The organism is Paenibacillus tabacirhizosphaerae (genome assembly GCF_040812395.1).
In the GTDB taxonomy this organism is placed as follows: Bacteria; Bacillota; Bacilli; order Paenibacillales; family NBRC-103111; genus Paenibacillus_E.
This window is the reverse complement of the sequence record NZ_JBFNXH010000014.1, coordinates 57,672-115,342: the sequence shown is the minus strand read 5'-3', so window position 1 is coordinate 115,342 and position 57,671 is coordinate 57,672. Positions and strand designations below refer to the sequence as shown.

Here is a 57,671-nt window from a genome sequence, read left to right as displayed (position 1 = left end):
TGTTCCAAAGCTTCCTTATGGAGCGGTCCGTACAGCTTGACGCCGTACACCAAATGATAGAGCGGAGATAAAGGTTCCAGAGTGGAAAAGAACCAGAGCCGCTGCTGGGCATAAGATAGCGGGCTTCTTTTATCGTCCGGACGATGCTCGATTTCCATCTTTGTCATGGGAACGGGTGCGTTGGCAGAGCCTTTGAGAAGCTTGCTTAACAAAGCTCTCTTCTCTTCGGTCAATTGGGATTTGCGAGCCTCCAGTGAATTTTTATTCGCCATCTTTATCTACCCCTTCGCCTCATCTTGTTCCAGCAGTTCCAGAAAAGATAGTTCAATCGAATCAGCCAGCTCGGAAATCGTTTGTGACTCATACAAGCCTTTCACATTGAGCAGAATCGGATACGTTTCCTGAATCCGCGAGATAATCCGGATCATTGATAGCGAATCGGCTCCGAGCTCATAGAATGGAATATCTATACGGATCTCTTCCTGCGCCAATCCAAGCACTTCAACATGGAACTGGATCAGCCTTCTCTCAAGTGTCAGCCGGGGATCTTCGTCTTCCAAATCACAAATTGGCGTGGATACTCCCGACGTTGGCCGTAACGCAGTTTCCAGAGGCGAAGCGGAGATTTGAGAGGCTGTTTCCAAGCGTTGATGCTCGAGTCCATAATATTGACGTTCGAACGGATACGTAGGCAACGGCACCCGCCGCCGCTTCTCCAACAAGTAACGTGCTTGCCAATCGATCTCTGCACCATCCTCCCATAATGCAGCCAAGGTGTTCGTCCATGTGTGGCTATTAAAACAACTTAACACTGCTTTGTTCCTGGGGACATCCAAGTTCAACGGTGATCCGATAGCGATGGCCCGAATGCCTGGGTTCTGAAGCGCGTTCTGAAGCTCTATTAACTGCCAATCAACACCATTATTACGCAAAATTGAAGGGGATTGCGGCGAATCGGTCAGCTTTCTGTTCAGATAAGCAGTAAGGGGATGCGCTAAGCGAATGGCACCTGAAGCTGAATCATGCGTAGAGGTGGCGCTTATTTCGTGATGTCCCCTAGGGTCGACTACCAGTTGAAACGCCTCTTTCAAAGAGCAAATTCCTGCCATACAAGCCGCAGCATATTCGCCCTCCCCCTCTCCGCTAATGAAGTCAGGTTGCAATCCCAACTGGCTGAGCGTGAGAGCAAGACTATAAGAGGCTGCCAATGAAACAACCGCCATGGAGCGTCGGTCAAGCGTAAGCGGCCGATAATCGGGCTTGTCCGATGCCAGAGCAAAAAGAAGTTCGCTCAACCCCACGTCGCCAATTGATTCTGCTTTGCTTAACGTTTCGAGCCATATTTTACGAAAAATGGGCTCGGTCCGGGATAACTCCAGCAATCCTTCAAGGTTATCTTCCTTCAAGGCTAAGAGCAGCCATGCTGTCGGAGGATGCACCTCCGCTTCGCTTTCAGGCCATCTAGCCGTCTTGGAGGTTAGCAAGTGCACAGCTTCTGCAGCATCCCGGCAGACGAAAGTCCGACGAAATGCATAGCCTTTGCGCCCTACCTGCGTTGTGTAAGCGATTTCTTCCAATGCCTCCGGCTGTGGAAGATGAGATGATAGCTGTTCGGCGAGCCGCTCACAAGCTGCATCCAAAGCCTTCTCCGTTTTGCCGGAGACAAGCAAGGCATGCCACGGCCGAATGGCAATATCTCGTTTCATTGAAGGCGCTTCCTCCAACACGACGTGCGCATTGGTTGCGCCGATGCCGAAGGAGCTGACGCCCGCCCGCCTCGGTTGGCTATCGGCTGGCCAGTCGCTAAGCTCCGTTTGAACATAAAAGGGACTGTTCGCAAAATCAATCTGCGGATTCGCCACGCGATAATGCAGGGAAGGCGGAAGTTGGCGGTGGTACAGCGCTAACACCGTCTTAATCAGGCCGGCAACCCCAGCGGCACTGTCCAGATGGCCAATGCTGCTCTTGACCGAGCCTATTGCGCAATACCCGCTTCGATCCGTCCATTGCCGGAAGGCTCGGGTTAATCCGGCGATTTCGATCGGATCTCCCACGATCGTCGCCGTGCCGTGCGCTTCGACGTACGAAATGGTGTCCGGATGAACACTTGCGACTGCCAACGCGTCGGCGATGACTTCGGCCTGCCCTTCGGGGCTTGGTGCGGTAAATCCAGCCTTCAATCCGCCGTCGTTGTTGATCGCCGACCCGCGGATGACGGCATACACATGGTCTCCATCTGCTGCGGCCTGCTCCAGCCGTTTCAGAGCCACGACCCCGACGCCGTTCCCTGGTACTGTCCCCTGCGCTTCGCTGTCAAACGTGCGGCAAAAACCGTCCGGCGACATAATCATGCCATCCCGAAATCGATAACCCGTATAATTCGGGAACGAGACCGTGCTGCCACCCGCCAGCGCGATATCGCATTCCCCGCTGAGAAGCGACTGACAAGCCAGGTGGACCGCTACCAGCGACGTTGAGCATGCCGTCTGAACGGTTACGGCTGGACCTTTCAGGTTCAACTTGTACGCTACCCGGCTCGTCAAGAAATCCTTATCGTTGCCGAGAATTAGTGACGCCGCATCGTCCATCCGATGATAACTCTGGTGCAGAGCAATCTGGTTCAGTAAGTACGTGCTGATGGTGCAGCCGCCATACACACCGATTCGGCCCTTGTACGTATCGGGCACCCAGCCGGCCGTCTCCAATGCTTCGTACGAGCACTCAAGAAACAATCGCTGCTGAGGGTCAGTCCATTCCGCTTCGCGAGGGCTCATTCCAAAGAACGCGGCATCGAACAGTTCAGGTTCTTCCAACACCCCTTTTGCTTTGACATAGGAAGGATGGCTGAGTTCATCTTCCGGCAACCCGTTTTTCCTTAATTCCTCATCCGGGAAAAAGCGCACGCCATGCCTGCCTTGACTTAACAAATTCCAGAAGCTTTCCAGGTCTGGAGCGCCAGGGAATCGCCCGGACATGCCTATGACTGCGACCCCTTGCTCCCACAACGTATCTTCTTGCATGATCATTTTCCTCCTCCGCTAGTGTGCTTATGCTCTTGCATTGCTCCGGGATTCCCGCTGTTTTCTCATCAGCGCTTTTCGTCCTTCAGCGCGCTCTTCGGCGGCTGAAACCCGATCGCCGGCAGGAGGCTGCCCGAACAAACGATTTGCTAAAGATGCGATCGTCGGATACATGAAAAAGTCCGTCAACGAAAGATCCGCTTCCCGTTCCTTCCGAATGCTCTCTACCAACTGCGCTGCATGCAGCGAATGGCCTCCTAGTTCGAAAAAGTTATCGTGACGCCCGACTTCGCTGAGCCCTAATAGGTCTTTCCAAAGAGTCGACAAGATCCTCTCGCCTTCATTAAGGGGCACGGTATCTCGGGATTCCGGAACGATCGCCACTTCCGGGGAGGGCAGCGCCGCTTTATTAACTTTGCCGTTTGGCGTCATCGGCAGGCTTTCGAGTCTTATAAAATATGAAGGAACCATATACACGGGGAGCCGTCGTCTGATATATTCCCTGAGCTCACCTGCGGTGAGATCCTCATCCGATTCGTAATAAGCGGCCAAATAGGAATGGCCCCTTTCATCAGATCCGTCTACCACAACAATGGCGCGAATACGAGGATTGCGTGCTAACACTGCGGCAATCTCGCCTGGTTCAACCCGGTTGCCTCGGATTTTGACCTGGTCGTCCAGACGCCCTAGATACTCTATTGTTCCATCTGCCAAATAACAGGCGCGGTCACCGGTTCTGTACATCCGGGGTGCTTGACTGCCATCTTCCGCATCGATTAGAGGTTCCGGCAAAAACCGCTCCGCCGTCAGCTGCTGACGGTTGAAGTAGCCGCGGGCTACGCCCATGCCTGCGATGCACAGCTCTCCTGGTACGCCGATCGGCTGGAGCTCGCCGTAAGCATCGATAATATAAACACGCGTGTTGAGTATCGGGCTGCCGATCGTAATGCGCGAATCCGAGGTTACCTCCTTGACCGTGGACCAGACAGTCGTTTCCGTGGGTCCGTACATATTGAACAAGCGGGCTTGTGTTACTTCCCTTAGCTGCTGGAGCAAGGGCTCGGTCAGCCTTTCTCCACCGACCAGCACGCAGCGCATGGAAGCTAACGCCTCGGCCATCCGGCGATTGCCGAGCAGCATCCGCAATCGGGACGGAGTCGCTTGTAGCAGCTCCACTCGGTGCTGCAGACACAGTTTTGCAAGACGCTCCGCGTCGAGTTGCTCATCTTTCGTTGCGAGGACAACCGTGGAACCGAGCATGAGCGGAAGCAGCGTTTCGAGTACGAATATATCAAACGATACCGTCGTTAATGACAATACGGTGTTCATTTCGGCAAGCGGAATCTCTTCGATCATACCGAGGAGCAAATTTTGCACGGAACGATGTTCGATCATAACCCCCTTCGGCTTGCCAGTCGAACCTGAGGTATAAATGACATAGGCGAGATCATTCGGATGAACGGGCCGCGCACTCTGCCTTGACCCCAAGATTGAATGATCCAAACCAACGATTTCCTCAGACTGGCCTTTCTCTTCTCGGTCTAGCAGCACAGCCACCTTACCTTCTGTGCCCTTCCCGAGGTGAGTGTACTGAGTTAATACGACCCGGCAACTGCTGTCATCCAGCATCAGGCGAATACGCTCCTCCGGATAATCAGGATCAAGCGGAAGATAAGCCGCCCCTGCCTTATTAACAGCGAGTAGTCCCACAATAAGCTGAACAGAACGATCGGCGAGCAAAGCGACGACTTCGTCCCGCACAACCCCTTTTGTCCGCAGCTTGGCGGCAAGTCGGTCTGCCTTCCGGTTCAATTCGGCATAAGTGATTCGTTCCCCTCCGCAAACAAGGGCAATCCTCTCGGGCGTTCTCGCTGCCTGCTGCTCAAATAGTCCATGTAACGTTTGTTCTGTCTCGATGGGCGTCCGTTTGCTCAGGAATAACGCATTCAACTTTTGGAGTTCCGCTTCACCCATCAAGCTGATGCTGTGAAGCTCCCGCCCAGGACTCTTCACGATTTGCTGCAACAATTCCTTATAAAAGGCGGCCCACCGTTCTGCGGTATCCTGTGCAAAAAGCGCTGATGCGTATTCCAGATGGCAGGTCAAGCCATTTCCCTGTTCAATGATCGTGAGTGTAAGATCGAACTTGGCTATTGGGAATTCAAACGGATATGTAGTCAGATGAACGTCTTGCCAAGCGAGCTTCGGGGCCTCCGTATTTTGCAATATGAACATGGTATCGAACAGTGGATTGCGGCTCAAATCGCGGAGTGGCGCAACCCGTTCCACAAGCTCTTCGAAGGGATAGTCCTGATGCTCCAACGCTCCAAGTACCGTCTGCCTCACTTGCCGAAGATAACCTGCAAACGATTGTCCCCCCTCAGGATGCAAGCGCACGGGCAGCGTGTTCACGAACATGCCAATGAGATTCGCCGTATCTGCATGATTGCGCCCGGCAACCGGCGTTCCAACCATAATTTCATCCTGCCCGCTTAACTTGGCCAGCAGCAATCCATATGCCGCCAAGAGCAACGTGAACAGCGTAGTGTCCGTCAACCTGGCCAGTCTCTTGACTTCCTGCGTCAACTGGCCATCCAGTTCGAAATGCACGCGTCCTCCGACAAAATCTCGAAGCAACGGGCGCGGATGATCGAACGGCAGGTCCAGTACCGGGACCGATTTGCTAAATTGCTCCAGCCAGAACGCTTCCAACCGGCTGTGCGCCTCTGAACGCATATCCTGCTGCTGCCAGAACACAAAGTCTTTGTAGTGCAACTGCTGCTGCGGCAGCGGCATTCCCGCATAGAGCTGCGCCAATTCCTCCATTAACACAGCGAGCGACGTGCCGTCGGAAATGATATGATGCATATCGAATAGCACGAGATGGCGCTCAAACGCCCGCTTAATAAGAGCAACGCGCATCAGCGGTGCCTGGCTTAAATCAAAAGGCCGGATGAAAGCGCGGATGATTTCCTCTAAGCCCTCTCCTTGCGTCTCCTCTATATCGAAGTAAGCAAGCGAAAAGTCCACTTCCGTCTGCACCTGTTGTATCGGATTTCCATCCACGAATCCGAACTTGGTGCGCAGCATTTCGTGCCGGGTGATTAGCGCTCGCACGGCTTCTTCCAGCCTCGACCGATCGAGCGCGCCTTCCGCTTCGAGCACAGCTGGCATATTATAACTCAGCGCACCGCCTTTGAACTGCTGAAGCACATGAAGCCGCTTTTGCCCCGAGGATAGAGGGTAATAGTTTTGCTTTGGTGCGGGAAGAATGGGCTTATGCGCTTTAATCCCGGTCGATTGAACGAGTGGCGCCAAATTTTCGATCGTCAACAATCGGAACAGTTCGCCGAGTGATATTTCAACATGAAAAAGTTTATGAATACGAGACAACAATGTCATCGCCTTCAGGGAGTGACCGCCCAGTTCAAAGAAATTGTCGCGGATGCCCAATCTCTCTATGCCGAGAATTTCCTGCCACAGCTCAATGAGCAGTGACTCCGTCTCATTCCTGGGCGGGACGTACTCTTGCTGCAAACTTGCCATCCTGTCAGGTTGAGGCAATGATCGGCGATCTACCTTGCCGTTCGGCGTGAGAGGCAGCTCGTCGAGCTGCATGTAGAATGACGGCACCATATAACTGGGCAGCCGCTGCTCCAGAAAGCTCTTGACTTCCGCAACTTCCAAAGGTCGATGGGCCGTGTAATAGACGCACATCGCCCGAGCACCTGTACCGTCATCCAGATCGATTGTGACCGCTTGGGTCACGTCAGGATGGTTGACAACCCCACTATCGATCTCACCAAGCTCGATGCGGAAGCCCCGAATCTTCACCTGATGATCCTTACGCCCGAAAAATTCAATAAGCCCATCAGGCATCCATCGACCTAGATCGCCTGTCTTGTACAATCTCTGAACCTCTTGCGAGAACGGGTCATCTATGAACGCTGCGGCCGTGCGCTCTGGATCGTTTAAGTATCCACGGCCGACGCCGATTCCAGACACCCAGATCTCACCCTTTACCCCAATCGGACACAATTGACCCACTTCGTCAACGATATAGATGCGAAAGCCGGACAACGGTCGACCAATCGGGATCGTTTCTTGCGGAGGCGTTTCCCGCAAAATATGCAAGGTGATGTCATCCGACGCCTCAGTAGGTCCGTAAGCGTTTACAACAAGGATGTCCGGATACAGGGCGAACCAGCGTTTAAGCATATCCTGTTTTAACGCTTCCCCGGTCGGGATTAAATATCTTAGCTTGGACAAAGCACGGTGGCGACTCTCCAGCACTTCGAGCAGCACGGCCAAATAGGAAGGTACTACTTCCAGCACTGTGATTCCATCCTTAACCATCCGATCCAGAAACTCTTCCGAGCGCTGGAGCAGACTACTGCTGTATATGACCGTTTGACCGCCAGCACACATTCCGGCAAAAAATTGCCATACCGACACGTCAAAACAATGCGAAGCGTTCTGCGCAACCACACTGGACTCCGTCATATCGAGTTCCGCCGCCATTGCCGCCACATGGTTCATCATCCCCTTGTGCTCCAGCATAGCGCCCTTCGGACGGCCCGTGGAACCAGAAGTAAATAGGATATAAGCGAGGGAATCCAAACTTGGTACTCGGTTGAGGTTTTCAGCGGAGCGGGATTGTAACTCCGCATCGATTTCCTCCTGCACCAGCATCGTTATGTCTGTTAGAAGTTCACTGAGCTCTTCGCTTTTTTGCTCAGCGCCAATCAGCAGCAGCTTCACGCCCGCATCGCGGAGAATAACGATTGCCCGCTCAATTGGAGCGTCAGGATCAAGCGGAATATACGCACCGCCTGCCTTCCAGATACCTAAGATACTAGCCACCATTTGGATGGAACGGGGCATCAAAATACCGATCCTGTCCTCTGGCTCTAGCCCCTGCTCCAAGAGCAGTCTGGCTAGTCGATTGGCTTGGGCGTTCAATTCACCAAAGCTCCATGCTTCGTCTTCGTGGACAATTGCGATTCGATCCGGCCTCAGCTTCGCATGTTCTTCAATTCGCTCGAACACCGTCACAACAGGCGGTTCGCCCTCAGATTTACTGTTGAATTCGCCTAGAATGAGGTTCGTTTCCTCAGCGGAAATCATGGTCAGTTGCCTTAACGGAAGATCAGGCTGTGTCAAAGCACTCTGCATCAAACTGATCAAGTGGCTGTTAAAACGGGTTATTTCTTCATTGGTAAACCGTGAGGCGGAATAATGGAAGTGTATAAACATATCCTCTGTATGTACGTAATCATCGACAAAGATCGTCAATTCATTTCCCTGATGCCAGCTCGCGCCTCGTTCAACATGGTATTGAACAGGACCGTCAGGCAATGGGCTTTGCCATTCAATGGGGAGGTAATTCATGAACACTTCCAGAGGTTGATCGGAGATGCCGAACGACTCCCGCAGAGCAGGTACAACGAGGTTGTACGGATATTTCTGATGGCGAAAGATCTCATTCTGTTTACGCTTAACGAGTTGGATAAAATCGAGGAATGGGTCGGACTTATCGACGCTAATTCGAAAGGGAGTCGTGCTTACGAGCATGCCAACGATGCTTTTGGTTTCCCGGGAAGTTCGATTGCTCGAAAAGGTTCCCAGAAGCACCTCATCTTCGCCCGTTATGCGGGAGAACCAGATGGAGAGAATGGCCATGAACAGGACAGACGGTGAGACGCCTTGATCTCTACTGAATTCATAAAGCTTATTACGCAGTTCCGGTCCCACAGCAAAGTGGTTATTGCCGGCCTCCAGACCATCTTCCCCGTACAATTTTGGTTTCAATCGGCTGGTGGGTGGCATCGTCATAAATTGATCCTGCCAGTATTGGCGGTCCTTTACGAAACGGGGGCTTTCCATGTAAGTAGTTTCGCTGCGAACTTGTTCCAAGAAGGAAGGCGCGGGTTCCAAATCGGGAATGGCGTAACCGAGGGATTGTAGATACAAATGCTGCAACTCATCGCCGAGAATCGTGAGGGATAGTCCGTCGATGATGATGTGATGAGCGCATATCATTACTCGCGCTTCGTTCTCAGCCACCCGCAGCACGATAATGCGGATTAACATCCGGCTCGTTAACGAAATCGGCTGCTTTTCCTGTTGGTGCAATACTTCCTTCCATTCTTCCACACTTGCATCCCGGTAGTCGAAAGTTTCGATCGGAAATGAATCCAGAGAAAAGATGCCCATGGTCGGCTCCTCGTCACCTTCAGGCAGCACTAGCCTCATGCGCAAGGCATCGTGTCGAGCCACTAATTGTTGAATCGATTCTACCATCTTGCTCTGATCGATCAAACCGCGGAATACGAGAATTGTACTCAGCAAATGCAACGTCGTGTCAGCATGCATGAATTCCCCATACCAAATTCGCTTCTGCGCATGTGTCATGGGAAATAAGTGATCTGCACGATTCGAATCCGCAGATTGCATAAAATAATTGTCCTCCCATCTTTCCTAAAAATGGTATTTAATAGAATTATAATCCAATAATATAATAAATGCACATTTTTATCTAGGTGACTTTTATTAAGTTTTTACCTTCCCCGCTTCAAAACCTTGCAAAAAAACAACGCCCCAGCCTTAAACTAGGTTGGGGCTTCTGTTGTTCTTAGAACGTTTTGGCTAATTCACGCGCCTTAACGATTGCTTTCTCTTTTATTTCTGCAGCCTTCTCAGGGAACTGATTATGCCCTTCTACAAAAAGCCCTTCCGTTGACGGAATTCCGAAGAAGTTCATAATGATGCTGATATAGCGATGTCCTGACTCTATCTCAGCAGCAGGGCCTTCAGAGTATACGCCTCCTCGGGCCTGTATGTGCAAAGCTTTTTTACCCGTTAACAACCCAACAGGCCCACTCTCCGTGTATTTAAACGTTTTCCCCGCAACGCAGAGCGCGTCAAGGTATGCTTTCATGATCGGAGGGAAGGAAAAGTTCCACATGGGAGTTACGAATATATATTTGTCAGCTGCAATAAATTGTTCAGTTAGTTCGCCGAGTCTCCCCACTTTTTTCTGCTCGTCTTGGGTTAATGATGCGAAATCTGATCCACTTCGGAGTTTCCCCCACCCACTGAACACATCAGCATCAATATGTGGAATGTAGAGGTTGTACAGGTCGAGACGAATGATCTCATCATTTGGATTAGCCTCTCGGTAAGCATCAATAAATTCCTTGCCGACTGCCATGCTATAGGACGATTGATGGTCATGAGGATGAGCAGTAATATAAAGGACGCTTGTCATTGGAATGCCCCTCTCGAATTGAACTTTTATTTGACAGACGAAATATAGCATTTCCATTCGGTGGAGAAAGATGTATTCTTCTCACGAATATCTTTTCAAATCGATGACGTTCAGCTGATCGGCTAACCCGGATTCATTTGTTTGCAACCTTGATGAATTTCCGCAATATCTATGATGAAGTTTTTCTTAACGGTAAATTGGATAATCGAGTGCTGTATATCAGGTACCACAATAGGTTCGGTACGGACGAGTCGAATGCTCAGGAAGTGTTGAGTAATCTGCCTGTTCAGAGGAGTGCGCGAAGGGGCTTGAAAGAACATCAAGAAGCCGTTCCATCACGCTGTAATCTCCATGATCCACCGCGCTTTCTAATGCCTCTTCAACCCGATGGTTACGTGGGATTATGGCGGGATTGCTGTTGCGCATTAACTGATGCGAGGAGGCTATTGATTCTTGCTGTCTACTGAGTCTTGCCTGCCATAGCTCATGCCATTGATCAAATTCCGCGGTGCCAAACAGGACTGTATCTTCATGCTTACCAAAAGTTAATGAAAGGAAGGTATTGGTATAGTCCGCACGATACTTCTGCATCATACTAAGCAGGTCGTTAATAAGAGATTCATCCAATGGTTCTTCGTTAAAAATTCCCAGTTTTGCCCTCATACCCGCGAACCATTTACGGTGATAGAACTCGGAAAAACTTGCAATTGCATCCTCGGCCAATTTGACAGCCTGCGCCTCGTCGTCATGTAGCAACGGTAATAGGGTTTCAGCAAATCTAGCTAGATTCCATGCAGCAATATATGGCTGATTGCCATAAGCATAGCGGCCCTGCTTGTCAATGGAACTGAATACGGTTGCCGGATCATAGGCATCCATGAAAGCGCATGGACCATAATCAATCGTTTCTCCGCTAATCGCCATATTGTCAGTATTCATAACACCGTGAATAAAGCCAACAAGCTGCCATTTGGCGATCAGATCAGCCTGACGCTTGATTACTTCTTGAAGCAGGGCAAGATATCGGTTCCCATCAGCACTAATTTCCGGAAAATGCCTTTGCAAAGTATAGTCAGTCAAGGCTCGAAGATCCTCGGCAGAACCATACTGAGAGGCATATTGAAAGGTGCCGACGCGCAGATGACTGGCAGCTACACGGGTAAGAATTGCACCGGGATGCTCAGTTTCCCGGAATACGGAATCACCAGTTGTTACCACCGCTAGGCTGCGTGTCGTAGCAATGCCAAGGGCATGCATGGCTTCGCTGATGATGTATTCACGCAGCATCGGTCCAAGTGCCGCGCGACCATCGCCCCCGCGGGAGTAAGGCGTCCTGCCGGAACCCTTAAGCTGAATATCAACCCGTATGCCTTGGGGAGTGAGCTGTTCGCCAAGCAGAAGGGCACGGCCGTCCCCTAACCGGTTAAAATGCCCAAATTGATGACCCGCATAAGCTTGAGCAAGAGGTAGAGCGCCCTCAGGAATCCGGTTGCCTGCAAGCTCCGCTGTACCCTCAACGCTCTGCAACGCTTGGCCGTTTAACCCCAGGGAGGTTGCCAACTGTTCATTAAAAATGATTAACTTCGGCGAATATGCAGGGGCAGGATTCAGTCTGGTAAAAAATGTATGAGGCAGACGAGCATAAGTGTTGTCGAAGTTCCATCCTGGTTGAAAGATTTTTGTTTTCTCAGTCATCGTATCTCCTGTTTCATTTGTTATTTAAAATCTTCGTTTTTTCTTTTTCCTAAATCCAAGTTATTATACCCTGGTAGCACCATTCAACGCAGCAGCGATGCAGTCCCCTTACCAGCAGGCTCTAGCCTGCACGGATGGATCGCGGGAGAATTCTAATGAGATACGCTTATCGGTGCCCACGGAAGGTGCGGCGCAAGTCGTCAACCCAATTATGCGGAATTTCCCAGGGTATGAAGTGGCCGCCGCGCTCGTGAACGGTGATATTGACATGGTTGTACCAGGGCGCGCGGTCGCTGTCGAGAAAGCTTTGAACGCGCTTTTCAGTCGTAATGCCCGGAGGATTCTCATAACCCACGAAAGTTATGCCGGTGGGTGCTTCTATAACCGGCCATCGATCGTGAAAAGGTGTCCACGGATAACGGTTAGCGTTCGCGTAGACGCGCATCGAGGTTTCGATAGCGTTATTCACCCAAAAAATGGTCGCATGGGTGAGAATATCATCCTTCGAAAAGACATTTTCGATGTTACCTTCATTGTCGCTCCATCTTGCCCATCGTTCAAGGATCCATGCAAGCATGCCAACTGGCGAGTCGCTCAGCCCATAGGCGAGCGTGCTCGGATCAAGCACGTGCACGGCGAGATGCGAAGCAAAACGGCGATCGAACTTCAAGATCTCGGCCCGGATGTTCTCAGGGGTATTGTCAGGAATGGGCCGCCCGCCAGAGAGATCCCATGCGCGATCACCGGTGAATAAGCTCAGTTTTTGTGCAGATCCGATGTGAATCGCCTGGAGTTCGCTGCTATATTTGTGTCCGAGTTGTCCGGTCACGAGGGCGCCAACATCGCAGCCCCCTGCGGCGTACTTCTCATAACCAAGGATATCGGTCATGAGTACGTGCCAGAGATCGGCAACCTTCCAGAAGTTCATGTCCGGGTTGTTCGGGAGAGGCGTCGAGAAACCGAATCCAGGGAGAGAGGGTACAATGACGTCAAAGGCATCTTCGGGATCGCCGCCGAATGCGCCGGGGTTCGCAAGCGGATCGATGACCTTGGACCAATGCCAGAACGTCCACGGCCAGCCGTGCGTCAGAATCAGCGGGATAGGGTTCGGGCCAATACCCGGTTTGCGCATAAAGTGTACAGGAACTCCGTCAACGTTTACTTTGTAGTGTTCATAAACATTGATCGCTGCTTCGGATTTGGGCCAGTCAAATTCGTTGATCCAGTAGTCAACAAGTCCCTCCAGATAGCTCCGGCTAACGCCGTAATACCAGTCGTCATTTCCAGCATCAAGGGGCCATCTGGTGGATTCCAGTCGGCTTCTGAGATCATCGAGCAGATCGTCTGGAACACAAATAGAAATTGGTTCAAGTGCGAAAAAAGAGTCTTTCATAAGTTCTCCTCCTTGGACGATTAGAATGTACTCAAGGCTCTAAATCATGGCCTATTTTTGCGAATAAATGTGCACTCTTCCTTTCTTCAAATTCATTTTCTTCGTGTTTCATCCGCACTGGGGCGTGGAGTTGGCGCAGTCTTGACTATGCGTTTCCAATCTCCGCCAGACGTGTCAATGCAGGCAGTGCAGAAGCTATTGAATGTCTTTCCTCTGGGGAAAGGCCTTCAATAAATTTCGCGATCTGTATAATCCGATCAGATCGGCGTGACTCGATGACTTTCACGCCTAGCGATGTGATGTGTACGAGCACCACACGACCATCGCTCGGATCTGACCTGCGCTCAACCAACCCATCGCGCTCGAGCCGAGTCACCAACTGCGTGATTGCAGATTGTGTTACTTGTTCAGTCGCTATCAACTCATTCAGCCTCAAGGGACTTTTAAGAGACAGCGTGTGCAACACGGACAACGTGGTGAAACTTAGCTTTTCAATGGACGGCAACCGAATGAAAATCCTCGTTAAGTTTTCGATTGCGATAGCAAAGTCGCTAACATTCAGTTCAGTAAAGTTAGTTTTAGGTTCCATGGATTTAATTATATCAATAACTTATATAAGTGTCTAATGTAATTAAGTCGGGATATGTTCAATCTTTTCGGGATTCTCCGGAAGGCCACAGAAATAAATAGAACCATCCGCTAATTGGATGGTTCTTAGAACTTGTACCCAGATTATTTTTCGTAAGTGACTACAGATTGTGTTTCAGACTCCCGGTTAACAGCTGCTTTCAAGGCTTCACTTACAAACTGAACCGGTACAACCGTGCTGCCGTTCTCAATAGCCTCAAGCTCAGCTTTCATTTCAACAGTAAGGCGGGTATCGGATGTGACATTCTCTTCCAAATCAGCCTTTACTTTGAGATTTACATTCACTTTCACATGATCCGAATTTCCCTCATGCGCATTATTTGTTTCCGATTTTACTAATGCCGATCCTGCCATAAGGCCCGTTGCCAGGCTGTCTATCCAATTATCCTTCCGTATTCACATTCTCCTCTCGGGACATCGACGATGCTCTCCTGCCAGTCGACAATGATTTCGCTTGTTCCGCTTTCGGGTGCCGTAAAGCAATGAACATCTCCTCCCTCCCAAATCACATTGCTTATTCGATCTTTTTTAAAAAATTTAAAGGCTACCTGATGCCCAGACGGCACACTTACGTCATAGTACCAAGTAGGATAAAGATACACGACCTTATTAAAAAATGGACCAATGCCCCGGTCGGGATTCCACTCGCCTAACTCAAACAGATTGCCTGACAAATAGATATCCATACCGTAATCAGTCATGGCATGTCTAACCACAAACCGAACTGTCACAGGAACATCCGTCAGCACTTCCAAGTCCGTTAACTTATTGCTGCTTTGTCCATCAAACGTTATTGCTTGCAGGGGATGATATCCCGGCGCTAAATGCGGGCTCTTCACTTCAATACGATCGGCGTGCCAAGAAACGATTTCCGCAGGCTGTCCGCTGATTTCGAGCTTGCCTGGGACATTTCCTAATCCGTGTCCCTGAATGATGAGCAGCTGATCAGGAACAGTCATTCTGGGCATAAAACCAAATATTGAAGGAGCCGCTTGGCACGATGTATACGAATAAACAGAAACAGTCAGAGGCGGCAAGGAAACTGCGCAAACGTTTCCACATGAATCCACACGAATGCTTTCAGAATCAAACTGCTCCTGTAACACGCTGTAGTAATGTCCCTGAGGCAAAGCACTCCTCCATGGTTCGCACTCTGCCTTGGATTCGCCAAGATTGACCATGACAAGAAGTACATCCGAAGCCTGTTTCCGTTCATAAACGATCACCTTCCCGCTGCTAAACAAGATATTCGTATTTCCGTAAGTAGCTGCCCTATTATCGCTCCTTAAATGATTCAGTTTGGATATCACTTGGTAGGCCGTGGTCGTTCGGTCGAACGAGCTCATCAGCTTACGGTTATCGGGATCAACCTCGCCTGTCATGTATTGCTCCGTTCCATAATATATTAATGGGATCCCTTCGGATGTAAGCAGCAAAGCAAGAGCTATGTCAGTGCGGCGTGTATTTGCATGTTCCTTTGTCAATCTTCCCATATCGTGGTTGTCTAAAAAAATCACTTGATCCTGAGACCATTTGTAGTGCTCTTTGCTTTCTTCCAACCTGTCGATGAATTGGCCAAATTCAGCATTGCCATGTAGCATATTCCGCAACGCATGGCAGATTGTAAAGTTTAACAAGCTCATACCGCTTGTATTCGCGAAATCGGCATTTGTTTTGCAGCTTTCATGTTCGAGTAGAAACCACTCGCCAAAAATAAAAACAGGCTTGATGCCATATATGAAACCGGCAAACGATTTCAACCATCCCGGCGGCACATGCTTAGCTGCATCCATTCGTATTCCGTCCACTCCTCGATCCAGCCAAAATTGGATGCCTTCACGGAGTATCCGGTCGATGGCCGGATTCATGTGATCGAAGCTAGCAAGATCGTATAGATTGCGGTACAAAGAGTTCTCGTAGCTCAAGAAATCCGTACCGCCGTTATGGAGAAAAATACGTTCCACATCTCGCGAATAGGAGGATATCCATTTCCCATCATGATACAAAACGCCATTCTCTACATAATTCGGTTTCGTCTCCAAAGCCGGGGAAGTGTGATTAGGCGTAAAATCAATATATACGTTTAGGTGATGCGCATGGGCAACTTGAATGAGTTCATCGAACTTTTCAAGAGACCCGAAAAATCGGTTCGGCCTTAGAAAGTCTCTCGGCCAGTAGCCATGATAAGAGGTCGTGCCATGCTCATCATCCAAGCAACGATAAACATTTTCAACGGGCTGAGAGATCAATAAAGCCTGGATACCTAATTCTGTTAGATAACCGTCTTTTATTTTCTGGATAATGCCTTCCCAATTTCCGCCTAAGTATTTGTGTAGATGCGAACCGTCTTCGCTGATTAAATCGTCCGTTGGGATGAGGTCATGATCCCCATTGTAGAAACGATCGGTGACGATTTGATAGATGCTTCTTGAATTCACCATGCTATCCTCCTATGAGAGATGAGAAACTGAGAATAGAATATGAACCGGATCGTTCCGGCGGGGTCAGCAGCTGCAACGATCCGGTATGAGTCTTCGATATTTCAACGTCAACCTCAAGTTGACTAATGGTAGTGCTGTGCAAACGTTTCTATTTCGTTGATCAAAAAATTCTCTCGTTATAGCCCAGCAGACGTCTTCTTCTCGAATTCGCCCGTTCAATAATAGGTGCCGGCACTTGATAAACCGCATTATTGTCGTGAGACATATGCGACACAATAAATTTCTTTCGGTAGATAACTTGTTGAACATAACGCGGCGTATCGCTCAGATTGGGAGCGCCCCTATGCCACACTTGGCTGTTGAAGATGAGGCAATCTCCTGCCCTGGCCAAAATGGACACCGGCTCCTGTCCTTTGTACGGCGGAATGTCTTCGGTGAACTTCAAGTTTACGCCTGCGCGATGCGATCCTGGAACCACCTGAGTCGGCCCTAGTTCTTCCGTAATACCGTCCAAATAGTATAAAGCGTTCACCAAATAGACGGGCAGCCGTATCTGAGGATCGATTTCTATTCCATCCGGAAGCGGAAAGAACAACGCCTCGTCCACATGCCACTTGCTAACCCCATTGTTTTTCGTTGTCCGCATCCCGTTCATGCTGCTGAGTTGGCATTCTGGCCCCAAAATTTCCTCAATAAAATCAATAATTGCCGGATGATCGACGAGGTGTTCAAATATCTCGCCTTTCTCGAACATCGGTCCCTGAAGCATGACTTGATCGCCTTTTCTCTCAAAAGTGTGCTGGATCCCCTCTTTAACTTGCGTAATTTGCTGCGCGTCCAGTACGTTCCGAAACAACACATAACCGTCACGGTGAAGCTGATCTAATTCTTTCGAAAAATGCCCAAGCGTCGTTTGCATGCCATCCACCTCTTATTTGTAAATTGGATTTCTTATTTTTTTCATGCGGGTATTCGTTAGCGACTCTGCCGTAATGACGATCTTTTGCGGGATTTTGTAAGCAGGCAGCTTATCTTGGCAAAATTCCCAGATGTGACGACGAAGCTCGCTTAAGCTCATTTCCCGGCGAAGTCTGACCGTGGCCTTCACGAGTTGGCCAGAAACGCCGCTTGATTCTCCGTTAACCATTACCTCTTTGATGATGTCGATCATTTGAAGTACATTTTCAACTTCCGCCGGATAGACCTTCTCGCCTCCAACGTTGACAACATCTGACCGGCGTCCGAGTATGCGTAAATAGTCTCCTTCAATTTCGGCCTCATCACCCGTACGAAGCCACCCGTCTTCCGTAAACGGATCAGGCGCGTTCAAATATCCCACCATGACGGTGAGAGCTTTCACCTCAAGCATCCCGTCAACGATCCGGTAACGGGCTCCATCTCCCTTAAGCGAGAAAAGCAGCGAATCCGAACCTTTGGATTTTGTTGTCAGAATTCCCAATTCTGACATCCCGTAGGCTTGAACCATCCGTACATGCGGAAATTTTTCATTCCATGCGGCTAGCGTATTGACCGGCATGACCTCGGAACCGTATGAAACAATTTTCAAACTGGATAAATCGAACTCCTTATAAACGCCGCTAAGCAACAGCAAATTCAAAAATGTTGGCGACACAGGCAGCGCTTCAACATGATACTTCTCGATAGTCCGGCATACCTCGGCAGGTGAACGGTCTTGCAAGATACAGAGGCTTCCGCCGTTTGCCAGCGTTTGAAGGAGTGTATTCATGCCGCCAATATGATCGAACATCATGAAGGGAATTGTTCGCAGTGCCCGGCCCTCATTCAAATATTTTAATAACAACCGATCCAGGCGGTGAACGGCAGCCTTACTCTTGCCTGTTGAGCCCGAAGAGAAAACAACCATTCCAGGCATTTCCTCCCCAAGCAGGGAGACAAGATGATGATGACCGACCTCTCTCCGGCCGCACGATTGGACTTCGAGCCCTTCCTCCGCCGTCCGAATTCTTACTTGCACTTCGGCAATATCCAGGTATTCGGCCATCTTGGCTGCGACAAGCTTCCTATCCAGCGGGACAACGATACAATTCAGTTCGAATAAGGCGATCATGGCTGCGATCGCATAAGGAGAATAATCTTCCTCTAGCGAGACGACACTTCGCTCGATACCTTGCCCCCGCATCCGACTTTTCATGTGGTCGATACACGCTAGCAGCCAACCATATGTGTACTTGGTGTCGCGCCATACAAATGCCGTTCGGGATGCATACAGCTCGAACCGTTCCAAGAGAAAACTTCGCGACATGATTCCCCTCCTTATGCGGCTTCATGCAGTTGAGAGAGCAGATAACCGACGAAACTGCCTACCGTCCGGTACGGACTATCCGGCATGGCCGCCAGCGGCGTTTCCGACAGGGCAAGTTCGATTTCGAGTTCTTCTGCAATGTTCTGCTCTACGGATGCTAATAAAGTAACGAGACCAAGCGAGTCCAAATCCCCATTGCGCCCATAGAGCGGCGCCTGAAGCCCAAGCTCGACTGAAATCTTGCCGTTATGATACTGATTAATTTCCTTGCAACTGTCCAGCACGATACGCTCCACCGCTTTCCGACGAGCGGAATCCTTGCCTTCCTCCTGATTTGCTTGTTTGCCGAAAAGGCCGCAGTTCCGATGCTCAGACCAAAGCTTTTCGTACAGGTGAAGCTCGCGTAAACTTAACTTCTCAATGAACTCACTCATCATGTTTTGCCATTCCCCGCTCTTACGCGCCGCTGCTTTCCCTTGCACCATTTTATGCGCCTGCTCCCACTCCCTTAAAATCGCATGGAATTCGGCAGCATGTGTAGTGTAGGAAGATCCGAATCGGTCAGCCATCTCCTGAAGCAAATCCCGGAAAAAATATCGACTCCAACGCATGTCAAACAGAAAACCGGAAATTTGGTTCAGCGCGTAATCGCTGTTATCCGTTCCGAGATGCAGCTGCTTAAGAAGCTGAAGGGTTACAGCATGCCCGAAATAGTACGTCCGCTCTCCATCCCGAATCGCTTGAGCAGACAGAAATTCATAGGCCGTAGTGGCTAGCGTACGCAGAAACATTTCCTTGAGAATTGGAGGGGTCAGTTTCTCTTCAGACGCAATATCAATCGTGCAATACGTATGGAGCTCTTCTTTTCGTTTGGCCGTCGCCAATTCAGGGATACACTTGTTTCCTTTCCAGAAATCGTTAAAGGCTTTCCGTGATATTGGACCCGCATAGCGAGAAGGAACGGGGTCGTAAATGAATAACTTGTCGTTATGGATACCGTATACGGCGAGCCAGTGATCGACCAAGTAGAGCCGCGAATTCGGCTCGATCAGCTTTTCGATGTACTTGGGATTGAGATAATCTTCGCTATTGGGGAGAAAATAACTTGTTCCCGTTGCGAGGAATAGTTCACCTTCGCTGATGCGCTGCTGGATTTGTTTCAAACCCTCCTCCAAGTCCGAGAACTCTCTCTTCCCATTCATCTTCCAGACCGCTTGGGCGTAATCCAGTTTATTGAAGTATGTTTTGATAAGTCCTGAGTCTGAGCAAGATGGCAATCCGTACAGACGGGAATTAGCCAAAAGACTAAGACTGCTCTCCGAACCCTGCCTCGTTAATACTTCATGGATCAAGGGCAGATTGCACGGGTAATAATAAGGAATTTCCAACAACGGTTCAAAAGGTTGGATCTGCATGAGTCCTCCTGTCTGTCTTTTGCGAAGAAGCGTCGTCCCAACGTTCGACTTTGTAATGGAGAACTAAATCTTTATCAGCCCGAAAGTATCGATTAAGATTTACGTTCCCTGCCGCATCCAACTCGAATTTGCGGAAACCTTTCGTAAAGCGGAAGCGAAAGCCGCAATCTCTCGGAACGAGGAAACAGCCTGAATAACCATTCCCTCCCTGATACATCAGTTTCATGCCCATACCGCCATATATGTACTTAACCGGCGTCGAGTCATACGGCACCTCTACGTTCATACAGACCGTAACGTATTTTGGCAATTCCTGCACTACAGTGAAGGTTCTCGAAGCCTTCAGGCCGTCGGCGAACAGCGTCACCATAGTCGTACCGGTTCTCTTTGGCACAAGCGTGCCGTCCGGCAGCACCTCCAGCACGTCAGGATTCTCCACGTAATACGTTCCTTTTAGTTCGGTCATGGCAAATCCGCTATCGTAGCGAATAACAGCATTGATTTGGCATGTACGCTCTGTTCGTCCGACAATACCTCTGCCAATAAGCTCTAGGGAAACAGCCTTTCCTGGCCTTCCGAACATGTAAAGAAGCGGGATATGAACCCTTTTTCCCCAGTCTGCTTCTTGATGCGCCGCATCGGGCTGCTCCAGATAAGCAATTTCATCTCCATAGCGAAAACCAGCCTCTACCAGTTCACTCACGACTTTCCGAATATGGCGAGGGAGAAACAATCCTTCCGCGTCCCCGATATCCATCCATATTTTGAGCGGCGGCTTGTGCTTGCCGTCGAACGGGCGATAAAGCATCTCTTCTCGCAGCTTCCCCTCAAACGTATCATCCAGATGCGCCTTAATGAAATAAGGAGACAGCATGATCAACTTTCCGAATACATCTGAGCGGCGAAACCCGGTATGATACGTTGATAATCCGCCTGCGGACGAACCTATCAGTCCTGTATTTTCCTGATCCTGCATCGTTCGGAAACGAGCGTCCACATATGGTTTTAAATCATGAATAATAAAATCCTCATAATCCAGACCCGAGCATCGAATATTTGCCGCTTCCTCGACCGGAGCGGAGTAATGATAATATTCGTTAGACTCGACAGGCCTGACGTGGGCGATCGCAACGATGATGATTTCGTCCATCAAATCTTCTTTGATTAATCGGTCTGCTGCTTGATGAATGTTCCAGGACTCTGAACCGGGACTCACGGGCTCGAAGGCGCGTTGCCCGGCGTGCATATACAGAACGGGATAGTGCTTTGCAGTATTTCTTTTATAACTAGGCGGCAAATACACGAATATTTTTCTTTCGTTGTTTAGTTTGTGTGCGTGAAAACCATCGATGGTCACAATGCTAGAATGGTCGTGAACGGACAACAATGACGGCTCCTTTCCCAAACTTTCCAATTGGGTCATTCTTTTTAAATCCCCTCTGCTTCTACAGCCTCCCACCTCCCACGCATTCGATGCGGAGCTGCCCTCTCGTTCGAAAGAACGCAAAACAACCCCATCGCTCTTTATTAGAGACGGGGTTGTTTTAAAACATCAGCATGTTTTAAAAGGCATTGCCCTCAAACTGTAGGTCTAATTCCCAGTTAATGCCATCGCATGAACTAGTTACATCTTATTACCAGAATGTTCTATTTATGATCTCTTGCGTCGCATTAATTTTCAAATGCTGTGAGATTTCGCCTCCGCAAGCTTCGCAAGTAAACGGAGGAGGTACTGCCGGATCGCCAATTCTCCATGCACAGCGATATACACGGAACTATGATGCCTTATTCCATGGTAACGTCCCTTTTCTCCCCCGGAAGAGGATCTATGGTGCGTTAACTTAGCGTAAATGTGCCGAAAACCCCCGAAAACCCAGCATGTCCTGCTCATAACGTACGGTAGTTCCGCGAAATGTCCCTACAACCGAAAATACCGCCTGTTAACGCATCTTCGTTCCGCTCACCCGTGCGAAAAGACGATTTATCGCAGATCGAGGCGGGATAGGGTGATCCAAACCGCTGTGACACTTCCGGATTTTCTATGTCCATCCTGTCAAATGCTCGAACCAAACGATGCGTTCTGTAAAGGAGTTAAACATTCGAGCGTTAAATAAAACAAATCCAAAGTTCCGATTACAGGAAGCTTTGGATTTGTTTTTGTTTGTTTTAATTAGTTATCCGTCACTTGTGCGGAAATATTTCCTGTGCCACAGATCCTTTGGAGTTCTCCACCAGATGCGCGTGCTTTTATTTCGCCTGAATGTACCCTTCCGCTTTAAGCAGTTCGGCGATCAGGACTGCACCGCCTGCTGCTCCGCGCAATGTGTTATGCGATAGTCCTACAAATTTATAATCGTAAATGGAATCCTCGCGCAATCTACCTGCCGAAACGCCCATACCGCGCTCAATGTCACGATCAAGTTTCGTCTGTGGTCTGTTCTCTTCTTCAAAATACGTGATGAATTGCTTCGGTGCGCTTGGCAGACCAAGCTCCTGCGGCCGTCCTTTGAATTGCAGCCAGCGATTGAGGATTTCTTCTTTTGATGGCTTGTTCTCGAACGAAACAAATACCGTAGCCAAATGCCCATCCGTTACTGGAACGCGAATACATTGCGTTGTAATTAATGGTGCACTTGCTTTTATAATTTCGTTATTTCGTATACTGCCCCATATGCGCAACGGCTCTTGCTCGCTTTTTTCTTCCTCGCCGCCAATATAAGGGATGACGTTATCTAACATATCAGGCCAATCGGTAAAATTTTTGCCAGCTCCTGAAATCGCTTGATACGTCGATGCAACCACTTGGGTTGGTTTGAAATCCAGCAAGGCATGCAAGGCCGGCACATAGCTTTGAATAGAACAGTTTGGCTTAACAGCAATGAATCCAGTTGAGGTTCCCAACCGCTTTCTCTGCGCAGCGATCACCTCAATATGCCCTGGATTAATTTCCGGGATGACCATCGGGATGTCAGGCGTCCAGCGGTGAGCCGAATTATTGGAAACAACGGGCGTGCCCGTTTTTGCGTAGGCTTCTTCCAACGCTTGCGTTTCGTTCTTTTTCATATCAACCGCACAAAAAATAAAGTCGACCTGGGAGGCAACCTCTTCTACTTTCGAAGCATCCTGAATAACGATATTTTTCACATTTTCAGGAATCGGACTAGACAACTTCCATCTGCTTTGGACAGACTCTTCATAAGTTTTGCCTGCCGAACTGCTGCTAGCTGCAATAGCTGTTACTTGAAACCAGGGATGCTGATCCAGCAATTGAACAAACCGCTGACCAACCATGCCCGTTCCTCCGACAATACCAACTTTCAATTTCTCTGTCATAAGATATTCAAATCCTCTCAAAATGGTATGATTTATCGCATAACTATTCAAACTGTCCAATTTGGTGCCAACAAAAAAAATCCCACCCCCAAGACTTTAGTCAGTCTTAGGGACGAGATTTGTATACTCGCGGTACCACCCCAGATTCGCTAATATGTCGCCATATTAGCCTCCTCAAGTACGGCATTACACAGTAATGCTTATACTCTAGCTCTGTAACAGGAGCTCCTGGCACAACATCCCCTTGTATGAGGTTCCGATGTGCTGCTTCGAGGCTTTTTTCAATAAAGAACCCTTTACTCCTTTTCAGCTAACGGAGCTCTCTGTGAAAGAATTCATGTATTTACTCTTCTCTTCATCGCATTTGAATATTGCAATTATATTATCAAATAACCTTGGTGAGGTAAACATAATTTTTGAAAATTCGAAATCATGACAGGATGCAGCTTATTTGCAAGGGTCATTTATGAATCCATTTCTGTCCATTCGTGGTTCAGTTTTGCATTCAGAACATCCCGGTACGAGATCAACTCCCACTCCTTCTCATCGTTGTAATGCGCCTCCTTATCAAGACGAAAGCTATCTCGTTGGCTCCGGGTTACGACACCGCTGATCTGTCGATTCTCGAATTCGCCATACAATAACAGGTGGACCGTCTTAGCATGCACCTGAGACTGGCTCAGCGCAACGGATATGAGTTGTATCTCCAGTTCATCCAGCACCGGCCGTGACTGCCGTCGCGTTTCTTCCTGCGGTTCCAGAAAGGTAATCTTATGTTGTGTCAGCATCAACTGTGATGACTCCCGCAATCCATCGTCTTCTCGTTTTCCACTCATGCTACAGCCTCCAAATACAAGAACGTTTGTTTGTATATTATACATCAACGCCCTATTGGCTGCGCAAGTAAATTTTTATCAGCAGGAAGACCCATCATTCTAATATTTATGGCCGGTAGGCTGACAACGAGTCCACTTCCGAAAATCAAAATAAACTAGGAGAAGAAGTTCGAATTGTTTGCTCGGGAGTGAATTCATAATGAAAATTGATCTTGGCTGCGGGGCGAATAAACATCCCCACTATTTTGGCATTGATCTTAGACCGATGCCGGGCGTTGATTTGGTTTGTGATATTAATCGCCCACTCCCGCTTCCCGATGACTCGGTTTATTTTGTCATGGCCAGCCGCTCGCTGTGTTATGTGAACGATCTGATGGCTGTCATGGCCGAATTGTACCGGATCTGTACCCATAAGTCGATCGTTTGCATTTTAGCCCCCTATGCACACAGTTTTCCTCATATGTCCAATCCGTTTATCAAACAGAAGTTCGATGAATATACACCGCGTTATGTAACCTCGCATTTTTTTCAACCACCACATGGCCCAATATGCCCGCCTCTATCCGGTTACATGCCCGATCTGCCGGTCCCCATTGATTTTCGTTTATTGCAAATGGAATTTTTTTACCAAAGTCCTTTCCAGCAACCGCTATATGATCCAGATGAGCTGGAGGTGCTAAAAAGCTTGCAGGCCAACGTCGTTAACGAAATAATGTATCATTTTGTTGTTGTCAAGTACGCAATTACAACGGAGGAACTGGAGTGGTTAAGCAAACAAACGTACCCAGAGCCCTTGGCTGTGACAGAGCTTCGAAACAAAAAGGACGATGGAGGTTATTTGGTGTTTTAATCTTTTACTCATATTCCTTTCTATCCTCAGCATAAAATAAAATGACGCTTTGACGCAGGTGGGCACCGTCTACCCAACTTTATTTTTCCATCGGGGGGTGAACTCCATTCCACTCATTGTACGCGCCACATTCAATGCCACCGGAGCCATTACATTTACCGGCAATACGCTTGGTTTAAGCAGATCGGATACGGCAGGGGCTCCAGGAACAATGGATAGTATCGGTGCTTTTACTACGACAAACACCTCGTCGGTTTACGGGACATTTCCGAGCGGAACGACTAGCAACTATTTAAGCAATAGCTCATCTGCAATCTTGGTCCTCCCTGCAGGCAGCTCGGTGCTTTACGCCGAGTTAATCTGGGGAGGCTCTTACAAAAACGGTAATGTAAATTTGGTTTCAGTCATTAACAATCCAGTCACCTTCACAACTCCAGCGGGTACCTTCAGCATCTCACCCGATTCGGCTACAAGCAATCAGGTAGACCTGGGGAATGATGCTCTGGCCTATGTTCGATCAGCTAACGTCACCACTCTCATCCAGCAAGGAGGCGCAGGCACCTATACAACAGGCGGGGTTGCAGGCACCATTGTCATAAATGGCGATTCCACCGCCAATCATGCGGGTTGGACACTTGGCGTAATCTACCAGAATCCCTCACTTCCTTTTCGGAACATGTCACTGCGCGCAGGAGCCGTTCTGGTTCAAGCAACGTCAGATCCCGTTAACACCACTTTAACCGGGTTTGCTACGCCAGTCTCTGGCGCATTAGGAGGGCGTGCGCTTTTTAGCGCGCAAGAAGGCGATGCGAATCGAACCGGGGATCAGGCACTCTTTGGCCCAAACTCATCTTCCCTATCCGCCTTGTCCGGACTCAACAATTTTGCCAACAATTTTTTTGCTTCTCAAATCAATAATGATGCAGGTCAATTGAATACGACAGGAACTTTCGGTACCCGTAACCAGACGAACGGGGCGCCAGGTTCGAATATTAGCGGCGGACGTCAAGGCTGGGATATTACGAACGTTGATGTGTCCGCCAGGCTAGTTAACAATCAATCGAGCGCTGTACTGAGTTTAACGACTTCCGGCGACGCCTATGTGGTAAATGGCAACGCCATTCAAGTAGATATCAACGCCCCGAAAATCGGCGTTGTTAAAAGCGCGAATGTGTCTGGAGCTATTGTCGGAGACACAGTGACCTATACCGTCACGGTCAGCAATACCGGCACCGCGAATGCGGCGAGCATTGTCCTTTCGGATGCTTTGCCAAGCGGGTCTTCCTTCGTCAAGGGGAGTGTTACCGTTGCCGGCGTGGCCAAATCGACTTACGATATTACAGCTGGCGCTCCTTTGGGGTCGCTCAACTTGAACAGCTCTATTACCGCTACATATAAGGCTTTGATTAGCTCCCTGCCTAGTCCGCAGCAGATCGATAATACAGCGAATGCTGCATTTACTTTCCAGAGCGTTGCCGGAGGATCCATCATTTCCGGGGTTATTCCCTCTAATACCGTTTCGACGATCATCTACTCGCCTAAGCTGACAATAACGAAATCCGCCAGTACGCCGAATGCGTCTGTCGGCAGTCAGGTGCAGTATACGCTGCAAATCGTCAATAGCGGAAATATAGGGGCTGTTACGACGATTACAGATAATATCCCTGCGGGAAGTTCCTTTGTCACAGGAAGTTTTAGAGTCAATGGGACCGTAATCAGTGGCGCGAACCCCGCGGCTGGCGTAAACATTGGTACTGTGGCGGCTGGAGCGACGACGACCGTCACTTTTCAAGTGCAGGTCAACTCCCTTCCATCACCGCCTCAATTTGTGAATCAAGCAACAGCTGTGTACACCTTTCAACCGCCTGATGGGCGAACGGTGAGCGGAACGGCCGCTTCGAATACCGTTACAATCCCCGTAACCCTTCCGAATGTTACGGTTAACAAAATCGTAAACTCGTCGGAAGCGGTCGTTGGGGACTTGTTAACCTATACATCGGTGATCGCGAATAATGGTGTAGAGGGCGTTTCGAACGTAATCTTTACAGATCCGATTCCTATTGGTTCTACTTTTGTATCGGGCAGTGTCGTCGTTGCGGGTTCCTCCCGCCCCACAGCTTCACCGACTAGCGGTATTAGTGTCGGCACAATCCCGTCCGGGGGAAGTTTGACTGTGACTTTTCAAGTTACGGTGACCTCCCTTCCCAGTCCTGCCCAGCTTACTAATCAATCGTCTGTTTCATTCAGTTCAGGCACATTTTCAGGACTTACATTGTCCAATCAAACGACGACAGCCGTCTATCAACCGCAAATCTTGATCCGAAAAATGGCGAACATGACGAATTCGACTGTCGGCGATACGATTCTTTATAGCATAGTCGTTCAAAATACAGGGAACCTCACAGCCCAAGTTACAGTTACCGATCCAATCCCTGCCGGTAGCGAGTTTGTACCGAACAGTGTGACAATCAATGGAGTTACACTGCCAGGTTCCTCACCTCTCATCGGTATTTCCCTTGGAGGAGTTACTCCGGGCAGCAGCGTGACTGTCACATTCCAAATCGTGATCCATTCGCTGCCTTCTCCCGCATTTCTCGTTAACCAAGCGAGTGGGAGTTACACATATCAATTGCCAAGCGACAGGACGCTGTCAGGCTCAAGCAGCTCAAATACAGTCACGATAACCGTCTCTGCGCCTAATGTGACCCTTACAAAAACAGTGAATCACACAGCTGCAGCCGTGAACGAAGTGCTAACCTATACATTAGTTGCAACGAATAACGGGTTTGAAGCCGTCAATCAAGTTGTCGTCTCGGACACGATTCCGGCAGGCTCTGTATTTGTAACCGGCAGTGTGACGGTTAACGGTGTTGCTGCGCCCAATGCGAATCCGCTAAGCGGAATCCTGGTCGGTACGCTAAATCCGCTAGCCTCCGTAATCATCGGCTTTCAACTTCGTGTAACCAGCTTACCCGAACCTGCAGCATTAAGTAATCGGGCCAGCGTCAGCTTCACTTCCGGTTCCTTTCAAGGATCCTCCGTCTCCGACACTGTAGTTACGCCAATTTACCAGGCTATTATCGGTTTAAAGAAAAGCAGCAGCTCAGCAAATGCAACTGTGGGCGATACCCTTACCTACTTTATTCGCGTTGAAAATTCGGGCAATACAGCAGCAACCGTCAACGTAACCGACACGATTCCGGCAGGTGCCGCATTTGTCAGTAACAGCATCATCGTAGGCGCGACGCCGACGCCTGGCCTCAATCCTGTCACTGGGATCCCAATCGGCACATTACACCCAGGTGACGTCGTTACTGTGAGTTTCCTGATTACCGTCCAAACGCTTCCGCCTAACCAAAAGCTGTTGAATCAAGCGGGCAGCACCTTCAGTTTTGTCTTGCCGGACGGCAGGCAGGCAGGCGGTACCTCAAGCTCCAATAGCGTTACAGTGTCCGTCTCAGAACCGAATGTTTCCATTGCCCTAAGCGCTGCACCCTCGCTTGTCGTAACTGGCGATACCTTAACCTACACCTCCGTTGTTACGAATCAAGGGATTTCAAGCGTGAATAATGTTGTTCTGAGTGACTCTTTGCAGAACAACACCTCCTTTATTACCGGCAGTGTGCTTGTAGCCGGTATTTCCCGGCCGACTGCCAGTCCGTCCGCCGGCATTCCAATCGGAACCATAGCCTCCGGAGCTTCGGTTACCGTAACATTCGAGGTGAAGATCACTATGCCGAATCCGACTCAGGTTACGAATCAATCCGCGGTCAGTTTTACGTCGGGAACTTTCTCTGGTTCGTCTTTATCCAATATCACGACCACTCCGGTCACCCAGCCGCAAATCAATTTACAAAAAAGCGCTAGCATTCAAAACGCCACAGTCGGGGACTCGATCATTTATTCCATCATTGTCAACAATACTGGAAATTTGGATGCCACGGTTACTCTCACCGATACGATTCCGGCCGGTACTATCTTTTCCCAGAACAGCGTCAATGTTAATTCGGTTCCCCAACCCGGCATCTCGCCGACTCTTGGCATTTCTCTTGGGACCGTCTCGCCCGGTTCGCAAATACTCGTCACTTTCGAGGTTGTCGTAAATACCTTGCCGTCTCCGCAGCAATTGACGAATCAAGCTTTCGCGGACTACACGTTCACGCCGCCAGACGGCCGCACACTGGATGGTTCGGCATCATCCAATACAGTCACCATTCCGGTCTCTTCCCCCAATGTAACCCTGACCAAAAGTTCAATTGCCATCGCAGCAGCGCTCGGTGATACAATTGCGTATGCGGTCAATGTGACAAATAATGGTATCGAGGCCATCAATCATGTTTTATTTTCTGATCCGATCCCACAGGGAGCCACATTTGTGACGGGTAGTGTGAAGATCAACGGTGTTTCTTCACCGGCTTTGAATCCTGCCACCGGTTTTGCACTCGGCACGATTGCTCCATCAGCATCTGTTTTAGTGGAATTCAGCATACAAGTGGCGGCCATTCCGCCTTCGGGGCAAATAAGCAATCAGGCTAACGCCAATTTTACATCAGGCGCATTTTCGGGGCTTGCATTTTCAAATACGTTTTCTACCCCAGTCGACCAACCAGTTATCTCAATAACAAAATCCGCCAATACGAACAATGCAACCGTTGGCGACTCGGTCGCCTACACACTGATTATCAGTAATACGGGTACATTTGCTGCTTCCGTCACCGTTACCGATACAATCCCAGCAGGAAGTTCATTTGTACCGAATAGTGTATTGGTGAACGGCTTCCCATCCGCTACCAGCAACCCGACGACGGGAATCGCCATTGGCAGCCTTGCACCTGGCGCGTCGGCAACCGTACTGTTTACAGTCATTATCGATAGCTTGCCAACGCCTCAACAAATTAGCAACCAAGGGTTTGCCGCCTATTCCTTCACATTGCCCGACGGGCGAACCTTAACTGGGGCGGTCGCGTCGAATATCGTTTCATTTCCGGTATCCGCACCCAACGTCTCTGCTGCAAAAAGCACGCCGACCACGGCCTCCTATGTCGGCGATACGATAACCTATACGACAGCTATTACGAATAGCGGTATCGAATCGGTGAATAATGTAGTTTTCTCAGATCCCATTTCTACCAATTCTATCCTTGTCCCCGGTTCCGTAACAGTTGACGGTCTTGTAAGACCGAATGTAAACCCATCTCAAGGCATCACGATCGGTTCTATTGGACCAGGCGCAACCGTCTTGGTAGCGTTCAGTATTCAAGTCTCGGCACTGCCGTCTTCCGGAACCTTGAGCAACCAATCTTTCGTCAGCTTCACTTCCGGCACTTTTTCCGGCGCATCCTTCTCCAACACAATTGTCACTCCTGTCTATCAACCAATTCTTTCCGCGCAAAAATCAGCCAATACCGCCAATGCAACCGTTGGGGATACGGTCGTTTATACAGTCACCTTTACAAATACGGGCAATTATGGCGCCGCTGTCGTCTTGACGGATGTGATCTCTTCAGCGACGTCATTTGTTCCGAACAGCGTCATTATCGACGGGGCGCCCGCACCTGGTGCGGATCCTTCAGCCGGAATTCCTGTAGGAGACGTCACATCTACCACTACCGTCATGTTTTCCGTACTCCTCAATTCACTGCCGCCAGGGCAACAGCTAACCAATCAAGGTTCATCTGCGTATGCATTCACGCTCCCGGACGGCAGAATGTTTAATGGTTCCATCGCGACGAATATACTTACAATCCCGACGTCCTCACCGGAAGTCTCCGCAGCAAAATCAACGACAGTCACGGACGCTGTCGTAGGAGATGTTATTCCATATCGCATCGATATTACGAATAACGGCATTGAGAACGTAAATAACGTCGTGCTTACTGATATCGTACCTTCAGAAACCTCCTTCGTTACAGGAAGTGTTGTTGTTGGCGGGGCTGCACGTCCAGCAGCTAATCCCGCAACAGGTGTGCAGATTGGCACGATCGCGCCTGGCGCTACGGTGGCTGTTATTTTCAACGTAACTGTGAACACTCTGCCTGTATCCGGTCAAGTGAGCAACCGTTCATCCGTGAGCTTCACTTCAGGTGCGTTTTCCGGGTCGACCTTCTCGAATACGCTCGTTATACCTGTGTATCAACCAATTGTCATATTGGTAAAAAGTGCAGATACCAACAATGCTACGGTGGGAGATAATATTGTCTACATGCTTGACGTTCAAAATAACGGAAATCTGGATGCTAACGTCACCATCATCGACACCATCCCGAGCGGTGCGGCGTTTGTACCGAACAGCGTCATCATCGATGGCGTCCCTCAACCAGGTGCTAATCCATCTACAGGTATTGCGGTTGGGAATGTTCCCGCGAACGGCAGTGTGGCAGTGATGATTACCTTGGAAGTAACCTTAAATTCGCTTCCTTCTCCACAACAACTACGCAACCAGGCAACAGCCAATTACACATATAGCCCACCAGACGGACGACAATTGACCGGTTCTGTCAACTCGAATATCGTCACGATCCCTGTTTCTGCTCCAAATGTGATGGTGGTCAAAAGTGCACTGGCCGTTGATGCTGTTGTGGGCGATTTAATTCCGTATAATATTGTCGTTACAAATAGGGGGATCGAAACAGTACATAACGTCATTTTTATTGACGCCATTCCAGACGGAACCAATTTCGTTACAGGAAGCGTTACGGTTAATGGTGCAGCCAGACCAACGGCAAATCCGAACTCAGGCATCTCTATCGGCAGTATTGCCGCCGGAGCATCCGTCACGGTTATTTTCAATGTAATGGTGGTTCCACTATGAGGAAGAAATCTCAAACCCCGGTAACGCCGATCTTAAAGAATCAATCCCTTGTTGAATTTCATTTCGGTCTCGATCAACACATCTCCTATTCCAACAGCGTCATTACGCCGATAATCGGACCCATTGTCCGTTTAGAGAAATATGCAAACGAACAGCAAGTATCGCTTGGCAGCACGATCACATATGAACTTACTGTATCCAACACAGGGAACAGACCCGCGAACATCATCATTTATGATCCGATTCCTCAAGGTCTTTCTTTTCTTGCCAACAGTGTGCTAATTGACGGTATCCCCTTTCCCGGAGCCAACCCGGCTGCCGGGATTCCGCTAGGCGAGGTTGGTATCATGTCCGATGTACGTGCTGCTTTTCAATGCATTGTTATCACATTACCTAGTAATTTGATGATTACGAATCAAGCCAGTGCCCTTGTTTCCTTTAATGCCGAAGGGCGCACTGTGACCTCCGACATCGCATCCAATCCGATAACAACAACTGTCATCGGTTATCAAATTGACACCGCTCTGGAAGTGAATACGCAGGAGTCGTTTGTGGGTGACATCCTTGCTTATTCCGTATTTGTAGTAAATGATGGCAGTGTAACGATTCAGCAATTACTTGTTGAACTCCCGATTCCAGGCCATACCACGTTTATCCCCGGTAGTGTGACTATCGGGGATGTTTACACCCCGACGTCAACGCCCGAACGAGCGGTTCCGTTAGGTTCACTGAACCCCGGCATGAAAGCGTCGGTCAATTATCGTGTGCAAGTTACCAGCAATCCCTCTTCATCTGTGTTAACCAACCAATCATTCATCATCTATTCGATAGGAGATGAAGTGAAGAAACTAGCAACGAATACAGTTCAAGTCTTCGTATTTCAACCGCAACTCTCCTTGCGTCTTTCGGCAAAGCAGGATCGCGCCGTTACAGACGGTACCATTCAGTACGAACTCCTAGTCCTTAATCAAGGCAATTTGGGCGTTGAGGGCACTCTTTTGGATTTCCTCCCCGCAGGAACGCTCCTGGTTATGGATAGCATAAACTGGAACGGCAATTTCATAAGCGGCACTCCACCCGCTCAAAGTATTTACCTAGGCGCCATTACCGCTCAATCGAACAACCAATTGACCTACCAAATCGCAATCCCTTTATTTACAGACATTCAGGATTCAATAATCAATCAGATGTATGTGCAATATACGTTCCGACTTCCGGATGGACGGCTTGTACGACAGACGGTTTATTCGAATACAGTCTCTACACCGATTTACGTTCCTGCCCTCCAAATTCGTTGCACCGCTGAACCGATCATCACTGAACCCGGCGACCCTATCCGCTTTACTGTCTGGGTAATCAATAGCGGGAACTGCCCGCTGCGGGTTCGTCTGGAAGGACTTCTGCCGCCGGGTGTGACTTATGAGATGAACAGTTTACGTTGGATGGACTCCCCGATTGAAGTGTCCAAAAAATTAGACGGTTCACTTTCGCTCGGCACAATCAATCCGGATAACCTAATCAATTTCTATTATATCGTTCTGGTGAACTCGGACATTGCCGCCAAACAGATTTTATACGCGTTGACAGCCGTATATGAATTTAATGTGGATCAACAAACCTACACAAGGGAAATACGCTCCAATACGTGCATGATCAGGATTGAGGATCAATTCGAATAAAGGATACATCCAGTGCTTCTTCCCGACTCTATTCGATTTTATTCAGTGGCACTGAAAACTGCGCTTCAGTTATCCAACGCTGACGGTGAAAGTCCCGACCTTTAATCGCCACCTTGTCCTTATAGACCTCTACATACAACCCCTCGCTCTCGTCCGGTCCCGTCAGCATTTCGCCTCCGTGTCCGTCGTCTGTCAAGGGCTGCTCAACAGAAGACGAATTGACCATCGTGAACTTATCCCGCACAAGCGTATCCGGCAGCTTCAGCTCCCAATGGGTGTGGCCGGAGAAGAAGATCACCTGCGGATATGCCGACAATATCTTTCGCAGTTCCTCATGCTGGACAACAGCTCTGTTATTCGTGCAACAAAAATGCGTCCCTGCCACTGTATACGGCAAAGGTTGGTGCAAAAACACAAAGATCGGCTTCTTGGCGTCAGCTCCCTTCTTTAATGTCGCATTCAACCAATTGAGCTGATCTTGGGAGAGAGAGGCATCCTCAAGGTTCGCTTCATCAGATTGTCGGTACTGCTCCGACCCCAGGAAAATAAAGTGGTACCCTTTGATCATCCGATCATAGTAAATATGCTGTTCTCCAGTTAGCTGCAGGAAGCGGTCTATCGACGCCTGCTCCGTCTCTTTGTTCGGGAATGTATCGGGTTTCCACTGCGCGTTCGCATTGAACCAAGCTTTATAGAACTCATGATTCCCTATCGTATACTCAACATCCATCGGATGCGGATTTGTCTTCATCAATTCAGCCAATTTGTCATAATCCCTTGACATCCCATTCGTCAAATCCCCGTTAATGACTAGGGTATCGGACTCTGGATTCAACTGGTTTAAATCATGGAGTGCGGCAGCGAACTTGTGGTGAGACGCCTCATCCCAAGACTGCACGTGAATGTCACTGATAACGGGGAACGCCAGCTGAGGCTGATCTTCCTCTGTTTCCTTTTCCAAGTCCTGCTCCTTATGCGCTGTGACCGTTTCGTAGGCCAGAAGCTGATGAACCCTCTGAGCGACATCAGCATGTTCGAAATACTTGCTTCCCTTTTCAGGATCTCTGTGTTCCAAGGCTGGCGCAGCAGACGCCGGGTAGACGGTAACCGTGAGTAAAGCCAGCGATAATCCCAAAGACAGTAACCTAGTGTTCAACCTTATCACACTCCACTTCTAACAATTATGATATCCTTCATGAATTACCATAACTATTGTTTGTAAGGAGGGTGTTTAGCAGAACTAAAGCTTATATGAACACGACGGCTCTCTCCACATTCTCTTCACACAAGCTGAATTGAGCCGACCGCAATAAACTATTTTTGTTTCAGATCCAAATGCAAAAAAAGCGCACGCCCCATCACGAGTGTGCGCTTTTTCTAAATTTTTAACTGAATAGTTTTCGAGATATACCAACGAAAAGATCCGGTACGATAGCACGCATTTTTATGGTGAAAGGACCGAAAATTTTCGTTTCTACTACAGGGAACCGCAGCCTTTCGAACGTCAGCGTCACCCTGCTGTTTGTACTCTGTTCAAGCTGGTTAATCATCATGCCGAAGTCATTCTGAATTCTGTCTATAATTTGTTTGTTGAGCGTAGGCATCATATTGTGTATGCCTTGACGAAATTGCTTTGCTATTTCGTCCTTGCTTACAAACAGTCCGACGATAAAATCAGGTCCGGGCAGATCGATATCGATATTATCAACCTTTTCGCTGATAAAACTATTCAGATCTGGTCCTGTAAACGGACTTAGAAATAGGTCGGCTTTGAGTGTTGCTCCTCGGTCTTGACCCGTGATGCCGATAAACCCGTCGTTAATAAAAGCGGACAGATGATCCAGATGCATTTGTTGCCGGATGTCAGCAGTCATTTCGTTAATCTGTGCCTGCGAGAAGCTTTGCTGCGTCGTTCCCTCCGTTCGAATAACGTAAATATCCTGCACTTTGGCATTAATTTGACTGAATAGGAAGGTTTGTGACCGAAACACAGGCGCAAAGATGGGAACGTTCAATGGCGGGATCACTTTCATGATCGTATGCGTTGCTAATAAGTAGGCCTTGATTGTTTTTGGGAATCCATCCGGTACAAAGATTGTAAATGCGCCGTTTGCATCGGTTTTCGTTTGGAAGGAAAATCCCGGTATAAAACTGTTTGTAAAACCCGCAGGAAAGTCGGTCCCCAGAAATATCTGAGCCTCAGCCATAGGTTTAAAAGATGCCGGATTCGGATGCGCGGGATTCGCCGAGTAGCTGGAGATAAATAGTGGTATATTCGTGATTTCATGCAACTTTCCATTCACATTCATTCATGTATGCCTCCCTCATTTGGTTGGTTCGATCCTTATCGTAATCGAATTCAATGGGGAGAAATATACTTGAAATACTGATGATTGACAGCTATTGAACTCTACGCCCTTGGTCTCATCTGGTCTTATCGTTTAATTTTGCGACTTTTCGGCAAACGAATGGTGAAAGTCACACCTGTCTGTTCGCTTACAACTTCAATACTTCCGCCATGCTTTTGCAAAATTAGATAACAATAAGTCAAACCTAACCCGAAATTATTCTCCGGATGTTTAGTGGTAAAGAACGGCTCGAATAGCTGGGTGGCAGTTTCTTTATCCATTCCCTTCCCATTGTTGGTGAACTCAATCAAGATATCCTTTTTGCTCTCGTGAATTCTAATCCCAAGCATTCCGTTTGCTGAGTCCACGGCATCGATCGCATTGCGAATCAAGTTAGCGAACACTTCCTGCATATGAAGCTTATCGCACAGCAAAGGGTAAGATGGAGAATGATCGTAAACAACGGAAACCCCTTTTGCGTCAAGCAAATAGCGATTGGATTGAATCGCCTGATCCACAATAACGGACAAGTCGGCGAGGCCTTCTACAATCTCTATATCTTCGATATGCCTCTTGATCCGATTTACCATGTACATCATTTGCCTCGTTTCCGACTGGATATGTGCAATGTCTGTCTCTGCTTGTTCATGGAGTTGGGATAAGATGTTTTCCTTCATTCGGCCCGCCAGCATATCAATGTTGATGATGTGATTTTTAATCGCATGATTAAGCATCGCTGCTCCCGATACAAACCCCTTTATCGTCTGATCGTGTAATTGCTTTTCAAATTTAATTTTCACGCCAAGCGCTCCGAATCGGATCGCAGATACAATAAAAATAACAAAAGCCATCCCTACGAACATACTGATGTACCGATACCCCTCAAATGTTTGGATCGCTCTTTCCAAATGGTTTATCACGACAATAACGAGGACAGGTGGAACGACAAAGAAGATCGTAATAAGACGGTTTCTTTTTCTTACCCAAATGGTTTCTCTCCTATAAGAAAAAATAACCAAAAAACATCCAATGAGGTAATAGGGAACCGCCCAGAAAAACAAAATGAGGAAATCTAACTGAATACCATTCTTCATAGGAGTAATAAGAAGTGTTAGGATAATCGGCAACACAAGTGCACAAGCGAGCGCATTTTTGACTTGTCGTGTTGCCGGTACCGCATATACAATCGAGAACATAAGGAATCCGTAAGGGGTGCACGCTTGGAGGAAGAAGAAAAAAAGGCTGTGCCAAACAGGTTCAACAATTACATCGGAAAGGCTGCCCAAACCGGCGAAAACCAAAAATAATACCATCCACTTCGTCGCTTCCTGTTTACGTCCGTAAAAATAAAGCAGAACAGCGAGTAAAAGATCAATAATGGCTGAATAGATCATTGTTTTCCCACCCTAACGATATCAGGCAACCCCTTCTATTTCTATGATGCTTCCTCTTCCTAAAATTTCACCATCAGAGCGGTCATATACATCAACAAAATTCCTGCTGCTAATCCTCCGAAATTAAGCCAAGAAACAGGTGACAACCCTTTCTTTTCAGATTCTTTAAGAATCATTTTCGAAATGACATAAATAACCTGTAAAATAGCGCCGGCACCAATTCCAAAAAATAACGCCGCTAAAGTGTCATTAAAAATAAAACCTCCAACCCAGGTGCCCAGAATTGCTGGACCGCCTGCTATTGCCGCTAAAGAAACAAATGTTTTCCAATTGGGGCGATCCTTTAGTAGCGGTGCAGCAATTCCAACGCCTTCTGTGATATTGTGCAGTGTAAATCCGATGATGAGAAAAGTTCCTAAAGCCGCCTCTCCAACTGCGAATGCCGAACCAATCGCTAGTCCCTCGCCAAAATTATGAAGGCCAATGCCCGTTGCTATTTTGTTTGAAATTCTTCTGCCATCTAATGTCAATCGATTCAGCTTTCGTTCATTCGTCTGGTCAACAGCAATTAGAAATAAGCAGCTGAGCAGTGCTCCAAACCAAACCAATCCAGTCCCTTGAAAAGCGCCAGGGGCTTCAGATGCCATTTCAAAACCTTCTTCAAATGTATCAATCACAAGGAAAAACAAGAGCCCCACAGTCAATGCAAGAATAGCATGCATCCCTTTTGTTGAGAATCTTCGCAAAAAAGGATACCACATGAGCCCCAAACCAATCGGAATAATCCCCACATAAAAACCAATTACAGCATACTGCCAAAACAGTTTACCGCTAGCTTCGAGCGTTTCCGTCGCTGCTGCAACCTCACCTGAGAAAATTAATCCCTTAGTTGTAATCAGCTTGATCACATGAGGATCGCCTTGCACCCACGGATAAGGAATGTCAACAGTCACTTGGTCGAATCTTTTTAACGTGTCACTTGGTGAAAATTCCGCATTCCAAAAAGCGTCATCTACCACCACTTGAGCAATTGTAACTTCTTCCGGACCTGAGTTCAGTACTTTCAAATGAATTCCGTTATCATTTAAAGTTATTTTCTGAACATTGAGGACTTCAATCGGTGCGGCTGGTTCCGTTTCCACGCCAGTACCGACTCTGGCAATTATTGTTATGATAACTGCTAACAGCACAAGAGGAAGTATTCCCCACAAAATGGCACGAAGCCTATTTGTTGAAGTTTTTGATTCGATGTTTAGATTTTCATTTACACTCATGTTCATTAGCCTCCTTTCTTATTCCGCTATAAAGAACCCCATCCAACCCAACTCGGCAAACTCACTTTGATGGGCATGGAACATGTAACGTCCTGGTGATGGAAAAACAATCTCTATGATTCCTCTTTCGCCTTGGCACTGCATGATGGTATCTGTAAAGCTAGGACGTGCATCTGGATCTGCGCCTGTCGCATAATACTTAAAAAAGTTGGCATGAAGATGAAAAGAATTGATTAAATCAAATTCCGTTAAATTACTCAAATATATGCGGACAAGCTCGCCTGTCTTCACCCGGATAGGTGCTTGTTGATAAGCAAAGGCATAGCCATTCACCGTGTATATCTCGTTCTCTCCATCCAGGTCCAGATCGAAACCATTCATGACCATGCTGAATTCTTTTGCCGTTGCTCTTGGTTTCTGGGGATCAATAATGAAATTACCGTAAAGCCCTTTATGAATATGTCTGGCCAGGGGCGCAACATGACAATGATAGACATGCATGCCCGCCGGCTTAGCTTCGAACTCATAAGTAAAGGTATTCCCTGATGAAATAGCTTCAAGTCCATCCATATTGGTTGGATGCATGCCATGAAAATGAATGGAGTGAGGATGACTCGTAGCGTTGCCGAACTTAACGCGAATGACGTCCCCTTCTGTACATCGAATCGTCGGGCCTGGAATCGTTCCGTTATACGTCCAACCAGGAAACTTGATTCCTTTTGCAATCTCAACTTCAGTTTCACCAGCTGTTATTTCATATTCTCGCAATGTTCTTCCGTCAGGCAATTTGCTTACTTTCCCATAATCAAATGCAGTTAAAGCATGTTGAGCCGCCTTAAATCCCTCCGTTGCTTCAGTAGCCGGCACATACCCATGTTTCATTCCCTCATGCAACTGATCTTTCATGCTTGAATGAATGGCATGTTTATCCATTGCAGAGGCACTCTTTCCGAAAATGGAGGAAGGTTGAAGCAATGCACTTCCAATAACAGCAAATGCTCCTGCTGCTCCCATTTTTAAAACATTTCTTCTAGATACCTTCTCACCCTTTTTTCGAATCATCTTTCTTTACCTCCCAAAAAATTGCTTGTACACAATACTTTTGCTTAAAGGAAACATTTTGAACAAAAGTATAGTTTCCTTATGGACAAAATGTTTGCCTAAGGAAACTTAATAAGTTAAATATATGCCTAATTCTACTATTTGTAAACAAGAATTTTTTGAAATAAAGTTGGTGGGGAACTAGTAAGATTCCGGGTACATTTCGCCTTGGCAAGTTTCGCAAAAAACCGAGAAGATACTGCCGGATTGCCTATTCCCCATGCACAGCAATATCCACGGAACCACGATACCTTATTCCACGGCAACGTCCCTTTTCTACCCCTGAAGCGGAACTAGGATGCGCTAAATGAGCGAAAACGTGCCTGAAACCCAGCATTTCCTGCTCATAACGCACGGTAGTTCCGCGAAATATCCCTACAACCAAAATACCGCCTCTTAACGCACCTACGTTCCGCTCACCCGTTCAGAAAAGACAAGCTATCGCAGTTCGAGGCGACATTTCAACTCCAAACCGCTATGGCACTTCCGCTTCTGCATCCATCCTGTCAAATGCTCGCTCCTCTGGGCTTATCGAACTCGAAATCAGCAAACTCAGTATATGTACCGATAACATTTATTCTGATCTGCATGGGCAACGGTTCGTGTCCTTACGGCAGCCATCTATCGGCCGCCTTGTTCTTGCCAATCGGTATATGATCAATGCCAAGGCAGCCTTAGACTGCGCCAGAGCATTTTGTTATCACCCGAATGGCTCCTGTACTCCCTGCGAGCGGTTGATCGACATCAGCTGCTAAGTGGAAGGTGAAATTCTTACCGTTAAATGGATTGTTCAGATCAGCGCGCATACGCCATGAAATGGCGACTTTGAGCAGCTCCATTTGATAGTATCCTGGCTCATCGGTGACCCCAATTATGTTGCTGTCGTAAAATTCAAAAAAAAGACGCACAATATGTACGTCTTCGCTTTCTTTTCCGAGCCTAAATTGTTACCTTGATCGTCCGAATCTCATAAGGTTTTACGAACAACTCTAGTGTGTCTCCTTGGACGATGTCCCCTGTTGCTCGCTCCATGAGATCACATTCCTGCCAACATTTCACCTCAAATCCGCTTGTCAGTTTTATTGTATGACGTAAACCTGTATATTCATGAAGTCTGATGATCAATGCATGGCTGTCCTCAGCTTTTTTAATCGAATCCACAATGACATAATCCGATGAAAGCTGGAACATTGAACGCATGTCTATTAAATTATGACCGGCTGAATAATGCAGAGGATTGTTGAGCGACCACGCTTCTTTAACGGTTTCTCCAACCACCCAGTCGCCTTGATGTGGCAACAGCGAATACGTAAATTGATGTATCCCTTTATCGGCAAGAGGATCCGGATATATGGCCGATTTGATTAAGGACAGGCGGATTGTATGGTCTTTGATGTCATGCCCGTACTTGCAATCATTCAAGAGGCTAACACCGTAGCCGCGCTCGGACAAGTCAACCCATTGATGTCCTACGCTTTCGAATCGCGCATAATCCCAGCTTGTGTTCCAATGTGTTGGCCGTTTAACATTGCCAAACTGAATATCGTAGGTAGCTTCCGTCGAACGTACGGACACTGGGAACGCGACTTTTAGCAATTGCTGACGTTCTTGCCAATCAACGACTGTTGAAAAATCAATACGGCGGCTATTTGCATAGACGATCATCTCCTGCTTTATGACGGAATCCATATAAGTCCACTCAAAAATAACTACCGCCCGCAAGAGTCCGTTTACACTTACATGTGCGGATTGCAATGCAGTGATCTCACGTTGTTTCTCCTGATAAAAGATATCAATATCCCAAGCATCAAAGTCCTTCGGCTTATCTTCGAACACTTGAAATACATTGCCATTTTCGCCATCAGCCAGAACTTGTCGCCCGTTTATGCGGTCCCAAATGCTAGTCAGCTGTCCTGATTCATTCCATTGAATGTCATAGAAAGGCGTTGATATGCCACGGCCGTTGGCGTCCATTAAAAAAACTGACTCCTCCTTATCGGAACTAGCCGCTATTCCCTCACGGAAAAATACAGTCGCATAACCAAGAGAAGGGACATTGGGCACTTGGACTAGCCATTTATCATGCTCAAGCTGCGAACTTAAAACTTCCCCTGCGGCATCGACCCAATGAACTTGACTGCCTAAAGCCTCTATCGGTATTGTTACGATCTCAGATCTGACAAAAGATGAGCTGTTCCAAACCGTAATCGCCTTCACGTTCGCATCGCCTGCGGTGATAAGACCTGCCGCCGCTGCCTGGACAGCTTCGCGTCCAATTCGCTCTGCTTCCGCATACTCGATCCGAGAGTCCTCATATACTTCCGGAATTGAAGAACCTGGAATAATATCGTGGAACTGATTGCGCAGTACAATTTTCCAGCCTTCATAAAGTGCTTGCCCGGGATATCGGCTCCAATCAGCTTCCGTAACAGCGTACATAACTTGCAACCATTCCGCCTCACGGTACAGCAGCTCCAACTTTCTGTTCATCCGTTTGTTGTAAGCCTGGCTGGTGTATGTTCCCCGATGAAACTCGAGGTATAGCTCACCGTCCCAAGTATGAACATAGTTGTCTGTTTCTTTTACAGTCTCATGCAGCCTCTCGAAGTACTCATCAACGCGGCCTGTTACGACTTGCGGCAGTCCAGGCATTTTGTCCAGCCTTCGTCTCATTTCGAGCATATCCCGATTGACGCCACCACCACCATCTCCATACCCATAACACAGCAAAAGTTCTTGATTCACCCCTTTATCCCGGTATGAATCCCAAATGCCTTTAACGGAGAACGGTTCAACAACGCCATTATAAGTGTAAAACCACGCGGTCGAACCGGGCACATCCGGTGTAGTCACAAAATGTGTCAGCACTTCAGTACCGTCTATTCCCCTCCACTGGAACGTATCATGCGGCATCCGATTATACTGATTCCAGCTGATTTTAGTTGTCATGAACGTATGAATGCCCGACTTTTTCAGGATTTGGGGGAGAGCCCAGCTATAGCCGAACACATCGGGAAGCCACAAATAGGTACATTCCACACCAAATTCATTACGAAGGAACCTCGTACCGTAAAGCAACTGTCTAACCAGCGATTCGCCGCTCGTCAAATTACAGTCTGCTTCAAGCCACATCGAACCGTCTGCTTCCCAGCGTCCTTCCTTGATTCGTTCCTTCATTTGCTCATAAATGTCCGGATAGTCCGTTTTGATGTACTCATAGAGTTGCGGCTGTGTTTGCAGAAATACATACTCAGGATACCTCTCCATCAAGCGCAGCACCGTGGAAAATGACCGCGCCGACTTCTCCCTTGTATGCGTCAATCGCCACAACCAAGCTACATCAATATGCGTGTGACCAATGCAGCGTACCGTAACCGCATGCCGCTTTTCCCACGAAGCCACTTCTTTCGTCAAATCATCTTGCGCTTCTCTCACGGACTGATAAAAATCCTCCGAGCCAGGCCGGGACCAATCCAGTTTCAACAATGCACGATCAATTGCTCGCAGCAGTTCCTGATGCTCCGGCTGATTCTCGCTCAGCAATTTCGCCGTTTCAAGCACAGCTCTGCCGGTGTAATATAAATCGTCTGCCGCCTCATCAAGACATGCAATCTCAGCTTTTCGCAGCTCGTGTACCTGATCCTGATGAACGCCTCCGCCTTCCAGCCCGGACCAAAGGCGGAACAGCAGCTCAACTTGAGATCCGATAAACTCCGAAGGTAAAAATACCTCCTTATGATTAGCGTCAACCCCCTGAAAAGGCTTCCCATTTACAAAAAGCAAGGACTCGAACCCCGAGATGTTCCCGGCCCCCGTCTTGCCGAAGTCAAATAAACCGATCGGTGTCCGCCCCTCCCATTCAGACGGGATTGTTATGACTTGTTTCAGCCATAAATAACGGTCTCGGCCTTGCCATCGGTCTCCCAGTCTTAGGATGCTCCACTCATTGGAAATGGGTCCGCGCACACCGTTTTCCTTCTGTTCATCGATTTGACAAGCAAACTCTTTGATCGGCTGACTGTTGCGATAACGGAATGGTTCCAACTCCTGTATCCGTTTTGACAGTTTTTCAAGTGTCCAAAACATGCGCACCTCTCCTTAATAACACGTGTTATATTATACTAAAAAAATACCCGGTGAACGCTGCACGTGATTAACTGCTCTCACCAGGCTTAAGCTCCGCTTTAACCCAAAGCTTTGTGGGGGCGGACTGCACTGATTCCTGTTTTATTTGCTCATTTAGAGCATGTACGGCCATTTCACCCATGTGAACATATGGGATCTCCATCACAGACAACATAGGGACCATCGATTGATTATTTCGCAAGGTGTTATCCGCACTCATGATAAGTACATCTACGCCTATGCGGAGCTTAAGCTCATGGGCCTTACGATAAATTGTCGTCACACCTATTGACCAGTTGATTAAAATCGCAGGTACCACAGACGGATCATCAGAAGTTAACTCTTTCAGCAATTGCAACACGCCTTCTTCTTCTTCACCCATTGTTAGAAATCGAACCACTGGTGGAATGCCGCTCTGCCGGCACCATGCCAAATATGCTTCACGACGGTCTCGTTCTGCCCAGTTCTCAGTCTCTTCCGGATGCTTGAAAATCACATAAACCGGTTTCAGGCACGTACTCTTGTTCATATAGTTCAACGCTTGCTGCACACTTTGCCCATAATCGACGAGAATGGAAACCACTTCACACTGTTCCGCATATCCTTCGATGGAGACGAATGGAATCTTTGCGTTTTCCCGTTCTTTCATCCATTCCCCATCTGCATAATTAACGGAATCGAGCGAAATGATGCCGTCAATTCTGCGCTGAAAATACAAATCGGCTAGCTTACTCAGATTCTTGCCCGGATCCCCACTTAGCAGAATATGGAACCCATATTCCGCACAGGCACGCTGTATACCCTCGAGCACTTGTAGAAACAGCGGATTTCGCGTGTCGCCAAAAGCCGCTATACAGAAGCTCTTTCCCGTCTTCATCCCGCTTGCTCGGGCATCAACATGGTAATTCAGTTCACGAATTGCTTGCAATACAGCTTCCCGCTTCTCCCTGCTGACTCCAATGCCGGGCGTGTCGTTAAGTACAGCGGAAACAACACTGCGCGACACGCCTGCCCGCTTTGCAACGTCGAAGCTTGTTACTCTTTTTGTTGGCAATTTATAGCACCTCGAACACATCATAACACGTGTTATGATGGTTTGTAAATATAAATGAATGTATTCAAACACATGCGAACTTGACCGGCTAAACAAATGGTTTGATTGAGGAAATTGTACATAATGAAAAGGTCCAATAAGAGATAAATAATCATGATAGGGTGAGATATAGTTGTATATTGAGGCCATCGTTCGCATCGCACCATTCATCGATTTTACTCGCATGAATTGCATCTCAGTCTAGCATGGGGGTCAATATTCCAATTGCACTGGTCGCACCTCGCATCCGTGTGCCTAGCAAGCAAGATAAATTTCACTTTTTTTATGAACTTTGATTCTTAACTATCAAGAGTTTGTTATAATGTCAAAAACAGCCATTTAAATACACTAGAAGAGGAATGATTACAAAAATGACAGCAAGATTGAAGAGGAAGACCACATTGGCATTGTGGCTAAGTTGTTTACTGGTTTTAGGCATGTTAGCTATAAGTACAAGTAGTGCGTCTGCAGAAACTTCTTTGATTAAAGATCCGAATTTGGAGAAAGTCGTTCGCAACTCAATCGGGAAGCGGAGCGGGGTTATCACTGAGGAAGATATGTTGAAGCTGAAAAGTATTTTTGCCTTCAAAGATGAAGGAATTACTAGCCTGATAGGGCTTGAATACGCAAAAAACTTGCAGAAGCTTATCGTATCCAAACAGGAAATTTCTAGCTTGGAACCAATTGCTGGGCTTGAGAAGTTAACCTTCATAGATGCATCTAATACAAAAATTATGGATCTCACGCCTCTGAAGCAAGTAGATAAGCTGCAGCATTTGGCAATCGGAAATACGCATGTAGCGGATCTGAGCCCATTATCCAAGCTCGAGAACTTAACTGAATTATTTGCGGCCTCTACCGACATTTCTGATCTGAGCCCGTTGTCCAAATTACAGTTAACCTGGATCGAAGTTTCTGACAGCAAATTGACGGATATAAGTCCTCTTGGAATGATGAATAGTAGCTTGCGCCATATATTTATTAGCAGGAATCACATTCAGGATTTGGCTCCGATCATGAACAATTCCAAAGTCGAACACGTGTATACAGAAGGCAATCCACTTAATCGTAAGAGTGTAGCCTATATGAAGACGCTTAGCGTTCAAGGAATTGATGTCAAATATGATGATGTGGTTATTCCTCAAATCACTGTACAGATCGATGGAAAACCGTTGCAATTTCAGGATCAAGATCCGCAAAACTGGAATGGCAGCACATTTGTGCCAATGCGAGGGATCTTTGAAGCGTTAGGTGCGAAGATTGAATGGAATCAAGCCGATCGATCGGTTAGAGGTACAAAAAATAATTCTTCTGTGTGGCTGCAAATCGGTTCAACCGACGCATTGGTTAACGGCAAAGTGGTTGTTTTGGAAGTCGAGCCGCGTATCGTCAATAACACAACCATGGTGCCGGTGCGCCTCATCAGCGAGGCACTTGGAGCAACAGTAACGTGGGATGCCGAGCAGCAAATCGTTCAAATTCAAACAGTGAGTCAAGGTAACGCGAGGCAAGGGAATCCGGTAGCGCCTCAGCCAGCGTCATATGACTATCGATCGCAACCCCGGGCGGCATGGGCTTATCAGCCCAAGGTAGATTCCTCTAAAGTGTCGTCAAAAGGTAATACCAGCTTTTATCCGGCAGTTGTGCAGGGGGATACTGTGTATTACGCCGATTTAACGGCCGTTTATGCCATTAATGAAGCGAATGGTAATCTGATTTGGTCCTATCCAGTAGAACATATAAATGGTCTTACATTGGACGGCGGCATTCTATACTTCAGCGATACTAAGCAGCATTACGCGCTGGATACGAAAACAGGAAGCGAGATTTGGACAGCCAAAGGGTATTTGAGCAGCGGTCCGTTCTTCATTAATGGAACAACCGCGTACTTCTCCGAAGGGGGAAATGTGGTTGCTCTCGATGCGTTAACGGGAGAGCGTTTATGGGCGTATACGGGTGAGAGCAGCCTTACAGGCAATGCGATTGTTGCTTACAAAGACAGTGTGATTATCGGGGAATCTAAGGGCAGAATCCAAGTGCTTAATGCCAAATCTGGTAAAGAAGAATGGCATTTGGACTTCCCTCCTTATTTAAACTATGGCAACACATTTCCTTCATCTCCAAATCAGCTGTTGCTTAGCGGAAAAACGCTTGTTGTTGGAACACAAGACAATTTTGTGAATGCAATCGATATGGAAACTCATTCAATCCGATGGAAAAAGGAGCTTACGTCCACCTCTTCATCGCTTCTTGTTCAAAACAACGCGGTAGTTGCAGTAAGCGGTATTTTTGAACTTGTTTTTACGGAGTGGGATTTGGAAACGGGACAAGAACGGATGAAAAAACAGTTCGATGAGTATTTGGATGGTGGTTGGAATCGATTGAGTGTAACGGATGGCATGCTGATTTTACCAGTAAGAACCCTACATAACGATAACTTCCTGCTGGGGGTCGACCGACGTACTGGCGATCAGAAGTGGCTCCAGAGAACGACAAGCTTCGGTAACGCCCCTGCACTGACAAACGGTAGTATCTACATGTCGGATAATATGGGCAATTTGTCCAAATGGTCGGGAAAATAATAAATGTTTACTAGTACAGCGACAGTCTAAGACTCTATTTTCGAGTCCTAGTCTGCCGCTGTTTCAGGATAATTCAATTCATAAATCCCTTAACATTTTTCTACGATTAGCCGACGAACGGATTCCGGCTTCTATCTTGCGTTCGTTCTTTTTGTCGTGCCATTATTCCTCTGAGATGCGAAGCACTATGCGTCCCCGGCCATGCCCTCTTTGACTCCATTCATGAGCTTGCTTGGCCTCGCTTATTGAGAAAGTACGTTCAATAAACGTCTTTACAACGCCCTCATCGATCAATTGAGCAATATCCGCCAAATCTTGACTCGTCGCAAGACTTGATCTCATAGCCCTTATCCCTAACTCATGCGCCTTCTCCATCGGCAGCTGCCCAGCTATGGAAACCAAGCTCCCTCCTCGTCTGACAACTGGCCAGGAACGGTCAAGTGTCTCTCCGCCGATTGTATCCAGTACAAAATCGACTTCTTGCACGACTTGCTCAAAAGAAGTCGTTGTATAATCGATTGCTGTCTCAGCCCCCAAAGATTGAATGAACTCAATATTTGCTGGTCCGGCAGTGCCGATCACGTGCGCACCTTTCCATTTGGCAAATTGCACAGCGAACAAACCTACACCTCCTGCAGCGCCATGCACAAGTACACGGTCGCCAGCCTTCACTCCGCCATCACTGACTATAGCCCGCCATGCGGTTGTTGCACCGCCGGATAGCGTTGCTGCCTCATCAAAACGAATTGAACGGGGCTTGTGTGCGAGTGAATCTACAGGAACTGTCGTATACTCCGCATAAGTTCCCTTCGTACTTCTTCCGAAGACCGCCTGACCTTTCTGAAATCCAGTAACGTCAGCTCCTACTTCTTCGACTATTCCGGCCAGAGCTGTTCCCGGTATATATGGAAATTGTACGGGCATTGGTATTAATCCCTTACGTATTTTCCAATCAATTGGGAGTACACCGGCAGCAACGATCCGAACGAGCACTTCGCCAGCCTGAGGCACTGGTCGCGGTATCTGCTCAAGCTGTAAAACATCAGATCCTCCAAACTGATGATAACGGACTGCCTGCATCATTTTATCTGATATCATAAATATGCCTCCTTAGGACTCTTTTTTTAAAATCATCTTCTCATCTTCGTTTCTTGAATGATTCAAAATGTTTTTGCTGCTAATGTCGCTTGCTGAATCCCATCTCCAATGAGCTGTTCACTTCGATCAGAGTATCTTTGATGCCCTTCAACGATTACGGTTGTGACATCTGTAATGCCGAATAAATGCAAGTTCTTCAGCACAAAGTTGACAGCCATCTCGGAGGACGCCGATGTTTCTTGGGAATAGTCGCCTCCTCTTGCGTTTAACAGCGCGACCTTTTTATCCGTGACCAATCCTACTGAGCCTTGCTGTGTATACTTAAATGTTTTCCCGGCTCGATTCAAATAATCGATGTACGTGTGCAATACCGCAGGGACCGTAGTATTCCAGAGGGGAAAACCAATTACCACCTTATCTACGGACAAAAATTGATTCAAATAGCTATCAGCAACGGCGATTGCCTCTGTTTCTTCAGGTGTAAGCGGAATTCCCCGCGCGGATTTGAAACCGCCGCTAATCATATCCGAATCCAGGTAAGGCAAGTGTTCTTTGTATAAATCAAGTTCAATGACCGTATCTTCAGGATGGGATTCGATGTAGCTTTTCAAAAAGGCTTCGTACAATTTCACGCTTACTGAATACGCACTTGGTCGATTGTTAGCTTTTACAAACAAAATTGTGCTCATTGAGATTACCTCCAATTGTAATTTATAATTAGATAACGGTTAGTGATGTCTGACAACGTCTGTCACCCTATACAAGGGCAATACGAAGTTATTCATCTCCTTTCTTGATCATTCACTTTCCAGAAATCAAAACTTAGCGTAAAATTGATCTCAGGATTTACAAAGCATAAACATATTGTGTATACATAATATAATTTTATATAATGTGAGTATACTCACTAAATAAACATACGTCAAGGAGCATTGTCATGAGCAATTCAAACTTATTTTCTTCAGCGTCTTCCCCATCAGCTGGCATGGTCTTAGAAATGTTAATTAGAACCACCCACCAACTCCATCTTCAATTCGAAACGCATCTGTCCACTCTCGACATACCGGCCTACTTGACCGGACCAAGACTTCGACTTCTCGTGGCCATTTCGGAGGCAGGTAAAATTCGAATGAGTGAACTTGCCGCTAAATTAGGTATTAGTCCGCGTACGGTTACCCAATTCGTCGATTCCTTAGAACAAGAGAATCTACTTATCCGTATACCTGATCCAGATGACCGCCGTGCTACATTCCTGCAGCTTACCGAATCGGCACCCCCTCTTATGATTAAAGCGCGGGCCGCGATGAGCGAATCGGCTGAGCTCGTGCTGGCATCTATTCCTCCAGAGGCGCGCGCTCAATTGCTCGGACTTTTGAATCAACTTGCTCTACAAAAGAAATAAGCGGTGTATAAGGTGACCCTTATAAATTAAAATATCCACTACAGTTAAAACCGGTAGTGGATGAAGTACAACCGAAGATTTAAAATCCGATATCACCGAGCTGAGTTACTCCATAATATAATCGAAAACTATACGCAATTACTGCCGAACCTGCCACAATAAGCAGAAACACCGTATGTGCTATTCGGAAATGTTTGATTTGCAGCTGAAACAGTCAGACGATAGCAAACTTTTCCCTGCTAATAACGTAATACCCGCTGCACTAATACCAGAATCAAAATGATTCTTCTCCTTATGCTGCCAGGATTGGAAACCTGTCCGATAACAGCTAAATTGGTACAATAGGTAATTCGTGCAAATTGTTAAAGACTGGCTTTCCCTTTCTTTTTGCAACATTCATCATCTCATCTGCTCCCTGGGAGGGACCCCCTACACGGAGAACTGCATCGCAGAAATCCAGCAGTCTAACAGAAGAGGGATGGAAGATGCGATCGAAAACTTCGTCTCCTATACCTCTTGATCCTGCCGTAGCGATTAGTGGGAGAGCATGCCATTCGCCTAACACAGGCAAATGCCCCATTTCATATACCTTAAGAGCGATTTCGTTCATATAACGGACATGTTGCTCGATTAAATCCGGATTGTCGTCAGTCCCCGAGCGATAGGGACCGGCAATGAGAATATGCAAGGGCTTAGCAGCATTTTCAAAAAGGCCGTGAATTTGTGCGTACTGAAGCAGCATGATCGTTTTGCCATCTCGGATTTCTCCGCTTTGAATCATTTCTAATGCTTGGGTAAACGATAGTTCAAGAACTGCGATGTTCTCATGTTCGTCCTTTAGCCCTCCGCCTTCACCGGCTAGCATGTTCTCGCTATATTCAGCCGTGTAAAAATGTACGTTCTCCGTCACGGAGCCTGGAGACATATAGGCTTCGCCGACTTTAACAATCTCAGTAACGCGGTAGCCCGTCTCTTCCTCCGTTTCTCGAATAATGCTCGCTTCTGCCGTCTCATTGTCAAGCAAGCCTGCACACGTTTCAATAAGCATCCCTGTATCGTTACCATTCAGATAAGTCGGCATTCGGAACTGTTTGGTCAGTACAACGGTTTGCTTTAGCCGATTATAAAGAAGGATTGTGGCGCCATTTCCGCGATCATAAACTTCACGCGATTGGATATCCCAAGTCCCATCTTTTCCTTGGCACTCAAATGTCACGTTATGTAAGACATACCAATTGTCTGATAAAAGCTCTTTTTTCAATATTCGTATTTGCGGGTTCTCAAGGTTTAACATGTTAATTATTTCCTCCCTAATAAAATTCCAATATCTTTGGTAATATGAAGCTGTCCTTCACGTTCCAATAGAGCCTCTAAATAGCATGTAAAATGATGCAATTTGTCCCCAGTAAGCCGTTCTCGGGCATTCATGGGCGTTGAGGTCATGTAATAGATTAGTGGTTGAACTTCTGTAACTAGCAAATAATCGTCGTAACGAAATAATTCCACTTCACTGAACAAGTGGGATAGAATTTCCGAAGCATGATCCAGTTGGAATCGCTCAATCACACGATCCAGCACCTGAATTTCCGGGTCAAATGTTTGCGCCATTTCCTCCACTTCCTGGAGATGCCGTTTGCTCATCGTAGAGGTGCAAAATACGCCTCCATGTTTTAGAACACGATGGATTTCAGATAATGTTTTTGAAATGTCAGGAACATGATATAGCATGTTATTCGCAATCACGATATCAAATTGTTCGTCATGGAACGGAATATCCTGCGAATCGGCGAATAGGAACTTAAATTGCGAATGGTTTCCGGCAAGATTTCTTCGCGCTTCCTCCAGCATGCCATTCGAAATGTCAGAGATAGTAATCCTCCAATTCGGCGGAATCCGGTCTAAGTTCCTGCTCCACAATGCGCCGTCCCCACAACCGAGCTCTAATACATTGCATCCGGGAAGCTGAATCAAATACTCAAATAACCAACGATGCCATCCCATCTGGTTCACGCTAAATTTGTCATACAGCTGTATTCTCGTTTGCAGGCGCGTAGCTGTATGGTACTGTTCTACCCAATCTTTTTCTGTGTTAACGGCATGAATTAAATCGGTTAAATGGCTCCAATCCAGCTTCTTTGGACTGCCATTCATCATATTCATCGCTTGATGAATCGCTTTAAGCAAATATTCCATATGGGCAATTTTATGACGAAGGACCTCTCTTTGCACGCTTAGGGAGCTTCTAAGATCAAGTTCGGATTGCGATTCTTCCTTCATTACTCTCTTGATCTCTTGAAGGCTAAGTCCAATATACTTCAAGATCTGAATCTTCTGTAGCCGGATTAAGTCCTCTTTGCTGTACCTTCTGGCAGAAGTATCATTGATCTTTGGAGGAGACAGTAAACCGATCTGATCGTAATATCGTAAGGTCCTAAGCGTCATCCCTGTCCGTTGGGCAATTTGTCCTGTTGTTAGGAAAGCCTCCGATGCCATTTTCTTCCTCCTCATCTCAACATGGTGTCAACCTTATATTTAACATTATAGGAGGTTACGTAACGTCACCTGCAAGTCTTATTTTTCGAAAATTCTCAAACGAATACGCACTGAATGTGATAATAAATAAAACTCTCATCCACAAAAGGGACAAGAGTTCTAATGCTAATGGTTTATACTAGCCTATTGCGCTATCGGGATTGACGCACAAATTCTCGTGGTGTGACCCCCAGAATACGTTTGAAATGGCGATGCAAATGGCTCTGGTCGCTGAAACCTAGTGCTGCAGCAACGTCATGAACGGCCCCTATATTTATTGGGCCTGCAAATAGCGGAACCCTTCTTTGAAATTATCATACGTCCATTTGATATGTTCCTGATTATCATACTTTCGATAAGTGCATTCAATAACCAATATAAGATCCAAATATAGGTCGTACAGAGCTCTTCTTCTCCGCTCGGTATCCGTTTTCATACTTTTTCCATAGCCTTGTTCAAAAGCAATCGTTCTGCCAAGTCGGCCAAAATAAAACTCGATTAACGGTTCTCCCCAAAAAGCTCGTTCAAAATCGACAATGCCGGAAACATCTCCCTCATGAATAAACACATTTCCGTCCCATAAATCCCAATGTACCAGGCATGCATCCTTTACATCAGATAACGCATCCTGATTTCTGATGATTTCTTTCTCGATAACCGAATAAGGCACCGGCAAAATCACGTCAGCATCCTTCCCATCGCTTAGCACATCATCGATCATGGCCACGAATGCTTCCGACCATGTCATCTTCCGGCCGCCTTCCTTGTTGAAATAGCCGAATTGGGTACTTTTGTAAGTGTGAATCCAACTACTATACACGCCTAGCTGCTTTTCGATTTTTTCCTTTTCTTCGACTGTCAGGGACGATTTCACTTTATTCAGGGGGGTGCCCTTCACATACTCCATGAAGAAATATTCAGACGAAATCAAACTGCATGAAGGATCGTAAGCGTAGATTCGAGGAACGGGCAAACCTTCTGTCTGAGCAACTATCCGCAAAGCCTCAACTTCGGTGCTCATATTGTTTTTCTCACAGCGCATAAGAAGCCTATCTTTGGAAGGTGCCACCTTCAAGACTACGTCTCTTCCATCGTCTAATAAAATGGAATAAGCCATATTGGCCCACCCATCCGAGAGTTCTTTTGCAGATTGAAAGGATTGGCTAAAAGTTTGAAATACGACTGCTCTCATCTCTTTATCCGTTAATCTTTTTTTATTAAGACTCTCCATATAACACCTCTGCGATTAAATGAAACGTTTAGACTCGATATGAATTCGATGGTTTCCTTAATTATCCTGCTTTATTTACTTTTTTTTCCACAAGTCTGAACAAGTCAAAGGAGCAGCTGTTGTAGCTGCTCCTTTGTAAGAATGAGAAACAATGGTGTTTTTTGTATATCAGATCACTATGCAAATCTTGCCGAAATACGATCCATTCTCCAAGTAATCCAAAGCGTCAATAGCCTGATCAAATGGAAAAATGCGATCAACGACGGGACGAAGCTTATGCTGCGTAATTGCACGGTTCATGGATTCAAACATCTCTCTGCTTCCAACATTGATGGCCTGCAGCCGTGCCCTGCGCAAAATAGCGGGCACCACATTGAAGCCCTCCACCGAGCCGCCGGAAAGGAGTCCGACGATACTGATTTGACCGCCAACGCGAAGCGCTGTAATCGATTGATTCAGTGTTGCCGCCCCGCCCACATCAATAATATGGTCTGCGCCTCGGTTATTCGTAAGCTTCAGCACCTCTTTATCCCATTCAGGATTCAGCCTGTAATTGATGCCGAAATCCGCGCCAAGTTGACGTGCTTTCCCCAGCTTCTCGTCACTGCTCGACGTAACGATTACAGATGCGCCTTGTAGCTTGGCAATTTGAAGCGCGAACAAGGAGACGCCTCCAGTTCCTTGCACAACTACCGTATCCCCAGCTTTGACACCCCCTTGTTCGACAATCGCATGCCATGCCGTTACTCCGGCGCATGGAAGTGTCGCCGCCTCTGCATCTGACAAATAATTCGGCACATGCACGAGACCTTGCTCAGGTAAAACTACATATTCAGCCAGCATGCCATCTAGCGGACTGCCGAGCGTACTGATCCAGTTCGCTGTGGTCGCTTCGCCAGAAATCCAACTTTGAGTAAAAATGCCGCTAACCCTTTGGCCAATGGTAAACCTGGATACTTGATCTCCAAGAGCAACAACTTCTCCGACAGCGTCCGAAGTAAGTATAAGCGGGTTTGACAGATCAGGCTGATAATAACCTGCAATAACGCCAAGATCACGGGAATTCAGGGAAACGGCACGAATCTTGATCAGCACCTCATTCGGACCCAGAACTGGCATTTGACGTTCTGCCTGCTTGACATTTGTGAGACCATAACCACCTTGGATTTGAATAACTTTCATTTCGTGTTCTCTCCTTCATCGCTCGATATAGACATATAATAATTCATCAACTAAAATTAGGTAAGTAGGCACTTATTTGTTCACTGGTTACCAAAAAGTGCATAAGGAGGCAAACGATGTTTTCAACAAACAAAGGGAATCATCCGGACATTTCCTTAAAGGTTTGTGGCTATAGCAAAATGCTGGAGATCATTTCGAGCAAATGGACAGTACTGATCATCTATGCCATGGAGGATGGCCGTATTCGATTCGGAGAGATGGGAAGGCGTATAGAAGGTATTTCCAAAAAAATGCTGACTCAAACTTTACGCCAGTTGGAACGAGATGGCATCGTAACACGCGAACTGACGCCAACTATTCCACCTAGCGTTGACTATTCTCTGACTCCGCTCGGTGAAAGTCTGCTACAGCCAATGCGGGAACTTAATAAATGGGCAATTGAAAAATTTTCCGTCGTAGAGCAGGCAAGAGATCGATACGATCAAGCTGCTGAACCTCAGAATTTCGCTGAGAATGAATGAGGTAACAACGACACGAAAGGAGATAAGTAATTGTTTGAGAATCACGATATACAGGACCTTTTCTCGACTTTGCAAGCGGATTGTGAGAACTGCTTTGGCTTGTGCTGTGTCGCACTCCCCTTCGCAGCCTCGACAGATTTCGCAATGGATAAAAAAGCCGGTAATCCCTGTCCAAATCTGCAAGCGGACTTCCGTTGCGGCGTTCACACAAGTCTAAGGCAGCGCGGGTTTCGTGGATGTACGGTATTTGACTGCTTCGGCGCGGGGCAAAAGGTATCCCAAGTTACATTTGGTGAACGTGACTGGCGGCAAAATCCTGAATCTGCGAATCAAATGTTTGAAGTATTCCCTATTATGTGGCAGCTACATGAGCTGCTTTGGTACCTGACCGAGGCCCTATCGCTGAAACCGGCTCATCTGATCCATGATGAGCTCAGTTTGGCGCTCGAGGAAACGACACGTCTCACTTACTGCGGCCCCGAGGCGCTTATCGAACTAGACTTTGCAGCTCACCGGTCAAATGTAAATACACTGCTGCTAAGGACGAGCGAGCTTGTAAGGGATGAAGCTCACCGCCATTTGGGGGCCTCTCACGGACGTCATATCATGCATCATCGAGGAGCCGATTTGATCGGCGCTAACCTCAAGGGAGCAGATCTGCGCTGTGCAAACTTGAGAGGGGCTTACCTTATTGCCGCCGATCTTCGAGGAGCGGATCTTCGGGCGGCTGACCTCATCGGTGCTGATTTCCGAGACGCGAATCTTCGAGGGGCCGACCTCCGTGACAGTCTCTTTCTCACCCAAGCCCAGCTTAACGCTGCAAAAGGAGATGCCAACACCAAGTTGCCGTCATCGCTCGCACGCCCGGAACACTGGTCTAATTCCAGCAACTCACTTTGACGCATAGTTCCTTTGACGGTACTCAGCTGCCACCCCCCTGCTAATGGAAGCATCATCGAATGCGGCCTCTATCCCCGGATAGATCGGCCGCTTTGTTCATTTTATTTTGCCACCCGATCAGACAAATCCTGATCCATCGGCAACTTGCTCAGAACAGCCGCCGACACAGCGGCAGTCGTAATACCTCTCCCTTGAAATGGCGGTAGATCACTCCAAACGATTTCATTGGTGCTTTACCAATCGATCTTTTACCCGAGCGAGAGCGAGGTGTCCTGTAGCTTCGAAGCAGTATCTCATAATTTGTGGTGAAACTCACAGAAATTTCATTAAAGCTGTGATAGCATGTTACTAGGAGGTGAAGTTACTAATGATTAGTAAAACTTTACTGATAACATTTCTACTCACAATTTCCATCTCACTAATTTCCAGCATTGCTTTTGCAGAAACTGCTTCACGTCATGATACAACCAAGAATTCTATTGGAAATATACGGTAATATAATTTTTTGTTGACTCCTATCGAGTCAACTTTTTTTATTTCTTTCAATATGGAATGCATTTCCGTATTCACTCGTGTACTTCGCCCTCCGAGTTGTCCAAAACACCTTCGTCCAACCATTTCAGCAATTTCTTTCGGCTCAGTGCGTCGCATATATCCTTCCCTTTCTTTCAACTACGAACATTCGTATTTATTAAATAACTATCACGATATATCGGGATTGTTTGGTTCATTTATTAAGGTTTCAAGCATTGAACCGTGTAGCCAGGCTCTGCTAGTTTGAAAAATCTTGGACGGGCTAAAATGGGATGGTTATATGGTGGCGCTCTGGGATTAATAATGATAGACGGACATCCTGAACCCATTATTTGCTTACTAAATTTGAGAAACCATAAAAAAATGAGTAAACTATAATAAATGAAGGAGGAATGAAAATGGCCGATCAGTCAAACAACATGGAAATAGGAATCAGCACATTTTTGGAAACTACACCGGACATTGTGACGGGAAAGGTCATCAGCCATGCTGAACGTTTGCGCAATGCCGTTGAGGAGATCGTACTTGCCGATCAGGTTGGTTTGGATGTATATGGAATTGGCGAACACCATCGGGCTGATTACGCCGGTACTGCACCCGCTGTAGTGCTCGCAGCAGCCGCAGCAATGACGAAGCAAATACGGCTAACAAGTGCCGTCACCGTACTATCCTCAGACGA

The 57,671-nt window shown here is 47.4% G+C and carries 38 protein-coding genes and 1 other annotated feature (2 of these 39 cut by a window edge); of the genes, 8 read left to right on the top strand and 30 right to left on the bottom strand.

All coding sequences use genetic code 11. From position 1 onward, the window contains the following. The 15 genes from ABRS97_RS21520 to ABRS97_RS21450 all read right to left on the bottom strand — a co-directional run. Window positions 1-272: the 5' portion of a non-ribosomal peptide synthetase gene (locus tag ABRS97_RS21520; protein WP_367817395.1), read on the bottom strand. Its footprint begins 4,558 nt before the window's first position; the window shows 272 of its 4,830 coding nt (coding positions 1-272); it begins with the start codon at window positions 270-272; its stop codon lies beyond the left edge, outside the window. Window positions 273-278: 6 nt separating this feature from the next. Next, window positions 279-3,020, bottom strand: coding sequence for a beta-ketoacyl synthase N-terminal-like domain-containing protein (locus ABRS97_RS21515; protein WP_367817394.1), 2,742 nt, complete (start codon window positions 3,018-3,020; stop codon window positions 279-281). Between the two features lie 27 nt (window positions 3,021-3,047). Next, on the bottom strand, window positions 3,048-9,476 hold the full coding sequence (locus tag ABRS97_RS21510) for an amino acid adenylation domain-containing protein (protein WP_367817392.1): 6,429 nt from the start codon (window positions 9,474-9,476) through the stop codon (window positions 3,048-3,050). Window positions 9,477-9,654: 178 nt separating this feature from the next. Next, entirely contained in the window at window positions 9,655-10,290 is a 636-nt protein-coding gene (locus ABRS97_RS21505) for an FMN-dependent NADH-azoreductase (RefSeq protein ID WP_367817390.1), read from the bottom strand. Between the two features lie 219 nt (window positions 10,291-10,509). Then, the gene (locus ABRS97_RS21500; RefSeq protein WP_367817389.1) at window positions 10,510-11,985 is read right to left on the bottom strand and encodes a protein adenylyltransferase SelO; all 1,476 of its coding nucleotides are present in this window, start codon (window positions 11,983-11,985) and stop codon (window positions 10,510-10,512) included. Between the two features lie 166 nt (window positions 11,986-12,151). Further along, window positions 12,152-13,378, bottom strand: a complete 1,227-nt coding sequence (locus ABRS97_RS21495) for an epoxide hydrolase family protein (RefSeq protein ID WP_367817388.1) — start codon at window positions 13,376-13,378, stop codon at window positions 12,152-12,154. A 145-nt stretch (window positions 13,379-13,523) separates the two neighbouring features. Beyond that, on the bottom strand, window positions 13,524-13,883 hold the full coding sequence (locus tag ABRS97_RS21490) for a MarR family winged helix-turn-helix transcriptional regulator (RefSeq protein WP_367859132.1): 360 nt from the start codon (window positions 13,881-13,883) through the stop codon (window positions 13,524-13,526). A gap of 227 nt (window positions 13,884-14,110) precedes the next feature. After that, complete coding sequence (locus tag ABRS97_RS21485) at window positions 14,111-14,317, bottom strand: stalk domain-containing protein (protein ID WP_367817385.1); 207 nt, start codon at window positions 14,315-14,317, stop codon at window positions 14,111-14,113. Between the two features lie 83 nt (window positions 14,318-14,400). Beyond that, window positions 14,401-16,467, bottom strand: a complete 2,067-nt coding sequence (locus ABRS97_RS21480) for an alpha-amylase family glycosyl hydrolase (RefSeq protein ID WP_367817384.1) — start codon at window positions 16,465-16,467, stop codon at window positions 14,401-14,403. A 160-nt stretch (window positions 16,468-16,627) separates the two neighbouring features. Further along, the gene (locus ABRS97_RS21475; protein WP_367817382.1) at window positions 16,628-17,386 is read right to left on the bottom strand and encodes a phytanoyl-CoA dioxygenase family protein; all 759 of its coding nucleotides are present in this window, start codon (window positions 17,384-17,386) and stop codon (window positions 16,628-16,630) included. 12 nt (window positions 17,387-17,398) lie between these two features. Then, complete coding sequence (locus tag ABRS97_RS21470) at window positions 17,399-18,751, bottom strand: ANL family adenylate-forming protein (RefSeq protein WP_367817381.1); 1,353 nt, start codon at window positions 18,749-18,751, stop codon at window positions 17,399-17,401. 11 nt (window positions 18,752-18,762) lie between these two features. Beyond that, the gene (locus tag ABRS97_RS21465) at window positions 18,763-20,166 is read right to left on the bottom strand and encodes a hypothetical protein (RefSeq protein WP_367817379.1); all 1,404 of its coding nucleotides are present in this window, start codon (window positions 20,164-20,166) and stop codon (window positions 18,763-18,765) included. Beyond that, window positions 20,147-21,589: an alpha/beta hydrolase gene (locus ABRS97_RS21460; RefSeq protein ID WP_367817377.1), complete on the bottom strand. Its 1,443-nt coding sequence runs from the start codon at window positions 21,587-21,589 to the stop codon at window positions 20,147-20,149. The genes ABRS97_RS21465 and ABRS97_RS21460 overlap by 20 nt, the downstream gene beginning before the upstream one ends. An 824-nt stretch (window positions 21,590-22,413) precedes the next feature. Then, the gene (asd, locus tag ABRS97_RS21455) at window positions 22,414-23,499 is read right to left on the bottom strand and encodes an aspartate-semialdehyde dehydrogenase (RefSeq protein ID WP_367817376.1); all 1,086 of its coding nucleotides are present in this window, start codon (window positions 23,497-23,499) and stop codon (window positions 22,414-22,416) included. Between the two features lie 105 nt (window positions 23,500-23,604). Further along, window positions 23,605-23,867, bottom strand: a binding site (T-box leader). Between the two features lie 96 nt (window positions 23,868-23,963). After that, window positions 23,964-24,335, bottom strand: coding sequence for a YolD-like family protein (locus ABRS97_RS21450; RefSeq protein WP_367817374.1), 372 nt, complete (start codon window positions 24,333-24,335; stop codon window positions 23,964-23,966). A gap of 199 nt (window positions 24,336-24,534) precedes the next feature. On the opposite strand from ABRS97_RS21450, the gene ABRS97_RS21445 reads away from it, so the two are divergent. From ABRS97_RS21445 to ABRS97_RS21435, 3 genes are all read left to right on the top strand, one after another. Beyond that, window positions 24,535-25,185 carry a class I SAM-dependent methyltransferase gene (locus ABRS97_RS21445; RefSeq protein WP_367817372.1) on the top strand — a complete coding sequence of 217 codons (651 nt, stop codon included), beginning with the start codon at window positions 24,535-24,537 and terminating at the stop codon, window positions 25,183-25,185. Between the two features lie 97 nt (window positions 25,186-25,282). Beyond that, window positions 25,283-31,996 carry a DUF7507 domain-containing protein gene (locus tag ABRS97_RS21440; RefSeq protein ID WP_367817371.1) on the top strand — a complete coding sequence of 2,238 codons (6,714 nt, stop codon included), beginning with the start codon at window positions 25,283-25,285 and terminating at the stop codon, window positions 31,994-31,996. Next, window positions 31,993-33,675 carry a hypothetical protein gene (locus ABRS97_RS21435; RefSeq protein WP_367817369.1) on the top strand — a complete coding sequence of 561 codons (1,683 nt, stop codon included), beginning with the start codon at window positions 31,993-31,995 and terminating at the stop codon, window positions 33,673-33,675. Before ABRS97_RS21440 ends, ABRS97_RS21435 begins: the two co-directional genes overlap by 4 nt. 28 nt (window positions 33,676-33,703) lie before the next feature. Here the strand turns inward: ABRS97_RS21435 and ABRS97_RS21430 are convergent, their stop codons facing one another. The 8 genes from ABRS97_RS21430 to ABRS97_RS21395 all read right to left on the bottom strand — a co-directional run bounded on the left by ABRS97_RS21430 (window position 33,704) and on the right by ABRS97_RS21395 (window position 44,971). Continuing rightward, window positions 33,704-34,831 carry a metallophosphoesterase family protein gene (locus ABRS97_RS21430; protein WP_367817367.1) on the bottom strand — a complete coding sequence of 376 codons (1,128 nt, stop codon included), beginning with the start codon at window positions 34,829-34,831 and terminating at the stop codon, window positions 33,704-33,706. A 229-nt stretch (window positions 34,832-35,060) separates the two neighbouring features. Continuing rightward, on the bottom strand, window positions 35,061-35,984 hold the full coding sequence (locus ABRS97_RS21425) for a hypothetical protein (RefSeq protein ID WP_367817366.1): 924 nt from the start codon (window positions 35,982-35,984) through the stop codon (window positions 35,061-35,063). Between the two features lie 125 nt (window positions 35,985-36,109). Next, complete coding sequence (locus ABRS97_RS21420; protein ID WP_367817364.1) at window positions 36,110-37,417, bottom strand: sensor histidine kinase; 1,308 nt, start codon at window positions 37,415-37,417, stop codon at window positions 36,110-36,112. Between the two features lie 59 nt (window positions 37,418-37,476). Next, entirely contained in the window at window positions 37,477-38,691 is a 1,215-nt protein-coding gene (locus ABRS97_RS21415) for a ZIP family metal transporter (protein ID WP_367817362.1), read from the bottom strand. Between the two features lie 18 nt (window positions 38,692-38,709). Beyond that, window positions 38,710-39,753 (bottom strand): multicopper oxidase domain-containing protein, encoded by a 1,044-nt coding sequence (locus ABRS97_RS21410; RefSeq protein ID WP_367817361.1) that lies wholly within the window; start codon window positions 39,751-39,753, stop codon window positions 38,710-38,712. A 713-nt stretch (window positions 39,754-40,466) separates the two neighbouring features. After that, complete coding sequence (locus ABRS97_RS21405; RefSeq protein ID WP_367817359.1) at window positions 40,467-40,631, bottom strand: hypothetical protein; 165 nt, start codon at window positions 40,629-40,631, stop codon at window positions 40,467-40,469. Between the two features lie 100 nt (window positions 40,632-40,731). Continuing rightward, the gene (locus ABRS97_RS21400; RefSeq protein WP_367817357.1) at window positions 40,732-43,878 is read right to left on the bottom strand and encodes an alpha-mannosidase; all 3,147 of its coding nucleotides are present in this window, start codon (window positions 43,876-43,878) and stop codon (window positions 40,732-40,734) included. A 67-nt stretch (window positions 43,879-43,945) separates the two neighbouring features. Then, window positions 43,946-44,971 carry a LacI family DNA-binding transcriptional regulator gene (locus tag ABRS97_RS21395; RefSeq protein ID WP_367817355.1) on the bottom strand — a complete coding sequence of 342 codons (1,026 nt, stop codon included), beginning with the start codon at window positions 44,969-44,971 and terminating at the stop codon, window positions 43,946-43,948. 440 nt (window positions 44,972-45,411) lie between these two features. Here ABRS97_RS21395 and ABRS97_RS21390 point away from each other — a divergent pair, with 440 nt between their 5' ends. Beyond that, window positions 45,412-47,592: a stalk domain-containing protein gene (locus tag ABRS97_RS21390; protein WP_367817354.1), complete on the top strand. Its 2,181-nt coding sequence runs from the start codon at window positions 45,412-45,414 to the stop codon at window positions 47,590-47,592. 162 nt (window positions 47,593-47,754) lie between these two features. On the opposite strand, the gene ABRS97_RS21385 is transcribed toward ABRS97_RS21390, so the two are convergent. Continuing rightward, window positions 47,755-48,690, bottom strand: a complete 936-nt coding sequence (locus ABRS97_RS21385) for an NADP-dependent oxidoreductase (protein ID WP_367817353.1) — start codon at window positions 48,688-48,690, stop codon at window positions 47,755-47,757. A gap of 62 nt (window positions 48,691-48,752) precedes the next feature. Next, window positions 48,753-49,379: an FMN-dependent NADH-azoreductase gene (locus ABRS97_RS21380; RefSeq protein ID WP_367817351.1), complete on the bottom strand. Its 627-nt coding sequence runs from the start codon at window positions 49,377-49,379 to the stop codon at window positions 48,753-48,755. A 248-nt stretch (window positions 49,380-49,627) separates the two neighbouring features. On the opposite strand from ABRS97_RS21380, the gene ABRS97_RS21375 reads away from it, so the two are divergent. Beyond that, window positions 49,628-50,092 carry a MarR family winged helix-turn-helix transcriptional regulator gene (locus ABRS97_RS21375; protein WP_367817349.1) on the top strand — a complete coding sequence of 155 codons (465 nt, stop codon included), beginning with the start codon at window positions 49,628-49,630 and terminating at the stop codon, window positions 50,090-50,092. Window positions 50,093-50,420: 328 nt separating this feature from the next. Here ABRS97_RS21375 and nudK read toward each other — a convergent pair whose 3' ends face one another. From nudK to ABRS97_RS21350, 5 genes are all read right to left on the bottom strand, one after another. Next, on the bottom strand, window positions 50,421-51,386 hold the full coding sequence (gene nudK, locus ABRS97_RS21370; protein ID WP_367817347.1) for a GDP-mannose pyrophosphatase NudK: 966 nt from the start codon (window positions 51,384-51,386) through the stop codon (window positions 50,421-50,423). 5 nt (window positions 51,387-51,391) lie between these two features. Then, window positions 51,392-52,585 carry a MerR family transcriptional regulator gene (locus ABRS97_RS21365; protein ID WP_367817345.1) on the bottom strand — a complete coding sequence of 398 codons (1,194 nt, stop codon included), beginning with the start codon at window positions 52,583-52,585 and terminating at the stop codon, window positions 51,392-51,394. A 191-nt stretch (window positions 52,586-52,776) separates the two neighbouring features. Further along, entirely contained in the window at window positions 52,777-52,896 is a 120-nt protein-coding gene (locus ABRS97_RS21360) for a helix-turn-helix domain-containing protein (RefSeq protein WP_367817464.1), read from the bottom strand. A gap of 2 nt (window positions 52,897-52,898) precedes the next feature. Next, window positions 52,899-53,855 carry a phosphotransferase family protein gene (locus tag ABRS97_RS21355; protein WP_367817343.1) on the bottom strand — a complete coding sequence of 319 codons (957 nt, stop codon included), beginning with the start codon at window positions 53,853-53,855 and terminating at the stop codon, window positions 52,899-52,901. A gap of 168 nt (window positions 53,856-54,023) precedes the next feature. Beyond that, window positions 54,024-55,037, bottom strand: coding sequence for a zinc-dependent alcohol dehydrogenase family protein (locus ABRS97_RS21350; RefSeq protein ID WP_367817341.1), 1,014 nt, complete (start codon window positions 55,035-55,037; stop codon window positions 54,024-54,026). A gap of 116 nt (window positions 55,038-55,153) precedes the next feature. Between ABRS97_RS21350 and ABRS97_RS21345 the strand changes: the two genes are divergently transcribed. The 3 genes from ABRS97_RS21345 to ABRS97_RS21335 form a co-directional block, all read left to right on the top strand. Beyond that, the gene (locus ABRS97_RS21345; RefSeq protein ID WP_367817339.1) at window positions 55,154-55,558 is read left to right on the top strand and encodes a winged helix-turn-helix transcriptional regulator; all 405 of its coding nucleotides are present in this window, start codon (window positions 55,154-55,156) and stop codon (window positions 55,556-55,558) included. 30 nt (window positions 55,559-55,588) lie between these two features. Next, a complete protein-coding gene (locus tag ABRS97_RS21340) occupies window positions 55,589-56,458 on the top strand; it encodes a pentapeptide repeat-containing protein (protein WP_367817338.1) in 870 nt (289 codons plus the stop codon). Window positions 56,459-57,411: 953 nt separating this feature from the next. Beyond that, window positions 57,412-57,671: the 5' portion of an LLM class flavin-dependent oxidoreductase gene (locus ABRS97_RS21335; protein ID WP_367817463.1), read on the top strand. 793 nt of this gene lie beyond the right edge of the window; the window shows 260 of its 1,053 coding nt (coding positions 1-260); the start codon lies at window positions 57,412-57,414; the stop codon falls past the right edge of the window.

What these genes read in the sequence shown, in the direction of transcription:
- ABRS97_RS21505 (WP_367817390.1), bottom strand. Translation starts at nt 10,290, where the DNA reads ATGACAAGCGTCCTTTATATTACTGCTCATCCTCATGACCATCAATCG.
- ABRS97_RS21355 (WP_367817343.1), bottom strand. Translation starts at nt 53,855, where the DNA reads ATGGAGAGTCTTAATAAAAAAAGATTAACGGATAAAGAGATGAGAGCA.
- nudK (WP_367817347.1), bottom strand. Translation starts at nt 51,386, where the DNA reads ATGTTAAACCTTGAGAACCCGCAAATACGAATATTGAAAAAAGAGCTT.
- ABRS97_RS21405 (WP_367817359.1), bottom strand. Translation starts at nt 40,631, where the DNA reads ATGGAGCTGCTCAAAGTCGCCATTTCATGGCGTATGCGCGCTGATCTG.
- ABRS97_RS21410 (WP_367817361.1), bottom strand. Translation starts at nt 39,753, where the DNA reads ATGATTCGAAAAAAGGGTGAGAAGGTATCTAGAAGAAATGTTTTAAAA.
- ABRS97_RS21400 (WP_367817357.1), bottom strand. Translation starts at nt 43,878, where the DNA reads ATGTTTTGGACACTTGAAAAACTGTCAAAACGGATACAGGAGTTGGAA.
- ABRS97_RS21445 (WP_367817372.1), top strand. Translation starts at nt 24,535, where the DNA reads ATGAAAATTGATCTTGGCTGCGGGGCGAATAAACATCCCCACTATTTT.
- ABRS97_RS21480 (WP_367817384.1), bottom strand. Translation starts at nt 16,467, where the DNA reads ATGGTGAATTCAAGAAGCATCTATCAAATCGTCACCGATCGTTTCTAC.
- ABRS97_RS21415 (WP_367817362.1), bottom strand. Translation starts at nt 38,691, where the DNA reads ATGAGTGTAAATGAAAATCTAAACATCGAATCAAAAACTTCAACAAAT.
- ABRS97_RS21385 (WP_367817353.1), bottom strand. Translation starts at nt 48,690, where the DNA reads ATGATATCAGATAAAATGATGCAGGCAGTCCGTTATCATCAGTTTGGA.
- ABRS97_RS21420 (WP_367817364.1), bottom strand. Translation starts at nt 37,417, where the DNA reads ATGATCTATTCAGCCATTATTGATCTTTTACTCGCTGTTCTGCTTTAT.
- ABRS97_RS21500 (WP_367817389.1), bottom strand. Translation starts at nt 11,985, where the DNA reads ATGACTGAGAAAACAAAAATCTTTCAACCAGGATGGAACTTCGACAAC.
- ABRS97_RS21470 (WP_367817381.1), bottom strand. Translation starts at nt 18,751, where the DNA reads ATGTCGCGAAGTTTTCTCTTGGAACGGTTCGAGCTGTATGCATCCCGA.
- ABRS97_RS21465 (WP_367817379.1), bottom strand. Translation starts at nt 20,166, where the DNA reads ATGCAGATCCAACCTTTTGAACCGTTGTTGGAAATTCCTTATTATTAC.
- ABRS97_RS21365 (WP_367817345.1), bottom strand. Translation starts at nt 52,585, where the DNA reads ATGGCATCGGAGGCTTTCCTAACAACAGGACAAATTGCCCAACGGACA.
- ABRS97_RS21510 (WP_367817392.1), bottom strand. Translation starts at nt 9,476, where the DNA reads ATGCAATCTGCGGATTCGAATCGTGCAGATCACTTATTTCCCATGACA.
- ABRS97_RS21515 (WP_367817394.1), bottom strand. Translation starts at nt 3,020, where the DNA reads ATGCAAGAAGATACGTTGTGGGAGCAAGGGGTCGCAGTCATAGGCATG.
- asd (WP_367817376.1), bottom strand. Translation starts at nt 23,499, where the DNA reads ATGACAGAGAAATTGAAAGTTGGTATTGTCGGAGGAACGGGCATGGTT.
- ABRS97_RS21460 (WP_367817377.1), bottom strand. Translation starts at nt 21,589, where the DNA reads ATGACCCAATTGGAAAGTTTGGGAAAGGAGCCGTCATTGTTGTCCGTT.
- ABRS97_RS21495 (WP_367817388.1), bottom strand. Translation starts at nt 13,378, where the DNA reads ATGAAAGACTCTTTTTTCGCACTTGAACCAATTTCTATTTGTGTTCCA.
- ABRS97_RS21475 (WP_367817382.1), bottom strand. Translation starts at nt 17,386, where the DNA reads ATGCAAACGACGCTTGGGCATTTTTCGAAAGAATTAGATCAGCTTCAC.
- ABRS97_RS21375 (WP_367817349.1), top strand. Translation starts at nt 49,628, where the DNA reads ATGAGCAATTCAAACTTATTTTCTTCAGCGTCTTCCCCATCAGCTGGC.
- ABRS97_RS21345 (WP_367817339.1), top strand. Translation starts at nt 55,154, where the DNA reads ATGTTTTCAACAAACAAAGGGAATCATCCGGACATTTCCTTAAAGGTT.
- ABRS97_RS21350 (WP_367817341.1), bottom strand. Translation starts at nt 55,037, where the DNA reads ATGAAAGTTATTCAAATCCAAGGTGGTTATGGTCTCACAAATGTCAAG.
- ABRS97_RS21450 (WP_367817374.1), bottom strand. Translation starts at nt 24,335, where the DNA reads ATGAGTGGAAAACGAGAAGACGATGGATTGCGGGAGTCATCACAGTTG.
- ABRS97_RS21425 (WP_367817366.1), bottom strand. Translation starts at nt 35,984, where the DNA reads ATGAATGTGAATGGAAAGTTGCATGAAATCACGAATATACCACTATTT.
- ABRS97_RS21380 (WP_367817351.1), bottom strand. Translation starts at nt 49,379, where the DNA reads ATGAGCACAATTTTGTTTGTAAAAGCTAACAATCGACCAAGTGCGTAT.
- ABRS97_RS21435 (WP_367817369.1), top strand. Translation starts at nt 31,993, where the DNA reads ATGAGGAAGAAATCTCAAACCCCGGTAACGCCGATCTTAAAGAATCAA.